This is a genomic window from Marinomonas sp. MED121 (assembly GCF_000153025.1).
Lineage (GTDB): Bacteria > Pseudomonadota > Gammaproteobacteria > Pseudomonadales > Marinomonadaceae > Marinomonas.
Genome location: NZ_CH672430.1, coordinates 334,608 through 391,998, shown reverse-complemented (window position 1 = coordinate 391,998; position 57,391 = coordinate 334,608). Strand labels below are relative to the sequence as shown.

At 41.2% G+C, this 57,391-nt stretch carries 59 protein-coding genes (1 of these 59 running past the window's edge); 32 read left to right on the top strand and 27 right to left on the bottom strand.

Annotated features, from left to right (window positions below; translation table 11 throughout):
* The 3 genes from MED121_RS09750 to MED121_RS09740 all read right to left on the bottom strand — a co-directional run.
* Window positions 1-758, bottom strand: partial view of a PA4780 family RIO1-like protein kinase gene (locus MED121_RS09750; protein ID WP_009833511.1) — the 5' portion only. The gene continues 109 nt to the left of window position 1, outside the view; only the first 758 of its 867 coding nucleotides appear in the window; it begins with the start codon at window positions 756-758; its stop codon lies beyond the left edge, outside the window.
* A gap of 161 nt (window positions 759-919) precedes the next feature.
* Window positions 920-1,972: an aldo/keto reductase gene (locus MED121_RS09745; protein WP_036179892.1), complete on the bottom strand. Its 1,053-nt coding sequence runs from the start codon at window positions 1,970-1,972 to the stop codon at window positions 920-922.
* A gap of 98 nt (window positions 1,973-2,070) precedes the next feature.
* Window positions 2,071-3,081 (bottom strand): AraC family transcriptional regulator, encoded by a 1,011-nt coding sequence (locus tag MED121_RS09740; protein ID WP_009833509.1) that lies wholly within the window; start codon window positions 3,079-3,081, stop codon window positions 2,071-2,073.
* 170 nt (window positions 3,082-3,251) lie between these two features.
* Between MED121_RS09740 and MED121_RS09735 the strand changes: the two genes are divergently transcribed.
* Both MED121_RS09735 and MED121_RS09730 read left to right on the top strand, forming a co-directional pair.
* Window positions 3,252-3,725 (top strand): Mpo1-like protein, encoded by a 474-nt coding sequence (locus MED121_RS09735; RefSeq protein WP_009833508.1) that lies wholly within the window; start codon window positions 3,252-3,254, stop codon window positions 3,723-3,725.
* Window positions 3,726-4,400: 675 nt separating this feature from the next.
* On the top strand, window positions 4,401-6,107 hold the full coding sequence (locus MED121_RS09730; RefSeq protein ID WP_009833507.1) for a methyl-accepting chemotaxis protein: 1,707 nt from the start codon (window positions 4,401-4,403) through the stop codon (window positions 6,105-6,107).
* Window positions 6,108-6,249: 142 nt separating this feature from the next.
* On the opposite strand, the gene MED121_RS09725 is transcribed toward MED121_RS09730, so the two are convergent.
* The 8 genes from MED121_RS09725 to MED121_RS09690 all read right to left on the bottom strand — a co-directional run bounded on the left by MED121_RS09725 (window position 6,250) and on the right by MED121_RS09690 (window position 14,037).
* Window positions 6,250-6,636 (bottom strand): DUF2750 domain-containing protein, encoded by a 387-nt coding sequence (locus MED121_RS09725; RefSeq protein ID WP_009833506.1) that lies wholly within the window; start codon window positions 6,634-6,636, stop codon window positions 6,250-6,252.
* A gap of 138 nt (window positions 6,637-6,774) precedes the next feature.
* A complete protein-coding gene (locus MED121_RS09720; protein WP_009833505.1) occupies window positions 6,775-7,797 on the bottom strand; it encodes an adenosine deaminase in 1,023 nt (340 codons plus the stop codon).
* Between the two features lie 15 nt (window positions 7,798-7,812).
* On the bottom strand, window positions 7,813-8,694 hold the full coding sequence (gene xdhC, locus MED121_RS09715) for a xanthine dehydrogenase accessory protein XdhC (RefSeq protein WP_009833504.1): 882 nt from the start codon (window positions 8,692-8,694) through the stop codon (window positions 7,813-7,815).
* Window positions 8,695-8,764: 70 nt separating this feature from the next.
* Window positions 8,765-9,115 carry a hydroxyisourate hydrolase gene (uraH, locus tag MED121_RS09710; RefSeq protein WP_009833503.1) on the bottom strand — a complete coding sequence of 117 codons (351 nt, stop codon included), beginning with the start codon at window positions 9,113-9,115 and terminating at the stop codon, window positions 8,765-8,767.
* A gap of 141 nt (window positions 9,116-9,256) precedes the next feature.
* Entirely contained in the window at window positions 9,257-10,324 is a 1,068-nt protein-coding gene (locus MED121_RS09705; RefSeq protein WP_036179889.1) for a BMP family ABC transporter substrate-binding protein, read from the bottom strand.
* An 88-nt stretch (window positions 10,325-10,412) separates the two neighbouring features.
* Window positions 10,413-11,345 (bottom strand): ABC transporter permease, encoded by a 933-nt coding sequence (locus MED121_RS09700; protein ID WP_009833501.1) that lies wholly within the window; start codon window positions 11,343-11,345, stop codon window positions 10,413-10,415.
* A gap of 14 nt (window positions 11,346-11,359) precedes the next feature.
* Window positions 11,360-12,433 (bottom strand): ABC transporter permease, encoded by a 1,074-nt coding sequence (locus MED121_RS09695; RefSeq protein WP_009833500.1) that lies wholly within the window; start codon window positions 12,431-12,433, stop codon window positions 11,360-11,362.
* The gene (locus tag MED121_RS09690) at window positions 12,430-14,037 is read right to left on the bottom strand and encodes an ABC transporter ATP-binding protein (RefSeq protein WP_009833499.1); all 1,608 of its coding nucleotides are present in this window, start codon (window positions 14,035-14,037) and stop codon (window positions 12,430-12,432) included. Before MED121_RS09690 ends, MED121_RS09695 begins: the two co-directional genes overlap by 4 nt.
* Before the next feature lie 397 nt (window positions 14,038-14,434).
* On the opposite strand from MED121_RS09690, the gene puuE reads away from it, so the two are divergent.
* From puuE to rlmM, 5 genes are all read left to right on the top strand, one after another.
* Complete coding sequence (gene puuE / locus MED121_RS09685; RefSeq protein ID WP_009833498.1) at window positions 14,435-15,343, top strand: allantoinase PuuE; 909 nt, start codon at window positions 14,435-14,437, stop codon at window positions 15,341-15,343.
* 49 nt (window positions 15,344-15,392) lie between these two features.
* On the top strand, window positions 15,393-15,917 hold the full coding sequence (gene uraD / locus MED121_RS09680) for a 2-oxo-4-hydroxy-4-carboxy-5-ureidoimidazoline decarboxylase (RefSeq protein WP_009833497.1): 525 nt from the start codon (window positions 15,393-15,395) through the stop codon (window positions 15,915-15,917).
* 371 nt (window positions 15,918-16,288) lie between these two features.
* Window positions 16,289-17,380 (top strand): GGDEF domain-containing protein, encoded by a 1,092-nt coding sequence (locus MED121_RS23680; RefSeq protein WP_009833496.1) that lies wholly within the window; start codon window positions 16,289-16,291, stop codon window positions 17,378-17,380.
* A gap of 73 nt (window positions 17,381-17,453) precedes the next feature.
* Window positions 17,454-18,134 (top strand): TIGR01621 family pseudouridine synthase, encoded by a 681-nt coding sequence (locus MED121_RS09670; RefSeq protein WP_009833495.1) that lies wholly within the window; start codon window positions 17,454-17,456, stop codon window positions 18,132-18,134.
* Between the two features lie 101 nt (window positions 18,135-18,235).
* Window positions 18,236-19,288, top strand: coding sequence for a 23S rRNA (cytidine(2498)-2'-O)-methyltransferase RlmM (rlmM, locus tag MED121_RS09665; protein WP_009833494.1), 1,053 nt, complete (start codon window positions 18,236-18,238; stop codon window positions 19,286-19,288).
* A 128-nt stretch (window positions 19,289-19,416) separates the two neighbouring features.
* On the opposite strand, the gene MED121_RS09660 is transcribed toward rlmM, so the two are convergent.
* Together MED121_RS09660 and MED121_RS24410 are read right to left on the bottom strand one after the other, a co-directional pair.
* Window positions 19,417-21,102 carry a L,D-transpeptidase family protein gene (locus MED121_RS09660; RefSeq protein ID WP_009833493.1) on the bottom strand — a complete coding sequence of 562 codons (1,686 nt, stop codon included), beginning with the start codon at window positions 21,100-21,102 and terminating at the stop codon, window positions 19,417-19,419.
* Between the two features lie 27 nt (window positions 21,103-21,129).
* Window positions 21,130-21,381: a YkgJ family cysteine cluster protein gene (locus MED121_RS24410; protein WP_036179886.1), complete on the bottom strand. Its 252-nt coding sequence runs from the start codon at window positions 21,379-21,381 to the stop codon at window positions 21,130-21,132.
* Between the two features lie 211 nt (window positions 21,382-21,592).
* Here MED121_RS24410 and MED121_RS09650 point away from each other — a divergent pair, with 211 nt between their 5' ends.
* Entirely contained in the window at window positions 21,593-22,846 is a 1,254-nt protein-coding gene (locus tag MED121_RS09650; protein WP_036179883.1) for a diguanylate cyclase, read from the top strand.
* Between the two features lie 188 nt (window positions 22,847-23,034).
* Here the strand turns inward: MED121_RS09650 and gatB are convergent, their stop codons facing one another.
* From gatB to gatC, 3 genes are read right to left on the bottom strand one after another with little or no spacing between them, the layout of a single operon-like run.
* Window positions 23,035-24,480 (bottom strand): Asp-tRNA(Asn)/Glu-tRNA(Gln) amidotransferase subunit GatB, encoded by a 1,446-nt coding sequence (gene gatB / locus MED121_RS09645; RefSeq protein ID WP_009833489.1) that lies wholly within the window; start codon window positions 24,478-24,480, stop codon window positions 23,035-23,037.
* Window positions 24,481-24,482: 2 nt separating this feature from the next.
* Complete coding sequence (gatA, locus tag MED121_RS09640) at window positions 24,483-25,943, bottom strand: Asp-tRNA(Asn)/Glu-tRNA(Gln) amidotransferase subunit GatA (protein WP_009833488.1); 1,461 nt, start codon at window positions 25,941-25,943, stop codon at window positions 24,483-24,485.
* A 12-nt stretch (window positions 25,944-25,955) separates the two neighbouring features.
* A complete protein-coding gene (gene gatC / locus MED121_RS09635) occupies window positions 25,956-26,243 on the bottom strand; it encodes an Asp-tRNA(Asn)/Glu-tRNA(Gln) amidotransferase subunit GatC (protein ID WP_009833487.1) in 288 nt (95 codons plus the stop codon).
* Window positions 26,244-26,482: 239 nt separating this feature from the next.
* Between gatC and MED121_RS09630 the strand changes: the two genes are divergently transcribed.
* From MED121_RS09630 to MED121_RS09600, 7 genes are read left to right on the top strand one after another with little or no spacing between them, the layout of a single operon-like run.
* Complete coding sequence (locus MED121_RS09630) at window positions 26,483-27,526, top strand: rod shape-determining protein (RefSeq protein WP_009833486.1); 1,044 nt, start codon at window positions 26,483-26,485, stop codon at window positions 27,524-27,526.
* Window positions 27,527-27,543: 17 nt separating this feature from the next.
* Window positions 27,544-28,374, top strand: a complete 831-nt coding sequence (gene mreC / locus MED121_RS09625; protein ID WP_036179880.1) for a rod shape-determining protein MreC — start codon at window positions 27,544-27,546, stop codon at window positions 28,372-28,374.
* Window positions 28,374-28,847, top strand: coding sequence for a rod shape-determining protein MreD (gene mreD / locus MED121_RS09620; RefSeq protein WP_009833484.1), 474 nt, complete (start codon window positions 28,374-28,376; stop codon window positions 28,845-28,847). Before mreC ends, mreD begins: the two co-directional genes overlap by 1 nt.
* A gap of 9 nt (window positions 28,848-28,856) precedes the next feature.
* A complete protein-coding gene (locus MED121_RS09615) occupies window positions 28,857-29,468 on the top strand; it encodes a Maf family protein (protein ID WP_009833483.1) in 612 nt (203 codons plus the stop codon).
* Entirely contained in the window at window positions 29,461-30,915 is a 1,455-nt protein-coding gene (gene rng, locus MED121_RS09610) for a ribonuclease G (RefSeq protein WP_009833482.1), read from the top strand. The genes MED121_RS09615 and rng overlap by 8 nt, the downstream gene beginning before the upstream one ends.
* Window positions 30,916-30,964: 49 nt before the next feature.
* Complete coding sequence (locus tag MED121_RS09605) at window positions 30,965-34,756, top strand: AsmA-like C-terminal region-containing protein (RefSeq protein WP_009833481.1); 3,792 nt, start codon at window positions 30,965-30,967, stop codon at window positions 34,754-34,756.
* A 4-nt stretch (window positions 34,757-34,760) separates the two neighbouring features.
* A complete protein-coding gene (locus MED121_RS09600; RefSeq protein ID WP_009833480.1) occupies window positions 34,761-35,585 on the top strand; it encodes a carbon-nitrogen hydrolase family protein in 825 nt (274 codons plus the stop codon).
* 127 nt (window positions 35,586-35,712) lie between these two features.
* Here the strand turns inward: MED121_RS09600 and yjgA are convergent, their stop codons facing one another.
* From yjgA to MED121_RS09555, 9 genes are all read right to left on the bottom strand, one after another.
* Window positions 35,713-36,240 (bottom strand): ribosome biogenesis factor YjgA, encoded by a 528-nt coding sequence (yjgA, locus tag MED121_RS09595; RefSeq protein ID WP_009833479.1) that lies wholly within the window; start codon window positions 36,238-36,240, stop codon window positions 35,713-35,715.
* A 6-nt stretch (window positions 36,241-36,246) separates the two neighbouring features.
* Complete coding sequence (gene mgtE / locus MED121_RS09590; protein ID WP_009833478.1) at window positions 36,247-37,599, bottom strand: magnesium transporter; 1,353 nt, start codon at window positions 37,597-37,599, stop codon at window positions 36,247-36,249.
* Between the two features lie 12 nt (window positions 37,600-37,611).
* The gene (locus MED121_RS09585; protein WP_009833477.1) at window positions 37,612-37,881 is read right to left on the bottom strand and encodes an HPr family phosphocarrier protein; all 270 of its coding nucleotides are present in this window, start codon (window positions 37,879-37,881) and stop codon (window positions 37,612-37,614) included.
* Between the two features lie 8 nt (window positions 37,882-37,889).
* Window positions 37,890-38,339, bottom strand: a complete 450-nt coding sequence (ptsN, locus tag MED121_RS09580; RefSeq protein WP_009833476.1) for a PTS IIA-like nitrogen regulatory protein PtsN — start codon at window positions 38,337-38,339, stop codon at window positions 37,890-37,892.
* 12 nt (window positions 38,340-38,351) lie between these two features.
* A complete protein-coding gene (locus MED121_RS09575) occupies window positions 38,352-39,815 on the bottom strand; it encodes an RNA polymerase factor sigma-54 (protein ID WP_009833475.1) in 1,464 nt (487 codons plus the stop codon).
* Window positions 39,816-39,890: 75 nt separating this feature from the next.
* Window positions 39,891-40,616 (bottom strand): LPS export ABC transporter ATP-binding protein, encoded by a 726-nt coding sequence (lptB, locus tag MED121_RS09570; RefSeq protein WP_009833474.1) that lies wholly within the window; start codon window positions 40,614-40,616, stop codon window positions 39,891-39,893.
* Entirely contained in the window at window positions 40,616-41,167 is a 552-nt protein-coding gene (lptA, locus tag MED121_RS09565) for a lipopolysaccharide transport periplasmic protein LptA (RefSeq protein WP_009833473.1), read from the bottom strand. Before lptA ends, lptB begins: the two co-directional genes overlap by 1 nt.
* Complete coding sequence (lptC, locus tag MED121_RS09560; RefSeq protein WP_009833472.1) at window positions 41,151-41,714, bottom strand: LPS export ABC transporter periplasmic protein LptC; 564 nt, start codon at window positions 41,712-41,714, stop codon at window positions 41,151-41,153. The genes lptA and lptC overlap by 17 nt, the downstream gene beginning before the upstream one ends.
* 8 nt (window positions 41,715-41,722) lie before the next feature.
* Window positions 41,723-42,700, bottom strand: a complete 978-nt coding sequence (locus MED121_RS09555) for a calcium/sodium antiporter (protein ID WP_242603197.1) — start codon at window positions 42,698-42,700, stop codon at window positions 41,723-41,725.
* A 149-nt stretch (window positions 42,701-42,849) separates the two neighbouring features.
* Here MED121_RS09555 and MED121_RS09550 point away from each other — a divergent pair, with 149 nt between their 5' ends.
* The 10 genes from MED121_RS09550 (at window position 42,850) to MED121_RS09505 (ending at window position 49,961) form a co-directional block, all read left to right on the top strand.
* Complete coding sequence (locus MED121_RS09550; RefSeq protein WP_009833470.1) at window positions 42,850-43,659, top strand: ATP-binding cassette domain-containing protein; 810 nt, start codon at window positions 42,850-42,852, stop codon at window positions 43,657-43,659.
* A complete protein-coding gene (gene mlaE, locus MED121_RS09545) occupies window positions 43,656-44,438 on the top strand; it encodes a lipid asymmetry maintenance ABC transporter permease subunit MlaE (protein WP_009833469.1) in 783 nt (260 codons plus the stop codon). The genes MED121_RS09550 and mlaE overlap by 4 nt, the downstream gene beginning before the upstream one ends.
* Before the next feature lies 1 nt (window position 44,439).
* On the top strand, window positions 44,440-44,901 hold the full coding sequence (gene mlaD / locus MED121_RS09540) for an outer membrane lipid asymmetry maintenance protein MlaD (RefSeq protein ID WP_009833468.1): 462 nt from the start codon (window positions 44,440-44,442) through the stop codon (window positions 44,899-44,901).
* Between the two features lie 2 nt (window positions 44,902-44,903).
* Window positions 44,904-45,524, top strand: coding sequence for an ABC transporter substrate-binding protein (locus MED121_RS09535; protein ID WP_009833467.1), 621 nt, complete (start codon window positions 44,904-44,906; stop codon window positions 45,522-45,524).
* The gene (locus MED121_RS09530) at window positions 45,521-45,847 is read left to right on the top strand and encodes an STAS domain-containing protein (RefSeq protein WP_009833466.1); all 327 of its coding nucleotides are present in this window, start codon (window positions 45,521-45,523) and stop codon (window positions 45,845-45,847) included. Before MED121_RS09535 ends, MED121_RS09530 begins: the two co-directional genes overlap by 4 nt.
* A 77-nt stretch (window positions 45,848-45,924) precedes the next feature.
* A complete protein-coding gene (locus tag MED121_RS09525) occupies window positions 45,925-46,164 on the top strand; it encodes a BolA/IbaG family iron-sulfur metabolism protein (RefSeq protein WP_009833465.1) in 240 nt (79 codons plus the stop codon).
* Window positions 46,165-46,184: 20 nt separating this feature from the next.
* Entirely contained in the window at window positions 46,185-47,447 is a 1,263-nt protein-coding gene (gene murA / locus MED121_RS09520; RefSeq protein ID WP_009833464.1) for a UDP-N-acetylglucosamine 1-carboxyvinyltransferase, read from the top strand.
* A 1-nt stretch (window position 47,448) separates the two neighbouring features.
* Window positions 47,449-48,087, top strand: coding sequence for an ATP phosphoribosyltransferase (gene hisG / locus MED121_RS09515; protein WP_009833463.1), 639 nt, complete (start codon window positions 47,449-47,451; stop codon window positions 48,085-48,087).
* A gap of 5 nt (window positions 48,088-48,092) precedes the next feature.
* Entirely contained in the window at window positions 48,093-49,400 is a 1,308-nt protein-coding gene (hisD, locus tag MED121_RS09510) for a histidinol dehydrogenase (protein ID WP_009833462.1), read from the top strand.
* Window positions 49,401-49,403: 3 nt separating this feature from the next.
* Window positions 49,404-49,961 carry an SRPBCC family protein gene (locus MED121_RS09505; protein ID WP_009833461.1) on the top strand — a complete coding sequence of 186 codons (558 nt, stop codon included), beginning with the start codon at window positions 49,404-49,406 and terminating at the stop codon, window positions 49,959-49,961.
* A gap of 45 nt (window positions 49,962-50,006) precedes the next feature.
* Here the strand turns inward: MED121_RS09505 and MED121_RS09500 are convergent, their stop codons facing one another.
* A complete protein-coding gene (locus MED121_RS09500) occupies window positions 50,007-51,083 on the bottom strand; it encodes a trypsin-like peptidase domain-containing protein (RefSeq protein WP_009833460.1) in 1,077 nt (358 codons plus the stop codon).
* A 31-nt stretch (window positions 51,084-51,114) separates the two neighbouring features.
* On the opposite strand from MED121_RS09500, the gene MED121_RS09495 reads away from it, so the two are divergent.
* The gene (locus tag MED121_RS09495; protein WP_036179873.1) at window positions 51,115-51,876 is read left to right on the top strand and encodes a Nif3-like dinuclear metal center hexameric protein; all 762 of its coding nucleotides are present in this window, start codon (window positions 51,115-51,117) and stop codon (window positions 51,874-51,876) included.
* A 29-nt stretch (window positions 51,877-51,905) separates the two neighbouring features.
* Here MED121_RS09495 and MED121_RS09490 read toward each other — a convergent pair whose 3' ends face one another.
* Window positions 51,906-52,340 (bottom strand): DUF1043 family protein, encoded by a 435-nt coding sequence (locus MED121_RS09490; RefSeq protein WP_009833458.1) that lies wholly within the window; start codon window positions 52,338-52,340, stop codon window positions 51,906-51,908.
* Between the two features lie 143 nt (window positions 52,341-52,483).
* Between MED121_RS09490 and zapE the strand changes: the two genes are divergently transcribed.
* The 6 genes from zapE to MED121_RS09460 form a co-directional block, all read left to right on the top strand.
* Entirely contained in the window at window positions 52,484-53,581 is a 1,098-nt protein-coding gene (gene zapE, locus MED121_RS09485; RefSeq protein ID WP_009833457.1) for a cell division protein ZapE, read from the top strand.
* A 194-nt stretch (window positions 53,582-53,775) separates the two neighbouring features.
* Window positions 53,776-54,204 (top strand): 50S ribosomal protein L13, encoded by a 429-nt coding sequence (gene rplM / locus MED121_RS09480; protein WP_036179870.1) that lies wholly within the window; start codon window positions 53,776-53,778, stop codon window positions 54,202-54,204.
* Window positions 54,205-54,218: 14 nt separating this feature from the next.
* Window positions 54,219-54,611: a 30S ribosomal protein S9 gene (gene rpsI / locus MED121_RS09475; RefSeq protein ID WP_009833455.1), complete on the top strand. Its 393-nt coding sequence runs from the start codon at window positions 54,219-54,221 to the stop codon at window positions 54,609-54,611.
* Window positions 54,612-54,797: 186 nt separating this feature from the next.
* Window positions 54,798-55,391: a ubiquinol-cytochrome c reductase iron-sulfur subunit gene (petA, locus tag MED121_RS09470; RefSeq protein ID WP_009833454.1), complete on the top strand. Its 594-nt coding sequence runs from the start codon at window positions 54,798-54,800 to the stop codon at window positions 55,389-55,391.
* Window positions 55,391-56,635: a cytochrome bc complex cytochrome b subunit gene (locus MED121_RS09465; protein WP_009833453.1), complete on the top strand. Its 1,245-nt coding sequence runs from the start codon at window positions 55,391-55,393 to the stop codon at window positions 56,633-56,635. Before petA ends, MED121_RS09465 begins: the two co-directional genes overlap by 1 nt.
* Window positions 56,636-56,637: 2 nt before the next feature.
* A partial coding sequence (locus MED121_RS09460) for a cytochrome c1 (protein WP_009833452.1) occupies window positions 56,638-57,391 on the top strand: 754 nt, incomplete at its 3' end.

The following is a 57,391-nucleotide window of genomic DNA, read 5'->3' as shown; positions in this document are numbered from 1 at the left end:
TCGCCATCGTCTTCACACAAGCCTGTTAATTGGGTATCAGGAGTAAGCTTCCCATCTTCATATAAAGCCCACATCTCTTGTGCGTATCGAGTGTGTTTTAACTCGGGTGCATATTCACCATAATATAATGCCATGTTTTCAACATCGCGCTTGAGCATATCAAACGCATTGTTATTTGCCGCCGCATTAACGGCTTGAGGGAGATCGATAATCACCGGACCATAACTGTCGACTAAGACATTAAATTCAGAAAGGTCACCGTGAACCATACCAGCACAAAGCATCAGTTTGACATAGTGCATCACTAAGGCATGATCTTCGATTGCTTGTTCATAGGTGAGAAAAACATCGCTTAATCTGGGAGCGACATCACCATCATCATCAGCAACGAGCTCCATCAGAAGTACACCGTCATAACAACCATAAGGCTTAGGTACTCGTACCCCAGCCGCAGCTAATTTATACAGTGCATCGACTTCAGCATTTTGCCAAACTTCTTCTTGCTGTGCTCGACCGTACTTGGATCCTTTCTCCATGGCTCTTGCACGACGGCTATTACCGACTCGGCGACCTTCTTGATATAAGGCTGCTTTTTTAAAGCTACGTTTAGCCGCTTCTTTATAAACTTTGGCGCATTGAATCTCATTATTAGATCGTACTACATAAACATCGGCTTCTTTGCCGCTCATGAGACGACTAATGACTTCGTCTATCAAACCATCTTCAACTAATGGTTGTAATCTTTTAGGTATTTTCATGAAGCCGTTTTACCTTATTTACTGCCTTTTGTGAATACTCATACTAAAAGACAGTAAATAGATTATCGTAAACTCCTTAATTAGACAGTTTTTGGACTTTTTTACTGAACGCTTTTTCTGATAAGGCTGAAAAGAAGCGATTTAATTTCATCGTGTCAAACTTAAAATGGCATAGGGTATTGACGGTATACACTATTAATATCCGTCATCACCTGCTCACTTAAGCTGTGTTCAAAAGCATCTATGTTTTCTTTTAGTTGCTGCATATTCGTCGCCCCAATAATGGTTGACGTCACGCCATCAACTTGATCACACCAAGCTAGCGCTAATTGAGCTGGGCTTAATTGGTGCTTAGCGGCTACTTTAAGGTACTCGCTGACCGCTTGATTAGACAGTTTGGTATCGCGAAATAAACCATGGCGCTGAGCGAAACTCCAGCGGCTGCCATCAGGGCGAGCACCGTCTAAATATTTGCCTGTTAAAGCGCCCGTTGCCAGAGGAGACCAGGGTAAATAAGCAATATCTTTATGAATGCAGTTTTCGATTAAATAAGGCCAATCTTTTGCGTGCAATAAGCTGAATTCATTTTGAATAGACACGGGGCGAGGCAGCTGATGCTTTTCACTTAAGCTCAAATATTCATTAATACCCCAAGGTGTATCGTCCGATAAACCAAAGTGGCGAATCTTACCTGCTTGCATGCATTCATTCAGCGCCTGCAATATTTCCAGCATCTGATTTGAGTGCTCTTTATGGTTTATCTCACTAAAAGTGACTGTGCCAGGGTGGTGTTTTGCAAAATGTGGCGTTGTACGGTTAGGCCAATGGAGTTGGTATAAGTCAATATAGTCCGTTTGCAGGCGAGCAAGGGATGCATCGACAGCGGCAAAGATACTTTCTGCACTAAGAGGAGCACCTGATCGAATATAGGGCAGACCCGGTCCAGCAATCTTGGTGGCTAAAATGATTTCTGAACGACGCTCTGGATGGCGTGATAGCCAATCACCAATAATTTCTTCCGTTCGACCATAGGTTTTTTCGGTTGGAGGTACAGCGTACATTTCAGCAGTATCAATAAAATTAATGCCTTGTGCTAAAGCATACTCAATTTGCTCGTCCGCTTCTTTTTGTACATTTTGAGAACCCCATGTCATGGAACCAAGACATACTCTAGAAACAGAGAGTCCACTACTGCCTAATTTAGAATATTGCATAAACCTTTTTCCTATTGATCTATTAATCGCATCTTTCAATGATGGGGTGTATAAACGAAATTAAAAGGCAGCTTTAGGTTTTCATGTTAATAAGCGCTTTATTTATGTCTGCCTCTTTGTCTTAGGGTCTGAGGTGTGGTGTTAAACCAACGTTTGATCGCCCGATAAAAGGTTGAAGCTTCAGCGAAACCCAGTTCATTGGCAATACGCTTAAAGGGGATATCTGTCTCTGTAATCTGCTTTAGGCTGAGCTCTTTTTTCATTTCATCTAATAAAGACTGAAAATGAATGTCTTCTTCTTTTAACCTTCTTTGAAGTGTTCTTGGACTGATATTTAGCTGCTGAGCGACACCCTGCTTACTAATGTCTGGTATACCTAGTTGCATAATTGTCATGCGAGTGACTTCCTGCCAACTCCGGTTTAAGTGGCGAGCAAGTAAGCTATTGGCGTGCTCCAAATGTAATCGGTTCAAGTCAGTATCACTATCGACTAATTCGTGTTCCAGTGCCTTTGCAGGGATATAGATACAGGTTTTTGCTTGATTAAACTTAGGTATCACAGAAAATGTCTTTTGATAAAGAGCCAGATCAGTGCCTTGAGGGTGCTCGAACATAACATTTGTAGGCGCAAATGCGTCATTACCAATAAGCCAGCGAGTAAAGGTCAATATGAGCGTTAATGCTGATTCATATTGATGCCGACTAAAAGGTGTCTGGTCAATCTGAGGGGTGAAAACAATACAAGCTTGCTTCCCTTCATAATGAAGAGATAAGTTAGCCGCCTCAGAAATAAGAGGAAAAAATTTCAGAAAGTGTAAATAAGCTTGTTTTAGGTTGGCACTTGTCATGGCAAGGTAAGCGACCACATGAAAGTAGGAAGGGCGAAAGGCTTGCCCCATAATTAGGCCAAAATGGTCATGATTACTAAGCTTTTCTGCTTGCTGCCAGATGATTTGGGTCTGTTCTAATGATAGATAGCTTGGTTGATTTTTCTCTAAATTTAAGGTGATTTGAGTGGCATTAAGGATTTGTTCTGTTTCTATTCCTAAGGTTTTTGCCGCGGCTAAAATGGCTTTCACCCAATGTATTGAGACACGTTTTACTGACATTCTTTTATTCTTATTTGTCTATATTCTTTAAAGCTTATCTCGCTTTGGCTCGTAAGGTCAATAAAGTGGACGCCAGAGGTAATTCTGCTTGACGCTGTTTTTGCTAACTTAAACCTGAGCTAACCTAATAAGGGTTAGATAGATTAAAAATAAAAATAGGTAGGTGGTTTATGGCTAAGTCTATGCAAACTTGGTTGGATGAGTATGGTGAGAGCCATCAAAATAAATTAAATAAAGCAATTCATTGGTTTTGTGTTCCGCAAATTGTTTGGACTGTCATGGTATTTGTTTATGTTTTACCTGTCCCAGATATGTTCGTGTCTATTTCGCCTCATTTAAATTACGCCTCTATAGCCTGTGTTTTTACCTTGTTATTTTATAGCCGTTTATCTGTTTCATTAACCTTAGGAATGGCGCTCTTTTTATTGGTTTGTTATTGGAGTATGACGGTGTTTGAAATGATTTTCCCAGACTACTTACTGACTTTTGCTTTGTTATGGTTTGCTTTTCTTTGGTTCTTGCAGTTTTACGGTCATAAAGTAGAAGGTAAAAAGCCTTCCTTTTTGAAAGATTTGCAGTTTTTAATGATAGGGCCTGCCTGGCTAATGAGCTTCATTTATTTAAAGATAGGTTTAAAGTATTAATCTGATTGAGTGAGGGCTTATATGGCTTTCACTCTTTTCCTCTATGCAAGAGAAGATCCATCTGATGTTTTCTTAATCTCGCTCCATTTCTGTTACTTCGTTTTATTTTTCTTCCGCATGCTTTCTCGTGTTGTTACTTCTCGAAAGGTACCTACACCTCTTATCAGAAAAAAGGTCAAAGTCACGCCTTGCTTGACACTTTTTTCCACATGTCTAAAAAAATCAGACTGAGAAGAGGTGACTTAATCGCAGATTCCCTAGTGGCTTATTTGCATTTCAATGCAGCGTAAATTTGCTTCTTGGCTGGCTTTGGCAATCTTTACTTTTTAATATTTGAATAACAGATATCACACTGTGAATGTAAGTTTTTGTATTTTTGTTGTGTTTAAAATCTAACACTTCAAATTAGAAAATAAACTTAAATCAGCATTGAAAAATAAAGAAAAATGAAAATTTTGTTGAATTATTTGTTTTATTTTATATTAAGATGAAAAAATATTTTCTATAATCGAAGCTAAACGTTACCAAGTGTTATTAAGTGTTTGGTTTTTTTGCTTGGTTTGAAATTAAAGTGAATGATTGTATAGATAAAAAATATTTTTTTATCCTCATTAAATAGCTTTTATTTATATGATCGCCAAACTTTATTAAATTTTTCTTTAATAGGTTTTTTAGATGAAAATTAAAACTCGGTTAATTGCTATTTTAGTGGCAATTATGGCGCTAATCTTGATTGCTATCCTCTGTCAAAATGTTGCGACTTATAAAAATGAAGATCAAAAAGTAAGTAGTCAAACCCGTTACCTTTCTTACTTATTAGCCGATGAGTTTAGGCAGACATCCTTAGACTTAACGCGTTTAAGTCGTACTTATGTTGTGACAGGAGAGCAAAAATACTGGGATGCCTATTGGAATATTATTAAATGGCGTGCAGGTGAAACTGCACGACCGAACAATGTGAATCCTGCCTTGTATCCAGGGCAAAGAAAAAAGCAGGCTGACATTATGAGGGAGCTGAATTTTTCGAAAGCGGAATTTGATTTGCTTGCTCAAGCTGCAAAAAACTCTAATAAGCTGGTGGCCACTGAAACCCAAGCCATGGAGTCTATTAAGGCTGGTCGAGTTGTATCTGGTCCTTTTGATGTAAATCTCGGTGAATCTGTTGAGGCTTTTGCCGCACGTATTGTTTTCGACCAAAAATATCACAATGAAGTGAAAGCCATTTTTAACCCAGTAAATAAGTTTTTCAACACCTTAGATCAAAGAACAGCAAAGGCTCTTTTTGAATCCCAGCAAGATGCATCGAATTGGCTTAAAGCGAGCTTTATTAGTCAAATCATTGTTGCCTTACTGGTTATTGGCTTAATTGTTTTTATTATGCAGGCGCTTTTCAAACCGCTTCAGCATGCTATTCATGCCATGTTAAATATTGGTGAAGGTGACGGGGATTTAAGTAAACGTCTCTATGAAAAAGGCAGTAATGAGCTTTCTAGCTTGGGGCGCGGCTTTAACCTTTTTGCAAATCAGATTCAGCATGTGGTGATTGAGTTGCGTCATGTTATTGATGAAATTACATCTTCTTCGACGCAATTAAGCCAAACGGCCAATTCAACCGACAGGGCTGTGGCTGAGCAGAAGGTTGGTATTGAGCAGCTGCTGGTTGCCTTAGAACAAATTTTACCTGCTGTACAAGAGGTCGCAGCGAATGCCGCTAAAGGAGCTGATTTAGCAAATGTATCTGATCTAGCGGCTGTGGTTGGATTAAAGGTGGTTGATGATGCGATTTTAAATATTAACCTTTTACAATCGGATATTGATAGCGCTGCAAATGTGATTAATACCTTAGCGCAAAATTCGGATGAAATAGGGTCTGTATTGGATGTTATTCGAGGTATTGCTGATCAAACTAATTTATTGGCTTTAAACGCAGCGATTGAAGCGGCTAGAGCAGGTGAGCAAGGGCGAGGTTTTGCAGTGGTTGCTGATGAGGTGAGAACCCTTGCAAAAAGAACGCAAGATTCTACCTCGGAAATTCAGCTAATGATTGAAAAGCTTCAAATAGGCGCTAAAGATGCCGTTATGCGAATGAGTGAGAGTAAAACGCGTGCGCTTGCGTGTGTTGACAATAGTCGAGAATCGGGCGTGTCTTTATCAAATATTACCGAATCAGTGGCGTCAATCAGTGCCATTAACCAGCAAATTGCCGCCGCTACTGAAGAGCAAAATACTGCAATTGAAGAAATTCGTCGAACAGTTGAAGTGATTAATGAGCATGTGGATCATACGGCAACAGGTTCTAAAGAGACGGCTTCCAGTAGTCAGCATACAACAGAGTTAAGCGCTAAAATTCAGTTACTTGTTGGCAAGTTTAAAACAGATTAATGCCATAGGTAGGCTGGTTTCATTTTGATTAGCTTAGTTTAACGTTTTAATACCTCTTACTGAATATCAAAAAGCCCGATAATATTTCTATTATCGGGCTTTTTTGAAAATATCATTATCAACAATGAGTGGATGATATTCGCTAATCTTCTTGAGCCAGTTTGACACCAATATCAGTCGCAAACTCTTCTGGACTGACAACAATGCCTTCTCCAGCAAGATTAGGTGCAATGCCAAGATTAAAACCATCTTTAGCCATGCCTGGTAACCACTTTTCCACAAAATCTGTGAATTTAATATGTAAGGCTTGAGACGATTCGTATTCGTTGCCACGCCATTGATTAGCAAGCTCTTGATCGTGCCAAATTGGCAGTACTTTATCTTTGCCAAGATCGACTAAAATGCAGCCGTCTTCATCATGTAAAACCCAAAGGTCTTTTTGCTGTTTGCAGTGTGTCATGATGGCATCATAACGAGAGTTCGTTTGTAGGCGAAAGAAAGTTTCGATCTGTTGGCTGTCAAAGCCCATTGTTATACCTATAGGGTTAAAATTTTCATCATAATATCATAATGAAATAGGACGAAAATCATATTTTTATGTTATTTGAAAGAATGGTGAGCATAGCGGTCAATGATGTGACAACTTCTATGCTCATTTGGTTGTTTTTTAGGTGAAGGCAAATAGCTCATCAATTTGAGACAGGTACTTTTGTCTTTTGTCAGCAGGCATCCATGCTCCGTTAAAACTATTCTTAGCTAATTGTTTTAGCTCGGCTATTGTGATTTTTGATTGCTCAATTAAGGCTTGGTAGTTTTCGTTCATATAGCCACCAAAGTAAGCAGGGTCGTCAGAATTGACTGTGGCTAAAAGCCCATGGCTTAACATTTCACGAATAGGGTGCTGGCTCATATCATCAACGACACATAGCTTTTCATTAGATAAAGGGCACACTGTGAGAGTGAGTTGCTCGTGATTAAGTCGATGGATTAGGTCTTTATCTTCTAAAGAGCGATTGCCATGATCAATTCTATCAACCTTTATATCATCCACTGCCTGCCAGATGTATTTTGCAGGGCCCTCTTCACCGGCATGGGCTGTTACTTTTAGCCCTAAGTTTTGACAGGCCTTAAATACCCTTAAAAATTTTTCAGGTGGGTGGCCAAGCTCTGAGCTATCCAGACCGACCGCATAAATCTTTTCCAGATGGGGGATGGCTTGTTCTAATGTGGCAAATGCACTTTCTTCACTTAAATGGCGTAAGAAAGACATGATGAGTTTAAAGGTCATGTCCCATTTTGATTCAGCTTCTTTAAGGGCGCGATAGATACCATTAATCTGAGTCGAAAAAGGAATGCCTCTTTCTAGGTGCCCTTGTGGGTCAAAGAATATTTCAACGTGAACGACATTTTGAGCATGAACCTTGGTGAGGTAGGCCATGGTCAGCTCATAAAAGTCTTGTTCTGTGATTAAGACGGACATACCTTGATAATAAAGATCAAGGAACTCCTGTAAATTGGCAAAGGAATAGGCTTGTTTAAGCTGATCAATAGATGAATAGGTGAGTGCTATATTGTTTCTCTGGGCAAACTCAAACATTTGTTCGGCTTCGAAGGTGCCTTCAATGTGCAGGTGAAGCTCAGTTTTTGGCATGCTGAAGGCGAGGTCTAACAGGTCAACTTTTTGTATCAAGATTACATCCTATTTTTATTTAGACTCCTCGTTTGATTCAGCAGCCTTGATAGGCGCTGAGTTTTCGGATTTGTCTAACACTTCCAATGATTCTGATGTCATATTCTCTGCCTTGTTAAGCCTATTTTCAAGTTCTGCACGCACTTTTAGAATATGGGCTAAGGTAGAGATGGCAATTTCCCCAGGTTGTTTAGAGATGATTTCTTTCTCTCCCATTGGGCATTGCATATGCGCAATTTGTTCTTTAGAAAATCCTTTGTCTCGTAATCTGTGTTTAAAACGTGCGCTCTTAGTTTTAGAGCCAATCACACCTAAAAAGGCACTGTCACCACGTTTTAGAATAGCTTCGCTTAGCTCTAGATCTAATTGATGATTATGAGTTAGCACAAGGTAATAGGTGTGCTCTGGCATATCGGCAATTTCATCAACAGGGTAGTCGCTAATAATCTGCTTAACATGTTGTGGAATTGTGTCTGGGTATTCATCTGAACGGCTATCAACCCAGCTAACTTGACAAGGCATTTGGCTTAAACAATTAATGATTGCTCGGCCGACATGGCCTGCCCCAAAAATGGCAAGGTGAAACTTAGGTTGTATCACTGTCTCAAATAGGACTGACACAAAGCCACCACAACATTGCCCCAGTGTTGCCCCTAACGGAAAGTCCTGAGTTGTAATTTGAGCTTGGTTTTGTTTTAACTGCTCGCGAGCACTTTCAATTGACTTAAACTCAAGATGACCACCGCCGATTGTGCCAAAGCTGTGGTTTGCTGTGACTATCATACGGGCACCCACTTCACGCGGAGTTGAGCCTTTGATTGAAAGAACAGAGACCATGACAAAATCAATCCCTGACTCTTCTAATCTAGCTGCTTCTTTAATCCAATGGGTATTCATAATAACGTCTTCTTCAATAGGTTAGAAAATTGAAAGTGCATTTATGCCTTTTAACTCACCAAATAGTTAACTAGCTGCCGCGATAAGTGCTGTAGCTGTATGGAGATACTAGAACAGGTACATGGTAATGACTGCTTTCGTCATTAATGCCAAAACGCAGTACCACATCATCTAAAAATAGAGGCTCTTCTTGTTGAACGCCAAGACGGCGATAGTAATCACCAATAGCAAATTCAAGTTCATATTTACCTTTAGCAAAGTCGGCTTCTGCCAAAATAGGGCTATCACAACGGCCATCACTATTGGTTGTTGTTTCTGCAATCAGTTCTTTAGTATCAGTGATTTTAAACAATTTGATGGCAACTTTGCTAGCAGGAACGCCATTAGTAGTATCAAGAACGTGAGTGGTCAAATATCCCATGTTACTTTCCTTTCTATTTTTTAAATATTGAAATTATAGTTTCATATATTAACCTTGGTTAACACAATTGGCTAGTAGTGCTAACAAAAAAGGGGTATCAAATTATGATACCCCTTTAATTTCAATTAGGTAGCGTAAAAATTAATTCGGCATTTTAGCCTTGATGCCTTCCACGTACCAGTTTACTTGAGATAGCTCTATGTCTGTTAGGGTATGATTCGCTTCAACAACAAGCTTACCGCTATTGTCTTTAATCGGCCCTGTAAAAGGCTTTAACTCACCAGAACGAATAGCATTGTAAGTCTCATCAATTTTACTTCTTACTTCGATCGGAAGGTTAGTGTTAATGGAAGAGACATTAAGCATGTCATCTTTAAAACCACCCCAGAAGTCTTGTGGCTGGTAAGTACCATCCATCACAGCTTGGGTTGTTTTTAAATAATAAGGGAACCAGTTGTCACGAATGGAGAATATGTGGGCATCTGGCGCAAAGTGGCTCATGTCTGATGCTTGACCTATCCCTCTAATGCCTCTTTTTTGTGCTGCAATCAGAGGTGCTGGGCTGTCTGTGTGCTGCATCATGATATCAACACCTTGGTCTATCAAGGCATTGGCAGCATCGGTTTCTTTGCCCGGATCGTACCAAGTATTTACCCAAACAATTTTCATTTCTATGTCAGGGTTGACTGTCTTGGCACCCATATAGACCGCATTAATATCACGGAACACTTCAGGGATAGGGAATGAGGCTATGTAGCCCAAGGTATTGGTTTTGGTTAGCATGCCTGCCGCTACACCAGAAACATACCTGCCTTCATAGGTTCTTAGGGTGTAAGTTCCCATGTTTTTAGAGCGTTTGTAACCTGTCGCGTGTTCAAAGGTTGTATTCTTAAAGCGCTTAGACACTTTGAGTGTTGGGTTCATAAACCCAAATGAGGTGGTGAAAATAAGATCATTACCCGATTTGGCTAATTGCGTAATTACCCTTTGGGCATCTGCACCTTCTGGTACATTTTCCACAAATGAGGTTTCTATTTTATCTCCAAAAAAAGCTTGTAGCTCTTCTCTTCCTCGGTTGTGTTCATAGCTCCAACCATGGTCTCCAATGGGGCCAACATAAACAAAACCGACCTTAAAAGGCTCTTCAGCTTGAGCTAAACTCATGCCTGCCACTAGACCTAATCCTACCAATAAGCGTTTAAAACTCATTTCTACTCCTCCGCCCTGGGGCATTTTAAGTGTTTAGATAGATATTAACCTTGATACAGGTTTTCCCTTCGTGCGCATACAGCAAGTATTAGGCCATTTGTCTTGGATCAAACGGTTTCCCAAGGGACCTAGGCGCCAGTAGTTTCTCTTTAAAGTGATCTGCACTAATAATAACCATGACCACCACAGTTGCCACATAAGGAAGCATAGCTAATAGATTAGGGGAGATTGACCATCCCATGCCTTGAAGAACAAGGTGCATGATGCTTGCTAGACCAAATAAGTAGGCACCAAGCATGATATTACCGATACGCCATGAGGCAAAAACTACCAAGGCTAATGCAATCCAGCCTCGGCCAGAGGACATGTTCTCAATCCACATAGGGGTATAAACCAGTGACATGTAGGCACCTGATAATCCTGCCATCGCGCCTCCAAACATGATGGCACAATAACGTACTCTTAATACCTTGATGCCAATCGCGTTAGCTGCATGGGGGTTTTCACCCACCGCTTTTAGGATTAAACCTGTGCGCGTTTTGTTCGCCACATAGGCAACGGCGCCTGCCATTGCGAATGACACATAAACGAGCAGGTCATGGGTGAAGAGGACTTTGCCCAATATAGGAATGTCTGATAAGAGTGGAATAATGATAGGTTGAAAGCCTTGTACGGTTTGGCCAACAACATCAGCGCCGACAAACGCACTTAGGCCTGTTCCAAAAATGGTCAGCGCTAAGCCTGTTGCTACCTGATTTGCGCCAAGGTGGAGCACTAGAAAGGCAAAAATCAAACTCATTATCATGCCCATTAAGATTGCTCCTATAATACCTAGTCCAGCTGAGCCTGTTGTGTAAGCGGCTAAGAAGCCAACAACCGCCCCCATTAGCATCATGCCTTCCTGACCTAAATTTAATACACCTGATTTCTCACAAATGACCTCCCCTAGGGCGATCAATAAAAGAGGGGTTCCGGTTTTAATGGCTGCAAATAAAATTTGAGTAATAAAATCAATATCCATAAAAAATTTCCAACCTAGTGTTTATATTGAGAATAGGAGGTGAAAGTGAGGCGATAATGAATAAAGAAATCACAAGCCAGAAGAAAAAATAAAAGCACCCCTTGAAACATACCCACGACGGCAATGGGGATGCCCATTTCTATTTGGGCGAGGTCGCCTCCCATATAAAGTACCGCCATAAAGGTGGCTGAAAGCAGGGCGCCAAGGGGGTGTAATCGACCAAGATAGGCGACAATGATGGCTGAATATCCATAACCTGGCGAAATGCCTGGAACCAGTTGGCCTATTGGGCCTGCGACTTCTGATACACCGGCAAGGCCTGCGAGTGCTCCTGCAAATAACATGACGCACCAGGTAAGTTTTTTGTGATTAAAGCCTGCATATTTTGCCGCTGGCTCATCCGCGCCAAAGACGCGAATTTGAAACCCTAAGTGGCTTTTGGCTAATACGAAAGCGGCAAAAATAGACAGCAAAATCGCGAATAGTATGCCGATATGAACTCGCCCATCTTCACTTAAAAGCGGCAATAAAGTGGCGTCTGAAAAAATAGCTGACTCGGGAAATCCAAAGCCTTCAGGGTCTCTTAATGGACCATGTACTCCCCACAGCAGCATATACAGAGCAATGTAATTAAACATGATGGTGGTGAGAATGAGGTTTGAGTTAAATTTAAGTTTTAGCAATGTTGGAATAGCTGCCCAAATCATACCGCTTATGATGCCTGCTATTAAGGTCAGAGGTAATGCAAACCAAGCTTCTGAATCAACAAACTGTAATGCCACGGCACTGCCACCTAGAGCGCCCATTAAAAGCTGACCTTCCGCGCCTATGTTCCATAGGTTGGCACGATAGCAAAGGGAAAGACCCACGGCGCAAAGGAGTAGTGGCCCCATTTTGACCAGCATCTCACTGATGTTATAAGCATCTGACAAAGGTGCAATTAACAGTAAGTGCATGGCTTCAAGAGGGTCTTTATCTAATACAGTGAAGAGAATAGAACCAAAAATAAGCGTGAGTAAAATAGCTAATAAAGGAGAGGCAAAGGTCATAAACTTGCTGGCTTCAATTCTGGGGGTGATTTGAATCATAAGTTTGCCTCCGTTTGTGAGCCGGTAGTTTCAATAAAGGTGCCTGCCATCCATTGCCCTATTTGATCAATATTGGTTTCTTCACTTCTAACAAGGGGAGATAAGTAGCCATCACACACTGCCGCCATGCGATCTGCTAATAAGAAAAGTTCATCTATGTCTTCTGATACTAATAAAATAGCCGCCCCTTCATCTCTTAAGGCTAATAAAGCTTGATGAATGGCTAACGCGGCACCCACATCCACGCCCCAAGTAGGGTGTGCACATATTAAGACCTTGGGGGATTGACCTATTTCCCTGCCCATAATAAATTTTTGAAGATTGCCACCACTCAAACTCTGTGCTTCAGAAAACTCACCGTGGCATTTTACTTTGTAATCATTAATAAGCTGACTGGCATAGGTTTTTAATTTTTTCCAATCCACCAGACCATGTTTTATAAAACCTTTTGAATGGGTTAACAGGGTGTTCTCACTTAGACTCATGTCAGGAACAGCACCTCTTCCCAACCTTTCTTCTGGCACATAAGCCATGCCTAATTTTCGCCTTTTGCCTGCAGTGAAATGGCCAATCGCAATGTCATCTAGATAAATCATCTTGGCAGCTGCTCTGTTATCCTCACCGCTTATGGCTGACATTAATTCTTCTTGTCCATTGCCTGCCACCCCAGCGATACCCAATATTTCACCACCAATGAGGTCAAAATTAATGTCTTTTAAGCGTGTTCCAAAAGGCTGTGCACTGTCCAGATTAAGGTTTTTTACTTTTAGTCTTACTCTGTTGCCTACTTTTTTGGTGTAACCGGCATCTTGCTCTGCTAGATCGCCAACCATCATTTTGGCTAAGCTTGCAGGTGTCTCTTGGTTTGGGTTACAGGTTTCAACGACTTTTCCTCCTCTTAGAATGGTGGCGCTGTGGCATATTTCAGTGACTTCATGCAGCTTGTGACTGATAAAAAGAATGCTGCAACCTTCTTTAGCAAGCTGTTTTAGGACAATAAAAAGGCTGGCGACTTCTTGAGGCGTTAGAACTGAGGTAGGTTCATCTAAAATGAGTAATTTAACGGACTGTACTAAGCATCGCATTATTTCAACCCTTTGACGTTCGCCGATTGATAAAGCGTGAACAAATCTGTCAGGGTTAACATCAAGTCCATATTGTTGAGAGAGATCTGAGATGCGTTGTGACAGGTTTGGAATAGCATCAAGCTGTGCTTTACTAAGGCATAACTCAATGTTTTGGCTGACAGTCAGCGTCTCAAATAAAGAGAAATGCTGGAATACCATGCCAATGCCTAGCTCTCTTGCTTTACCTGGATTGCTGATGTTTACCTTGGAACCTTCCCAAATAAGCTCCCCCGCATTAGGGGAAACGACCCCGTAAATTGTTTTAACTAAGGTGCTTTTTCCTGCGCCATTTTCACCTAACAGGGCGTGAATTTCTCCTTTATCTAAGGACATATTCACCTTGTCATTGGCAAGGCAGCCTGGATATTCCTTGGTTATGTTTTTGAGTATTAATCGGGGGGCTAAAACAGGAATAACCTGTTCTTCTTGGTTAGTGTTACTTATTTGGGTATTCGTCACATTCACATCTCTATTCATAAGAACTAGGTAAAACCTATTCTAGATTCAATTTGATATAACCCTAGTATGAAAATGCTGTTTTGGGTTATCACTAACAGTTGGTCTGTATTACAAAATGAAATTTGATCTAGCTTTAAACATCATTACCTTTGTGGGAAAAAGGTAAGTAATTAGAAATAGTGCAGTTTTGATGCCAATGAAACCTGATAAATGAAATTAAATGCATTTAAAGTATGAAATTTTAGTTTCAGGTGTTTAATAAGTGTTTCACTTGTTTTAAAGTTGACACATAGAGATGTTATTTCACCTTTATGTGCTTCTGGCACTTGTTGATAAAATACTCATATTTTTTAACGTATCTATTTAGTTTTAACAACTATAAATTTAAAAAGAAATTTTCACGGAGTGCCACTTTATGTCTGATTATCCAAGAAACCTCACTGGCTATGGGGCTAATCCTCCCCATCCAAAATGGCCTAATAAGGCGAGAGTGGCACTGCAATTTGTGCTCAATTATGAAGAGGGTGGTGAAAACTGCATTCTTCATGGCGATAAAGCGTCCGAGGCATTTTTATCCGAAATGGTCGGTACGGATGCCCGTGAAGGCGTGCGTCATATGAGCATGGAATCTATTTATGAATATGGTAGTCGAGCTGGGGTTTGGCGATTATTAAATCTGTTCAAAGAAATGGATATTCCACTGACAATTTTTGCAGTTGCAATGGCGTTAGAGCGTCATCCTGATGTGGCAAAAGCCTTTGTCGATGCAGGTCATGAAATTTGTAGTCACGGCTATCGTTGGATTGATTATCAATATGTTGATGAAGACACTGAGCGTGAGCATATGCACAAGGCAATTGAAATTATTGAGCGCTTAACAGGTAGCCGTCCACTGGGTTGGTATACAGGGCGTACCGGTCCTAACACTAATCGTATAGTGGCTGAAGAAGGTGGCTTTTTATATAACGCAGATGATTACAGTGATGACTTGCCTTTTTGGAAAGAAGAAGCGGGTATTCCTCAGTTAATGATTCCTTATACATTGGATACTAATGATATGCGCTTTGCTGCATTACAAGGTTTTAATACGGGTGAACACTTCTTTCAGTATTTAAAAGACGCCTTTGATACCTTGTATGCTGAAGGGGCTGAATCACCAAAAATGCTATCCATTGGTTTACATTGCCGCCTAATTGGTCGCCCTGCTCGTATCGCTGGTTTACGTCGATTCTTGGAATATGTAAAACAGTTCGATGATGTTTGGTGCTGTCGTCGTATTGACATTGCTCATCACTGGCGTGAAAACTTCCCATATCAAAAGTAACCCTATTAACCTCATGGCCTGATTAGGGTTATCAAGAAAGAGACTGAAAATGACATTATTAATAAATAAGCCAAGCCAATTAAGTAAAGACGACTTTATGCAAGAGTTCGCAGGTGTTTACGAGCATTCTGACTGGGTTGCTGAATTATTGTGGGAGCAAATGGAGGTCAGTGTTGAAAGGGGTTGTTTCGATACTATTGAGGCTATCGCTGCCCAAATGCGCAATATAGTGGATACCGCAAGTTATGATCTTAAGTTAGCTTTGTTGCGAGCTCACCCTGATTTAGCAGGAAAGGCCGCGATGGCAGGTGAATTAACAGATGATTCTACATCTGAACAAGCTGGGGTTGGCTTAGATGAGCTAACAGAAGAGGAGTTTCAACGTTTTCAGCATATTAATGATAGCTATAAAGCTAAATTTAAATTCCCTTTTATCATGGCGGTTAAAGGGGCGACCAAGGTGCAGATTTTCGATGGCTTTGATGGACGTATTGATAATAGCCTAGATGAAGAGTTCAAACGTGCGGTAAACGAGGTACACAAAATCGCTGGCTTTAGGTTGGCAGAAAAATAGAGATTGATGATTTTGTTGTGAATTAAGCTGCTTTTTAAAGCGGGTGATAGCATTGATAAAAGCCATTGGAGAAAATCGCTCTAATGGCTTTTGTCTTTTTGGGTGCTATTTTTAAAAATTAAAATCATGAGTAAATTGAAGGGTTTAGTGCATTATGGGCAAAATACTCATGCCAAATCACAATAAAGGGGCGTTTTTTAAACGCATTTTGGTATATAGGGTAGGCTTTTTAATGGCGCTTCTGTAAGATGGTCGTTCGGTTTTTAATCATAGTGTAAATAGAGATGCTTAGGATGAAATGGCATTGTTCAATAGGCATATTTATTAATATTTTGACAAAAAAAGAGCAGTAGCGTGGAGTTGGGTGAGTTTTGAGTCGTTTCCGAGCTTGTATTGATCAATTTTTGGGCCTCGGCGCGGGTGTCGATGCCGACAGTAGTTCTTACCATATTCAGGTTGTAAACCTGTCCTACATACTGACCTTTGCTGCTTTTTGTATTCTTTTTATTCCTAGCCTTCAGCTGGCTAATGTTTTCCTGACTGTTTTTGAAATTCTGTCACTCGGCTTTCTTCTGTTTGGTCTTTATCTCAATATTAATCAGCGACAGAATTATGCTGCCCTGCTTTTTCCCATTATTGTGATTTGTAATACCTCTGTTAAAACCATTGTTTTTTATGGGGTTGAGAGCCAGTTGCATTGGTTTTTAGCCGTTATTGGGGTTTATGTGTATACGGCTTTTAGCCGAGATATACGACATTGGCGTTTACCTTTCTTGTCTGTCAGTGTTGCTATTTTTATGCTCTGTTATAAATATGCTGGTAGCAGTCAGGTGTTGATGTCGCCTGAGCAGCAGATTATTGTTCGAAATCTCACCTTTATTATTACGCTTGCGGCTATAAGTGGTGCCACCGCCTTAGTGGTTGGTCGTTTAAGGCGTGCCAACTCTGATTTACGTAAGTTAGCGGAATTAGACGAATTAACCGGTATAGCTAACCGTCGTAAAGTGCTTGCAGACGCGGTTAACATTTATGCGGACGCCGTAATTAATATGGAATCCTGTGTTTATGCCATTGTTGATCTTGATCACTTTAAGAAAATCAATGATACCTACGGACATGAAGCCGGTGATGTTGTGCTCAAAAGTGTTGCTGCGAAAATGGATGAAACCATTAGGCCTGGTGATAAATTAGGTCGATATGGTGGTGAAGAGTTTGTGGTTATTATGCCGGATACAGACATTGAGCATGGGCTGCAAGAGATGGACCGTTTGCGTCAAGAAGTGAGTGATATGCTGATTGAGACTGAAATGGGTGTCGTAGTGCCGGTCACTTTAAGTGTGGGGCTATCTGCAATCTCTCTTGAAACCAATCGTTATGAAGAGATTCTCGCCGAAGCAGACAGTGCTTTATATAGCGCTAAGCGAGAAGGACGAAATCGAGTCTCTGCTTATACTAGCTTTTAATCAAGGCAGTCTTTCCTTTTGAATAAACAGGCTATTTTAAGTCATGTTTAACCTACCTTATTTATAAAAAATTATGTCTATATTACCTAGCGTACTTTATCGAGAAGCAGATTATTGGGTTGTTAATAAACCTGCAGGCATGAGCTTTCATGCTGAAAGTGAAGAGGTAGGCTTTATGCAGTGGATGCATCAAGCCTTTCCTGAGCAGGTTTTTTACCCTGTACATAGATTAGATCGTATTACGTCAGGTTTGATTATTTTGGCGATAAATAAGCGAGCGGCGCAATTATTTGGAAAAATGTTTGAGCAGCATCAAATGGCCAAATTCTACCTGGCCATAAGCCAAAAAAAGCCCAAAAAGAAGCAGGGCAGTATTAAAGGGGGGATGCAGCAAGGGCGACGAGGCAGCTGGCTATTAAATCAATCTAATGAAAATTTTGCCCATACACAATTCTTTTCAACAGGGATAAAACCCGGTCTGCGTTTATTTCTTCTCAAGCCTAAAACCGGTAAAACTCATCAACTAAGAGTTGCTTTAAAGAGTTTGGGATCACCTATATTAGGTGATGTTCGATACGGTGGTGCAGAGGCTGATCGAGGCTATTTACATGCTTTTTGGCTTAGCTTTATCTGGCAAGGTGAATCTCGATCTTATTGCTTTCTACCTGATACTGGTGCTGAGTTTGACGGGCTTGAATCCTGCTTAATCGAGCATAATTTTACGCAGCCTGAATCATTGTCTTGGCCTAAATGATCTTGCTTGATTGCTTCATAAATCATAGTAATCAATTAAATGTTTATTGCTTGAGACTCTTCTCTTAAATCCTTGTAGAATGCCCGCCAGAGGTAAGCTTAATGAAAAATGTTTTATTGTATTGTCGTCCAGGCTTTGAAAAAGACTGTGCGGGTGAAATCACTGAATTAGCGGCACTGCATGGCTTTTATGGTTATGTTCGTATGCAGCCAAAGCAAGGGTTCGTTGTGTTTGTGATGGAGCAAGCGGATGCAAGTGAGTCTTTGATTGACGCGATTGAATTCACCGACTTGATTTTTGCGCGTCAAATTATCGCTGTTAATGATGAGATTAGCATGGGCTCTGGTGGGCGCGTAGAGGCTTTGCTTGATGCGGCTAAAAAGCTTCCTTTGGCGCAAGACTTATGGATAGAGACAGCAGACACAAATGAAGGTAAAGGGCTTGCAGGATTAATAAAGAAATTAGAGAAGCCCCTTAGAGTTGGTTGGAAAAAAGCAAGCCTGCTCAGGACTAAAGCGGCAGGTATTAGGCATCATTTATTTTTAGTCAGTGGTGAGCTTGCTTATTTAGGTGTTTCCAATATTAAGTGTCGCAGTGAGTTTCCTTTGGGTATTAGGCGCCTTAGATTTCCTGCCAATGCACCTAGTCGGTCTACCTTGAAGCTTGAAGAGGCGATGCATGAATTTGTACCTGCTAAAAAGTGGCCAGTACTGTTGCGTGAGGGTATGACTGCTGTTGATTTAGGTGCTGCACCAGGTGGTTGGACCTATCAATTGGTTGAGCGCGGAATGCGAGTGACTGCGATTGATAATGGCCCTATGGGTGAGCTTTTGATGGCAACAGGCTTGGTTGATCACCAAAAGGCGGATGGTTTTAAATTTCAGCCGCCAAGACAGGTTGATTGGTTGGTTTGCGATATGGTTGAGAAGCCGCAAATGGTGACTGAATTAATGGCAAAATGGTTGAGCCAAGGTTGGACAAGGCGCAGTATTTTCAATCTTAAATTACCAATGAAAAAACGCTATCAAGAAGTATCGACTTGTTTAACTTTATTGAAGGCTGAACTAGATAAAGCAGGGCGTCAATATGAGATTCAGGCTAAGCATCTTTATCATGATAGAGAAGAAATAACGGTGTGCGTAATTTGCCACTAGTTGTTTTATCAGGCTGTTGTTGAAAGCCTGCTCTGATTAAGTGCTTAATTTGTACTGATGAGTAATCAAAGGCCAATCATGTGATTGGCCTTTTTTTGTGCGTTTAAAATTTTATTGTGTAGCTGAGGCTAGAGTGCGGCGTTTGCAGGAGATGGAAAATAACCCATGGCTTCTTCCATTAGGATGTCTCTTTCATAGATGTCCTTTCTAAAGCCTGGCATGCCGTTTCTATCGGGTACAACAGTAAAGTACACAATGTAGACTGGGAGTTGTTTGGGTAAGCTGACAACCTTGGTTTCTTTTGATTGAATCGCATTTTGCAGTGCTTCAACTTGTTTGCTGCCTGCGACTAGATTATTCGCAAATAATTGAGGTTTTTCGAGGCGAATGCAGCCTGAGCTGAATGCGCGATTTGATTCTTTGAATAAGTGCTTGGCCGGAGTGTCATGCAGATAGATTTCATTTCGATTAGGGAACATGAACTTATAGAGTCCTAATGCATTGCCTTCATCGGGTGTTTGCTCAAAGCGATATTTAAGGTTCTCTGGTGTCACTTTTCGCCAATCGATAAGGCTAGGGTCTAATTCTTTGGCGCCGATGGTCCAGCTAGAATAAACCTTGTAGCCCTGTTCAATTAAATAGTTAGGGTTGGCGTGGGCTTTAGGAAGTAGGCTCTCCTGAGCAATTCTATGGGGGACACGCCAAGTAGGGTTGGTCACCATATAGGTCATCTCCCCTTTGAAAACAGGTGTTTTCCTCTCTTTTTTGCCAATCACGACCTTCATGGTTGAGTGTTGGTCATTTAATATGGTGTGAACCTTGTAATCGGTTAAATCAACCCAGATTCTTTCGGCTTCCAGTTCAGTGGGGAGCCAACGCCAACGTTCAAGGTTGTAGGCAATTTGTTTTGCTCTTAATGAAATTGGAATGTTTAACATTTCAATTGTTTGTGAGCCTGCGTGTCCGTCGGCAGTTAAGTCGTGGCGGCGCTGGAAATTGATGAGTGCTTGTTTTAATTTTTTATCAAACTTGTCTTCTTGGATGGTGCGAGTAGAAAAGCGAATATCGCCAAGCTGAACCAGTCTTGCTCTTAATTGGGCAATACGTGGGCCTTGATCTCCAAGCGAGAGGGGGACACCTGCGGTAACACGAATATCCTTCTGTTTTGCTGAGATATCCTGATAATAAACCAGCCATTTTTGTAAAATTTGATAGTCTGGGTGGCGTGGTGCAAGCTGTGGTAGATAATTTACCATATCGCTTGCAGTATTTAGGTAAAGTAATTCAGACCACTGACTTGATGGTGCATCCAGTTGCCAGTTAGGGTCGATCAGTAATGGCTCATAACGGCCTATGCTTAGGTCGTGGGCGTAACTTGATAGGGCGATGGTGGAAATAACATCTAACTCAGCAAGTTGCTGTGCACTAGGGGTTTCTAGGGCAAGGTATTCTTTAATGGTGCTGGTGTGATAGTAAATAGGATTTAAGCCGTGACTACTTGCTTGTTCCAGAATATCGACCAGTTTATAAAGAGAGGGATTGAGTAGGTTGTTTTCAATCCAAAAAGGTTTGAATTCTCTGTATTGGTAGGCGGCTTGAACGGCTTCATTTGGCAGGGCTTGGCCTGCGACAGGAGAAAACGCGTTTACCATCAGAGCCACTTGGCTGCTGACGCTGGTTTCAATTTGCTCAACGCTTGGAGGCGTGATCACAAACGTACTGCTAGGGCTGCTTTTTTTGCTTGGTGCTGAGCAAGCTGCCAAAGTCATTATGGCAATAATGCATGCTAGTCCTTTAAGTGCAGTCCAATTCATTGATATCTCCTTAGAAGTTGGCTAACTCTAGCCAGTCATTGTCTCAAGTTCAGTTATGGTGATTAGTGCCAATTCCCGGCTATCTTTGCAAATTTCTTGATCAGCTTTAAAGTCTGAGCACACTTTGGGACGTGATGCTTGCCCAAAAATATTGCAGCGCATATCTGCAAGAAGGTGAATGCACTTTTCTCCTGCAGGTTTGCCAAAAGGCATACCCGGAATAGGAGAGCTAATTGAGGGTGCAATACAACAAGCACCGCAAGCGTTTCTACATTGCATTGATGGCTCAAATTTTAAAAAGTTAATGGTAACCTAAATTCAGTGAAGGCAGAGAAAAAATACCTTTCTAAAGGGTAAAAATTTCATTTTTTTGCCAAAGCCTTCTACTCTGTAATCATGTTAACTAATGTAATGATTAGTGTCTTGAACTGTTGCTTCGTGCCTTGCGCGTGTATTGTTTGCTTGTCCATTGATCATGAATGAATTAAGTATGAAAGAAAAAGTTCTGTTGGTTGAAGATAGTGCCGTTGTCTTGAAGGTGCTTAAGCATTTGGTCGCTCAAAATGCCAATTTTGAACCTGTTTTAGCCAGTAGTTATGAGACTGCCCTCAAGCAGGTGGAAATTCATGGTGATGATCTATTTGTTGCAGTTGTAGATTTACATTTACCCGATGCAGAGCATGGTGAAATTGTTGATGCTATGTTGGCTCGAAGTATTCCTACGGTCGTTCTGACAGGTACCTATGATGATGAGCTTCGTCTTTCTCTTTTGAATAAAGGTGTCGTGGATTATGTTACTAAGGACAGTCGCTATTCTTACCAGCATGTAATGAAAGTGGTTGAGAGACTTAGAAAAAATGTCGCCCTTAAAATTTTGGTGGCAGAAGACTCGACAACAAGTCGAAACTTTATTCGCACTTTATTAGAGCAATATCGATTTCAGGTAATCGAAGCGAAAAATGGTCAAGAGGCGCTCACTATTCTAGAGGCTGACTCATCTATTTGCATGTTAATTACGGATCACTACATGCCAATTATTAATGGCCATGATTTAGTGAGAATGCTTCGTAGAAACCCTCGATTTCAAGACTTGGTAATCATAGGATTATCATCCGAAGGGGACTCATCACTCACGGCTAAGTTCATTAAATCTGGTGCTAATGATTTTTTAAAGAAACCTTTTTATCACGAAGAATTTCACTGTCGAGTTATTCATAACTTGGAAGCTCAAGAAATGCTGAATACCATTCGTGATCTTGCTAATTTGGATGCGTTAACGGGTTTATATAACCGTCGATTTCTCATGTCAGAGGGTGAGAGTTATTATCAAAATGCCTTAGCAGCTCAAAGGCCAATCCATGTGTTAATGTTGGATATCGATCATTTTAAACAGATTAATGACAATTATGGTCATTTGGTCGGTGATAAATTATTGGAGGGTTTCTCAGAGTTGCTTCGTCATTGTTTTTCAGACTCTTTAGTGGCGCGCTTTGGGGGGGAGGAATTCTGTATTTTAAATGATCAATCGACCGTAGAGGAAATTGCGGCCAGATTAAGTGTTCTCAATACCAATTTGATGGAGCAGGGTTTTACCTCAGAAAAGATTAAGATTACTTATAGCGGTGGTGTGGTCAGTGAGGTATGCGAAAATTTAGAAGGGGCTGTTAAGGTTGCTGATACTAGGTTGTATCTTGCTAAGAATAATGGTCGTAATCAGGTTTTTTCGAACAACATGATTAATTAACTGATTCTGTAGTTTTTAATTAAGAGTGGGTGTTGGGTTTATTGATAAAGCTGTGACTTAGGTTGCGGCTTTTTTTGTGGCTTTAGTTTTAACTTTTAACTTTTAACTTTTAACTTTTAACGCTTAACTTTAGCTTAGAGTTAATCAGGCTAAATACTTTTAGCCTGATTAATCTCATAATATGCTGATTAGCCTTTAAGTAGCTTCATCAGTATTGGTGTGACTATGCCTGGATTGGCTTTGCCTTGAGATGCTTTCATGATTTGACCCATGAAGAATCCCATCATTTTTTTCTGCTTATCAGGCTCGGCCGCTCTAAATTGTTCTACTTGCGCGGAATTGGCTGCAATGATGTCATTTATCATTGTTTCAATTGCGGCGGTATCTGTGACTTGTTTAAGGCCTTTTTTGTCGATGATTTCATCGGCGCTGCCTTCACCATTCCACATATCTAATAGAATGTCTTTCGCTGTTTTACCATTAATGGTGTTGTCTTTGATACGGGCTAGTAGTTGACCTAGATTTTTTGCATCAACAGGGCTATTAGCAATCTCAATTTGGTTTTGATTGAGTAGCTTGCTAAGTTCACCCATGACCCAGTTAGCAGAAAGTTTTGCATCATTCGCCGTTTGAGTCACGGTTTCAAAGTAATCTGCCATAGGGCGGCTGGATGAAAGAACGCCAGCGTCATATTCGCTCAAGCTATAGTCAGAAATAAATCGAGCGGCTTTTTGAGTGGGTAGCTCAGGGAGCGTTTCTTTTATTTGATCAACATATTCTTGCGTCAGCACGACGGGCAAGAGGTCTGGGCAAGGGAAGTAGCGATAATCGTTAGCATCTTCTTTAGAGCGCATGCTTCGAGTTTCATCTTTTTCTGGATCATACAGACGAGTTTCCTGCGTGATTTTTCCACCATCTTCCAGTATGTCTGCTTGGCGCTCAACTTCTGTATGGATGGCTTTTTCAATAAAGCGGAATGAGTTGACGTTTTTAATTTCGGTGCGTGTACCAAACTCTTCTTGGCCTTTGGGTCGTAAAGAGATATTAACGTCACATCGCATTGAGCCTTCAGCCATGTTGCCATCGCAAATGCCTAGATAGGTTACAATGGAGTGGATCATTTTAACGTAAGCCACGGCTTCTTTGGCTGAGCGAATATCAGGCTCAGACACGATTTCTAATAATGGCGTGCTTGAACGGTTTAAGTCTATGCCAGACATGCCGTGGAAATCTTCATGTAGCGATTTGCCTGCATCTTCTTCAAGGTGTGCGCGAGTAATGCCGACACGTTTTGTCGTGCCATCTTCTAACGTCACATCAAGGTGGCCAATGCCGACGATGGGATCATCCATTTGGCTCGTTTGGTAGCCTTTTGGTAAATCTGGATAGAAGTAATTTTTACGGGCAAATACGGACGTCATGCCGATTTCTGCATTGACTGCATGACCAAACATTACAGCCATTCTAAGTGCTTCTTTGTTAAATACAGGCAATGCTCCTGGCATACCTAGATCAACGAGTGTGGTTTGTGTGTTAGCTTCTGCGCCAAAACCCACTGCTGCACCAGAGAAGAGTTTAGATTTAGTTGATAATTGAGCGTGAATCTCAAGGCCAATAACAATTTCCCAGCTCATACTTATGCTCCTTTATCCATGTTCGGGGTTTGTAGGTGCCAGTCAGTGTGTTGTTGGAACTGGTGTGCAATGTTAAGTAGTTTTGCTTCTGTGAAGTAGTCGCCCATAATTTGTAGGCCAACAGGCATCTTGTTGCTAAACCCTGCTGGAATAGACATGGCTGGTATGCCGGCTAAGTTAACAGAAAGGGTGTAGATATCTTCAAGGTACATGGCAACCGGATCATCTGTTTTGCTGCCAATGGCAAATGCGGTGGTGGGTGCGACTGGCCCCATGATCACATCAACTTCGTTTAATGCGTTAACAAAATCTTGTTTGATTAGGCGACGAATACGCTGTGCTTTTAAGTAGTAGGCATCGTAATAGCCTTCTGATAATGCATATGTGCCTACCATGATGCGTTTTTGCACTTCTTTACTAAAGCCTTCGGCGCGTGAGCGGGTGTACATGTCGATTAAATCTTTTGGTTCATCGCAGCGGTGACCGTAACGAACACCATCAAACCTTGATAGGTTGGACGAGGCTTCAGATGGGGCGATAACATAATAAGCGGGGATGCTTAGTTTTAGGTTAGGCAATGAAATATCTTTAATCTTAGCGCCAAGTTTTTCAAATTCAGATACCGCTTGTCGAATGGCATCTGCAACACCTTGCTCAAGACCTTCACCAAAATATTCTTTTGGAAGACCGATGGTTAAGCCTGTAAGAGGTTGATCTAGATTTGTTAGGTAATCTTGGGTTTCTACTTCAGCAGAAGTCGAGTCTTGAGGGTCGAAGCCTGCGATAGCATTCATTAGGTGGGCGCAATCTTCTGCGCTACGGGCCATAGGGCCAGCTTGGTCAAGGCTTGATGCATAAGCAATCATACCAAAGCGTGATACTCTGCCATAGGTGGGTTTAAGGCCAGTGATACCACAAAATGAGGCTGGCTGACGAATTGAACCCCCAGTGTCTGTCCCAGTTGTTGCAACAGCCATACCCGCTGCCACAGCGACGGCAGAGCCCCCAGAAGAACCCCCTGGTACTAGATCAGTATTCCATGGGTTTTTAACTAAACCAAAATGACTGTTTTCATTTGATGAGCCCATAGCGAACTCATCCATGTTGGTTTTACCCAGCATGATAGCGCCGGCTTGCTCAAGTTTTGCTGTGACGGTTGACTCATAAGGTGGTACAAAATTGCTGAGCATTTTTGATGCGCAAGTGGTTTTGATGCCATTAGTGCAAAATAAATCTTTGTGTGCAATTGGGATGCCCGCAAGTGGTCCTGCTGTGCCCGCTGCAATCGCAATGTCTGCTTCTTTGGCAGCAGCAAGAGCGGATTCACTACACACTGTAATATAGCTATTTAGGCTAGGGTTAAGTTCGCTGATTTTATCGAGATAACTTTGGGTTAATTCAAGGCTCGTAATTTCTTTGTTGCGAAGCTTTTGTACAAGGCTAGAGATGTTTTGTTCAAGCATGATGGTATCCGATTAATCAATCACTTTGGGTACTAAGAAAAGGCCCGCTTCTGTACTTGGTGCATTAGCAAGAAAAGCGTCACGACGGTTTTCTTCTGTCACTTCATCTGCACGTAATCTTTGCGTCATTTCCAAAGGATTGGAAAGTGGTTCTACGCCCTCTGTGTCGACTGACTGCATTTGCTCAACTAGCTCTAAAACGCTGGAAAGAGACGATTGGTACTCAGATGCATCTTCTTCAGTAAGTGCTAGGCGTGCTAAATGAGCAATTTTTTGCACGTCTTGTTTATCTAGAGACATATTTCACCCATAAATAGTGTGTTGTAAAAAATGTCGGCTATTGTATCGAGAACCTTAGTTGGGTGATAGAGTGAGGGCCTAAAAATTGATTAATAAGCTCATATTTTAAAAAAATTTTAATAAACAATGAAATAGCAGCCTCTATTTTGTAGAAAAGCGCGCTTTCGGCTTGCCGAATGGGTGTTTGATTGGTACATTTTTACGCTGTTCGTATCGTATCTATCAGGGTGTAGAAATTCATGTTTAAGAAAATCAGGGGAATGTTTTCAAGCGATTTGTCGATTGACCTAGGGACGGCGAATACCCTTATCTATGTTCGCGACCGTGGAATCGTGCTTGACGAACCCTCCGTTGTGGCAATTCGCCATAATGGCAATCAAAAAACCGTTGCGTCCGTTGGTACTGATGCGAAGCGTATGTTGGGTAGAACACCTGGCAATATAACCGCTATTCGCCCATTAAAAGACGGCGTTATTGCAGACTTTCATGTAACTGAAAAAATGCTGCAATACTTCATTTCAAAAGTGCATGAAAATAGCTTGATGAAACCAAGCCCTCGTGTGCTTGTTTGTGTGCCATGTAAATCAACGCAAGTTGAACGTCGAGCGATTAAAGAATCTGCTTTAGGTGCAGGTGCTCGTGAAGTGTACATTATCGAAGAGCCAATGGCGGCCGCTATCGGTGCAGGGCTTCCTGTAGCAGAGGCGTCTGGTTCTATGGTAATAGATATCGGTGGTGGTACTACTGAAATCGCAATTATCTCATTGAATGGTGTGGTGACATCTGAATCTATCCGTGTCGGTGGTGACCGCTTTGATGAAGCCATCACAACTTATGTGCGCCGTGCTTACGGTAGCTTAATTGGTGATGCGACTGCTGAGAAGATTAAAACAGAAATCGGTATGGCGTATCACACAGGTGATGAATTGCAGATTGATGTTCGTGGTCGTAACTTGGCAGAGGGTATTCCACGTAGCTTCACATTAAGCAGCACCGAGATTCTTGATGCCTTGCAAGAGCCTTTGGCTCAAATTGTTCAAGCTGTTAAGGGTGTGCTTGAGCAATCCCCACCAGAGCTTGCTGCCGATATCGGCGAGACAGGTTTGGTGTTAACCGGTGGTGGTGCATTGTTGCGTGAGATTGACCGTCTAATCAGTGAAGAGACAGGTTTACCTGTCATTATTGCTGATGACCCACTCACTTGTGTTGCTCGTGGTGGTGGTATGGCGTTAGAGATGATAGATAAACATGCTTCTGAGCTCTTTACTGCTGATAATGAGTAAAAGGTTAGAGGTGAGCTATTAGTACTCTCTTTTTTGAAGGTAAGGTTTCCGGTTTACGCTTTTTTTTACTGGTTGTCTTATCTTCCATCATGATTTTTCTTGATGCTCGAAGTGGCTTTTTTACGCCACTTCGTCCTTATTTAAGTTTCTTAGTTACTCCCATTCAAGTTGTTGTTAATGCGCCTCAACAGGCCATTTCTTGGGGAATGGAACATCTGGCTAGCCGAGAATATCTGGTCTCCGAAAATCAACGCTTAAATCAAGATGTCCTTGTGTTGCGAAGTCGTTTGCAAAAACTGGACTCCTTGCGTGCCGAGAATGTGCGCTTACGAGAACTTTTGGATGCCTCTCAGCAAGTTGAAGCCAAAATTATTATGGCTGAAGTGATTGGATTTGACCAAAATGCTTATAGTCATAAAATCATGATTGATAAAGGCTTTTCTTCTGGTGCGTATATTGGTCAGTCTGTGCTTGATGCAACGGGTGTGATGGGGCAAATTGTTGAGGCGGGTGCTTATAATAGCCGTGTTCTACTCATTGCTGATGCCAGCCACTTTGTACCCGTTCAGTTATCACGTACCGGCCTTAGAAGTATCTTGCGTGGAACCGGTGATCTTAAGCGTTTGGCTTTGATGAATGTACCTCATTCTGCTGATATTAAAAAAGGGGATGTGTTAACTACTTCGGGTTTAGATGACAGATTTCCAAGTGATTATCCTGTTGGGGTTGTAAAGTCGGTTGCTAATATTCCTGGTAAGCCTTATGCCGATGTGGAAGTGGTGCCATTAGCTCAGTTAGAGCGTAGTCGTCATGTAATGTTAATTGATGTGCCGGAGTCTCAGCGTTAATGAAAGCCAGCTTGGTATTTTTAGTCACTCTTCTTTTTGCCTTAATGCTTGAGGCTTTGCCTTTCCCTGATGCGTTTGTCTGGTTTAGGCCTGAATGGGCTTTGTTGGTTATTCTTTATTGGGTAATTGCTTTGCCATATCGCGTTGGAGTCGGGGTTGCTTGGATGCTTGGTGTCATGGTTGATCTACTGCAAGGTGGTGTACTTGGGCAGCACTCTTTAACCTATGTGATTATTGCTTATACCTGTGCTGTATTCTATCAAAGGCTTCGCATGTACCACTCGTGGCAACAGGGCGTCTTTGTTGGGCTTCTAGTCAGTATTAGTCAGCTCGTAGATTTTTGTATTGATAGATATATGGGGGATGCCGAGCCTACCCTTATGATCTTTGTTCCAGCGATTATTACTGGGGCTTTATGGCCTTGGTCCTTTGTTGTATTGCGAAGTATTCGTCGTATGTATGCTATCCGTTAAGGAAATAAAATGATTTTATTGGCTTCTGCATCGCCGCGTAGAAAAAGTTTATTAGGGCAGCTGGTGAAGGAGTTTGATATTTTACCAGCGGATATTGATGAAACGCCTTTATTAAATGAAAAGGCTGAAGACTATGTCAAGCGAATGGCGCTTGAGAAAGCCAAAGCCGCCAGCCTCCTTTCTTGTCAATCTGCACTGCCTGCACCTAATAGAGCTATCATTATAGGGTCTGATACCAGTGTTGTACTTGATGGGATAATTTTGGGTAAGCCTGAGAGTTTTGAGCAGGCATTATCCATGTTACGACTATTATCTGGTAAAACCCATCAAGTGATGACGTCAGTGTGTTTGTACGATACTCGTCATGAACATATTGCCGTTAAAAATGTGGTCACTGAGGTGAGTTTTCGTCGTATTTCCGATTTGGAAATTAAGCAATATTGGCAAAGTGGCGAGCCACAAGACAAAGCAGGAAGCTATGGTATTCAAGGTTTAGGCTCTATTTTTGTTGAGCAAATTTCAGGTTCTTACTCTGCCGTTGTTGGTTTGCCTATGTTTGAGACGGCTCAGTTATTGCAGGAAGTTGGAATAATGCCATTACAGGAGATATCCGGTGAGTGAAGATGTATTAATTAACGTAACCCCCATGGAAATTAGGGTTGCGCTTGTCGAAAATGGCGTTTTACAAGAAGTTTATATTGAGCGTTCGACCCGCAAAGGTATTGTTGGCAATATTTATCAAGGGAAAGTTGTCAGAGTCTTGCCAGGTATGCAGGCAGCTTTTGTTGATATTGGGTTAGAAAGAGCCGCTTTTATTCATGTTTCAGAAGTGGCTCAAAGGGATGCTGTAAATCCAAGTGATCAGATTGGGGATTATTTGAGAGAAGGGCAATCTTTGGTTGTGCAGGTGACCAAAGACCCTATTAGCTCTAAAGGTGCGCGTTTAACGACTCATTTATCTATTCCGTCCCGTTATCTGGTTTATATGCCCGATCAGTCACACGTGGGAGTGAGTCAAAGAATTGAGGATGAGGGTGAAAGGGAGCGCCTTAAGCAATTAGTTTCACAAGCATTAACTCAAGCGGATGAAACGAGTGGTTATATTCTTCGAACGGCTGCTGAAGGGGCTGGCGAAGATGAAATTCAGGCCGACATTAAATTTTTAACGCGTTTGTGGCAGTCGGTTAAAAAACGCATTACCTCTGCTAAGGCACCTTCAGTGATTTATGAGGACCTACCTTTACACCTAAGAACCATGCGAGACTTAGTGAGTCTTAAAACAGAAAAGATTCGTATCGACTCTCGGGAGAATTACGCCAAATTAAAGGCCTTTGCAGAAGAGTTTATTCCGGAAGTCGGGCAAAGGGTGGAATACTACCCCGGCGAAAGACCAATATTTGATATTTACAGTGTTGAGGATGAAATTCAAAAGGCTTTAGATAGAAAGGTTCAATTAAAGTCTGGTGGCTATTTGTTGGTTGAGCAAACCGAATCTATGACCACGATTGATGTCAATACAGGTGCATTTGTTGGTAGTCGTAACCTAGAAGAGACTATCTATAAAACTAACCTAGAAGCGGCTACGGCAATTGGTAGGCAGCTAAGGTTAAGAAATCTGGGTGGGATTATCATCATCGACTTCATTGATATGGAAGATGAAGAGCATAAACGCCAAGTGTTGCGTATGTTGGAAAAAGTGCTGGACCTTGATCATGCCAAGACTAAAATCACAGGGGTGTCTGAGCTGGGTTTAGTTGAGATGACACGAAAGAGAACCCGCGAGAGTTTAGGTCAGACCTTGTGTGAGCCTTGTCGTGCTTGTCGTGGTAGCGGTTTAGTTAAGACCCCAGAAACAGTTTGTTATGAGGTGTTTAGGGAAATACTCAGAGCAGATCGTGCTTATGATTCTCCGACTTACGCCGTGCTTGCCTCCCGTGCTGTCATTGATCGCATGCATGAGGAAGAAAGTGCCAGTGTGGCTGAATTGGAAGCGTTTATTGGTAAGAGCATTCATTTTCAAATTGAAACCATGTATACCCAAGATCAGTATGATGTAGTCATTCGATAATATTGGTATCTAAGGTATGTCTATAAAATTGAGTCTTAACGTAAGGAAATTGACAGACATCATATGGTGGCTTGCTGTTTCCTTTGTTCTGATTTTAGCGTCTCTTATTGTCTCGGTTAAGCTGCTCCTGCCTCATGTTGACAAATATCGCCAACAAATTGAGATAAACCTGAGTCACCTTTCGGGTTATAACGTCAAAATTGATAATATATCTGCGAAACTTGAAGGCTTAGATCCCAGTATTGCTATTAGAGGTCTCAGTTTAGAGGCTGCTGAAAACTCTGAGCCTGTGGCGTTTGAGCGCCTTATGATTCGTTTTAATTTCTGGGAATCTGTTAGGCAATTTGAACCTAAATTTAGCTATATTCGTTTTTATAATACCAAGATAGGTTTATCTGAGGTTGGCGGAAACTGGTCCTTAACGGGAATTGAAAGTGGGGGTGGCGGTAGTGCTGATGGTTTTACTCGCATCCTTAATTATTTCTTAGATCAAAGACAGATTTCCTTGCTTGATACACGACTTGATATTGATAGTGAGCGTGTTGGTAAGGTCTCACTGTCATCGGATTCGATGTATCTAAAGCGCACTTCATCAGGAATAGGCATCACAGCGAATGTGGGTCACCAAAACTATGATGATGAGTTTCGTTTTAATGCTGAAATTAAAGGTGATTTGAAAAAACTTAATAATCTAAACTTAGAAGCGCAATTAAGCTTACCAGAAATGGTTATTATGCCATCTCAGTTGAAAGCGCTGAAGGAATATAAGTTATCTAAGCTTGCTCTTGGTACTAATTTGTGGCTCTCCTATTCTCCAGAAAAAGATTTTTCTCTTGTTGGAGATATCAAGGTCTCGCCTATGTTTGAATCGGGCGACTCGCTGTCGTTTACCTCTGATATCCGTTCAAGCTATGCGCTTAATACTAAAGTTCTCTCAGCTCAATTTTCCAACTTAATAATTACTAAGGATGAGAGGCAGTACCCTCAGGCAAATCTGCTGTTAAAAAATGACGCTTTGGCTCAGTTGCTAAGTGTTAAATTTGATCATTTAGATTTAGGGCTGGGGACTAAGCTTGCTTTGCCTTATCTTAATCCAGCTTGGTTTATCACTAAAATGCTTGATGGTATGCAAGTAAAAGGTGAGGCAAAAAATGGTCTTTTGACAATAAATAGAGAATCAGCACTTTCGATCTCGTATCAAGGTAATCTATTTATCGAGTCATCCCAAGGTTACCGGAATATACCAAAAGTGGATCAACTAGATGCAATGATTAGTCTGCAAAATGATCATGGTTCATTTGAATTTGCCTCTAATCAATCTAATTTAGCTTTCCCATTATTGTATGAGGATGAGTGGCTACTTGATGGGTTAGCAGGAAGGGTGAATTGGGGGCCATCCCAAGACAGCTTTTTAGTTAGTTCCAATAATCTATATGTCAGTCGTAATCATGCCGATCTGAATGGGGCCTTTCAATTAGAGTCAATTAAAGAAGGTGATGATACCTTAACCTTGGATGTTCATGCGGATAACTTGGGAGTATTGGATGGTGTTGGGTATATTCCAGGGCGAGCTTTGCCGCAGTCTGCTCATGATTGGCTAGATGGTGCTTTGCTATCAGGGCTTGCAACTAGTTTGGACTTTTCTTTGTCGACAAAGTTAGTTGAAAAGCCTGACCCTAAGATTGAAGTCAATTTAGACGTTGTGGATGCTAAGGTGAAATTTGCACCTGACTGGCCTGTTGCAGAACAGGTGAATGCAAATGTAAATATTGATAATCAAGGGATAAAAATAGGGCTACATCAAGCAAGAGTCGAAAATGTTGAAGGCGAAAATTTGTCAGTAAGTCTTCCTTTGTCTCGGGGGAGTTTAGATAAGCTTCACCTCTCAGGTGAGATTTCGGATGATCTTGATGATGTAATGGGGCTGCTTTTACAAACTAACTTAGCGAATAATGTATTAAAACCTTTCCAGTCTTGGCAGGCAAGCGGTCCTGCTACAGGTCGTTTTAAATTAATTCTCCCTTTAGATAGTGAAAGCAAGGATGAGCTTTATTTGAACCTGGCTCTCGTGGTGAAAGATGCGTTTCTTCATATCAAAGATTTAGATTTAAAAGGTGAGGTGGCTAAAGGGCGCTTTAATTATGATTCTCTTAAAGGAATTTACGATTCAAACTTTGGTATCAGTGCTTTTTCAGGGCAAACGACACTTGATTTAGTTGGTGACCTTCAGGCTGATGGCGCGCTTGGTATAAGTGGCAAATTAATGGGTAACCTTGATCTTAAAGAGGTGATGGCGTGGCAAAATATTCCGAATATGCTTACCAATGCTGTGCAGGGGAAAGTTGATTATAGTGCTGATTTTAATATCGACCCAAAGCAATCTGGGGTCATGGGAATTACAGCAAGTTCAGATTTAGTTGGTGCTAGTTTGTCATTGCCACCCCCTTTTGCAAAAACAAAAAACCTCGTTAGGCCCATAGCATTAAATATTGATTTGGTGCCAGAACAGACTGATATAAGCATAAAATATGATCAAAAGTATCGTTCAAAACTTGGCTTCCGTGGCTCTGAATTCTATGGTGGTTATGCCTTAATTGATCAAGCTGAGCTGATTGAGTCAGATATCAATAAGGGTTTAAGTATAGAAGGGCAATTAGCGCATATTGAAGTTGCTGCTTGGCGAAAGTTGTTTAGTTCTGAAGATTCCTCTTCTCAGTCATTAAGACTAGATATACCTGAATGGCTTTCCTTTGTTCGTTTAATTGCAGATGAGGTAAGGTTAAATGAAGATAATCTGTTACATAATGCGAAGCTTGAATACGATAGGTCAAAAGCGCTAAATGATATGACTTTGGTGGCTGATGAGTTAGGTGTGCAGCTTTCAAAAGATTTACATGGCCCGGTAGTAAACTTTTCATATCTCAGCTGGCTGAGCCCAGTTAAAACTACTGCAGAAAAAGCGAATAGTATGACTCCTTCTGAGGAGGTTATCAGAGCACAGCAAGTTCCGAGCATGACTTTAAATATTGATGAGCTAATCGTTAATCATCAACCCTATGGTGATTGGCATCTTCTTATTACGAATTTAGGTAAGAAGATTAGAATTGATCCTTTTTCCACGGAGCTTGAAAATGGTGATTTCTATGGCAGTATTTTTTGGCAAGATGATGAGCATTCAAATGTTGAGCTAAGTCTCAATGTGGAAGGGGAGAATATTGATGAATTGACCAAAAAGTTCTCATCCGATGCTTTGTTAACGTCTAAAAAGTATAGTATAGATGTTAACTTGAGCTGGTTAGGGACCCCCTTTGATATTCAACGGAACTCTTTAACAGGGCGAATTGATTTTAGTTCAGAAAATGGCGTGATCGAGAAAATTAATGAGCTACCCAGCTTTTTGAAAGCGTTAGGTATTTTTAATATTCATGCGTTAGCTCGTCGTTTAACATTGGATTTCTCAGATGTGAGTGATGACGGATTAACTTACGATAAAATATCAAGTTTATTATCGATTCGCGATGGAATATTAAATACCGACAAGCCCCTTAGTGTTATTTCGCCCACGGTTGAAATTGAAATTAAGGGTAAAGCGAATTTGATTACAGAAACACTCGATGAAAAAGTAATTGCCTCATTTCCATTGGGCAATGCCTTGCCTATAGCGGGTCTTTTATTGGGTGTTCCCCAGGTGGCGGGGATTCTTTACATTACAGATAAGCTTTTTGGTAGCCAGCTATCAAAAGTTACCAGTGTTGAATATTTGATAAAAGGGCCTTTTAATGAGCCTATTATCACACCTGTAATACATACACCGAAAGTGCAGCCTAAAGATAGAGATTAAAAAAATGAAAATCGCAGCAGTACAATTAACAAGCAAGGATGATTGGCAAATCAATTTCGCCGAGATTGCTGCTCAAGTAAAAAATGCAGCGCTTAAGGGGGCTAAATTAGTTGTTGTGCCTGAAAATGCTTTATTGTTTGCTGGAGCAAAGATGCGAGCTTTAGCTGAGTCTGAAGATCAAGCTATCTTGATGGATAAGCTCTCATGCTTGGCAAAAGCTCATGATGTTTATCTTGTTGTTGGCTCTCATCCTAGTTTATTGAGGCAAGATGGAAGTGAAGTAGGCCAAGGGAGAGTGCGACAGTCTTGTCTAGTGTTTGCTGCAACGGGCGAGCTTAAAGCGCGATACGATAAAATTCATTTGTTTGATGTTCTTGTGGCTGATAAAAATGGTCAATACATGGAGTCTAAGGTGATTGAGCCAGGTGAGCTTGAGCCTGTGGTCGTTGACATTGAGGGTGTAAAGCTAGGCCTTTCTATTTGTTATGATGTTAGGTTTCCAGAGATGTATCGTAAGCTTGCCGATTTGGGTGCTGAGCTTGTTATTGTTCCTGCTGCTTTTACCTATCGAACCGGAGAGGCCCATTGGCATACGTTATTGAAGTGTCGAGCCATTGAGAACCAGTTTTTTGTGATGGGTGTAAATCAGTGTGGTCAGCATTCTAGCTCGCGGGAGACCTTTGGTCATACTGTTTGTTACTCCCCTTGGGGGGATAACTTAGGGCAGCTTGAGCATGAGCCTGGGGTGCTGGTTGTTGATATTGATCTTGAGCATAATAAAGTGTGCCAAGCTTCTATGCCTGTTTTGACCCATAGACGTTTTAGTTGATGGTGAGATGTTAGTGGCTGCTTGTTGAAAGATGCCTTGAATAACAGTCTGATTGAGTGAAAGTTAGTAATAAACAAAAAAAGCGCCTGAGCGCTTTTTTTATGTCTGTGAATTGTAAATACAAGGTTTAGGCTAAACCTAGTTTTTTATCCTGTGCTTCTCTAAGGATTTTGAACAGTTTTTTACGGTTAGTTGTTTTGCCGTTTTGGCTAACCTCTTTTTGTGCTTGCCTAATTACTTGTCTGAAGTGCTGAATATCAATGTCAGGGTTGTCAGCGAGATATTCCTGTAAAACACTTTGACTGTGTTCTCCTATTAGCGCGTCTCGCAAGTTCTCAAGTTGGTGAAACATCTTGTTGTGAGCGGCGGATGTGGTGTCAAAAAGTTCAATGCGTGCAGCAATCTTTTCATGATCTTCGGTGCGCATAATTCGCCCGATGTACTGCATGTGTCGACGCATTGCTTCATGTTTTTTGATTCTATCTGCTTCAGCAAGTGCATCTCTTAAAGTTTCAGACATCTCAACTTTTTTTTGTTGTGCCTTGCTTAGATTCAAGAGTTTTTTGCCCAAAGCCTGAAGTGCTTCCATTTCACGCTTAATTTGGGTCTTACTAATAATGTTTTCGTCGTCTTCTATGTGATCAAAGTCTTTCATGTGAACCTAAATAAGAAAAATTGTTGCTAACCCTAAGAAGGATAAAAATCCAACTACATCTGTCACAGTTGTAAGTATGACGTTACCGGCAAGGGCTGGGTCTATGCCTAAGCGCTTGAGTGTAATAGGGAGCAGGGTGCCAACTAATGCAGCAAAGAGTAAATTAATAATTAATGCGCCCGCTATGATATAGGCTATCTGGATGTTGTCAAACCAATATGCGGTTAATGCACCTACTACTATGGCCCATAAAATGCCATTTAGAAAGCCAACAACGATCTCGCGGTTTAATAACCAGCGCGTATTGGCTGCACCTATGTGCCCTAATGCAATGCCTCGAATAACTAATGTTAGTACTTGTGAGCCAGCTATACCGCCCATGCTGGCAACAATTGGCATCAAAATAGCTAAGGCTACCACCTGATCTATGGTGTTTTGAAAGAGGCCGATAACATAAGAGGCGATAAATGCTGTGATTAAGTTAATGCCAAGCCAGACTGCTCTTCGTTTTGATGTTTGCATGATAGGTGCAAAGGTATCTTCATCATCATCAAGACCAGCCATACTTAGCATTGAGTGCTCAGCTTCATCACGAATAACATCAACAACGTCATCAATTGTGATACGCCCAAGAAGTTTGCCTGACGCTTCATCTATAACAGGTGCTGAGACGAGATCCATCTTTTCAAATAACTGTGCCACATCACTGGCTGGTGCATCCGCTTCAATAACGGTTGTTTCAGTTTCCATTATTTCGCGCACAGTGGCATCAGGGTCGGCGACTAAAAGTTTGGTTAAAGGTAAGGTGCCAAGGAACCTGTCTGAGCGGCTTACCACAAGTAAGCTGTCTGTCATGTCTGGAAGGCTTGCGTGGCGTCTTAAAAAGCGAAAAGCAATGTCTATTGTGATGTTTGGTCTGACAGTGATGGTGTCTGTATTCATCAAGCCGCCAGCAGAGTCTTCAGGATAGTTTAGTAGTGATTCAACTCTAGACCTGTCTTGGGCTGTCATTGAGGCTAAAACCTCTGCTACAACTGTCTCAGGCAGGTTTTGTAATATATCGGCAAGGTCGTCGCTTTCAAGTTGTTCTGTGACGGCAACCAATTGCTCTGTGTCCATTTCCTTTAGGAATTGAGCACTAATGTCTTCATTTAGGTATTGAAGGATTTCACCTTCATTGTTTTGTTCTATTAAGTCCCAGAGTAATCGGCGTTCTTTAGGGGGGGATGACTCTAGAAGGCGAGCAACATCCTGTGCGGGTAAAGCACCATTAAGAAGATAGCGAATTTGCATTGTGCCACCTGACTCCAAGGAGTCAGTGACAGTTTGTAGATGCTGTTGCGTATCGTGTTCAACCATTGAATCTAAGTGTTATTCTTCTTCGTCAAAGCGGTTGTTAATAAGGTTTACGATTGCTTCAAGAGCGGCTGCTTCATCTTCGCCATTCGTTTTTATGATGATTTCGGTGCCCTTAGAGGCGGCTAGCATCATCATTGCCATAATGCTTTTGCCATCAACATTACGTCCATCCTTATCTATCGTAATATCACATGAAAATCGTGATGTTGTTTCAACCAGTTTGCCAGCAGCCCTTGCGTGTAAACCAAGTTTATTGATGATAGTAATTGCTTGTTCCAGCATAATTATCCCTATAGCAATGATTTAAATGTATCGTACAGTGCCTGATTTGAGTTCGCTTGTCTTAATGACTCAAGCTTTTCAGGTGATTGTGCAAACTCAGCAATTTGACCTAAAGTGGCCAAGTGATGATCACACTCTTGAGGTGGCACGATTAAGGCAAAAATTAAATCAACACGTTTTCTGTCTATCGAATCAAAATCAATCGGCTTCTCTAAAGAGATAACCACCATGGCAGTATGATTTGCCTGCTCTAGGCGACAGTGGGGTACGGCTATTCCTTGTCCTACGCCTGTACTGCCAAGTTTTTCCCTTGCAAGTAATGCATCAAAAACAGCTTCTTTATCACAGTGAAGGCGATCAGAAACTATGTTTGCAATGCTTTCCAGTGTTCTTTTTTTACTTGTTGTCGCAAGCTTAGCTAGTACAAGTTCTGGTTTTAGTATGTTGATTAATGACACTTTCGGACCCGTTTAAATTAATCTTTTTCGTTCATTTGAAGGTGGAATATTCATCGCTTCACGGTACTTAGCAACGGTTCGCCTAGCCACCTGAATACCTTGATCTGCTAATGCTGTCGCTAATTTATTATCGCTTAATGGCTTTTTAGCAGGTTCATCGGTGATGAGCTTTTTAATCATAGCTCGAATTGCCGTTGAAGAGCATTCTCCACCCGAGTCGGTATTGACATGACTAGAGAAGAAGTATTTAAGTTCAAAAATGCCTCTTGGTGTATGCATGTACTTTTGGGTAGTTACCCGTGAAATGGTTGACTCATGCATGCCCACTTCCTCTGCCACATCATGTAATACCATGGGCTTCATGGCTTCTTCACCCAATTCAAAGAAGTCTATTTGTTTCTCAACAATACAGCTCGCTACTTTAAGTAGTGTCTCATTTCGACTTTGAATGCTTTTTAAGAACCATTTCGCTTCTTGTAATGAATTTTTTATGTAGTTTACTTCTTCCGTTTTTTTTGCGCTATTTGCCATTGAGGAATAGGTTTTATTGATTCTAACGGGAGGTAGGGCATCATTGTTAAGTTCGACTTGCCAAGTGTTATTGCGTTTCTTAACGTTGACATCAGGAATGACATAATCAGTATCATCTTGATCAATTAATGATCCAGGTCTTGGATTCAGCTCTTGAATCAGAGCGATCACTTCTTTTAGGGCGCCTTCTTTTAACTTGGTTTTTCGAGAAAGTTGTGTGAAGTCACGGCTGCCTAATAAAGCCAAATGATGATTTATTAAGTTATAAGTGCTTTTGTAAAGAGGGTGTTGTTTGTATGCCTGTAGTTGTACCAATAAGCATTCACGTAAATCAACAGAGCAGACGCCAACAGGGTCGAAACATTGCAGTCTATGTTGTACGGCGACAACTTCATCTTCTTCAAGTTCTTCAAGCACTGTTTCAAGCCCTTGCCATATTTCATTAATCGAAATGCTTAAATAGCCATCAGGCTGAACACACTCAATGATTGAGTAGGCAATTTCGATGTCACGCTCAGAAAGTGGTGTTAAATTAAGTTGCCAAATAAGGTGGTCTTGAATGCTTTCAGAAGGTGCGTTTCGGCTTTCAAAGTCGAAGTCATTATCATAACTTTGTGTTTCGGATGCGGCGGCAGAATTCTGATAAGTGTCATCCCAAGAGCTGTCAATGGAGAGTTCTTCTGGGATGCTTTCTGTCCACTCTGACTCAACTCTTGCCTCTTCATTATTCTGAGTGCTTGCGTTTAACTCAGTGTCTTTTTTATCGGCATCATCGTTATCATTGAAGTCATCATCATCCATTTCTAATAATGGGTTCGACTCTAGGAATTCGTGGATTTCTTGCTGTAAATCCAAAGTGGAAAGTTGCAATAGGCGAATTGCCTGTTGCAATTGAGGTGTCATGGTCAGTTGTTGACCAATTTTTAATTGTAAAGATTGCTTCATATTGAAACACTTTCAGTTAGAGTGATTTGGAACGAGTTATGCATAGTACTCTTTTTTTTGCGAAAAGAGAAAGGTCTATAGGCGGAAGTTGTCACCTAAATATACTTTTTTAACCTGCTCATTTGAAATCACTTCTTCAGCACTTCCTGAGGCTATAATGTGGCCATTACCTACGATGTAAGCTTTATCGCATATGTCTAAAGTTTCACGCACATTATGGTCAGTGATCAAAACGCCAATGCCGCTTTCTTGTAGGTGCTTGATGATTTGTTTTATATCACCCACGGAAATCGGGTCAACGCCAGCAAAAGGCTCATCTAGCAGGATAAATTTAGGGTTCATTGCTAATGCCCTGGCTATCTCTACTCGGCGCCTTTCACCGCCAGAAAGCGCCATGCCTAAATTCTTGCGAATATGTGTAATGTGAAACTCTTCAAGTAATTCTTCAAGTTTTTCTTTGCGGTCTTGTTTGGTTAATGATTTTCTGGTTTCTAGAATAGCAGCGATGTTGTTCTCAACAGACATCTTCCTAAAAATTGAAGCTTCTTGTGGTAAATAGCCAATGCCTTTTTGCGCTCTGGCATGCATCGCTAAATCTGTTACAGATTCTCCATCAATATATATATTGCCTTCATCGTTCGCGACCATGCCAACTATCATATAAAAGCAGGTTGTTTTACCTGCACCGTTGGGGCCAAGTAAACCAACGGCTTGGCCTGATTCTACTGCAATAGAGACATCAATAACGACTTTGCGTTTTTTGTAACTTTTAGCTAAATGTTTTGCTTCTAAAATCGCCATTATTCAGCCTTAGGTTCTTCGGATTGAGGCTGTAATGTCATTGATACGCGACCCTTTTTGTTTTGTTTGATTTCTGAGCTGCCTTTTGATTTATTTCTTGCTTCAAAGGTGCCTGTTGTCATGTCATAGCGAATGAAATGCGCCATGATCTCATCTTCCCCACGCTTTATGTAGCTTTCACCTTCAACTTCTAATATGGATTGGGAGCTATCATAAAAAATCCGGTTGCCCCTGCTGATAATCATATCGCCGCTCGCTGTTAATTGCTGGCTGAAATTAGCAACTTGAGTGTCAGTGCCTTTGGCGTATATTTTATCGTATTTATTTGTTTCGTTAGAGCTGGTGATGGTTAATTTGTTTGCGCTGATAAGTATGGTGCCCTGGTTAACTTTTACATTGCCTATGTAAATAGCGCTTCCTTTGTCGTTATCGATAAAAGCTGAATCTGCCTCTATTTCTATTGCTTGTAGGCTGTCTTCAGGGAGTGCTTGACTGATATTTGCACCTAGAGTGCTGCAGACTAAAAAGAGAGTTCTAACGATTTTGTTCATAGCTTCCTCGTACCGATCCTTGCATGGTGACTTGGTTAGATTTGCTAAATGCAGTAATGGTTTCTGCGTTAACCGTCCCTTGAGGGGAGACAACTTTAGCGTTGCCAAAGCTTGTTAGGCTCTGGTCTTGATCAGTATAAATAATGGTGTTTGATGTGATGGTGGTTTCTGCTTGTGTTTCAGGTAGATGGATTATTTTTGCGTTACCAGTAAAGATAATGTCTTTATTTAGATCTTTCATTAGTCCCGTGTTTCCTGCTGCAATCCAAGTGTCACTATTGAGTGTTTTAGATATTACAGGTTCAATCATTCTTGTTTCACCTGGGGCAGGGAAGTGTTTAATTTCCTTAGCATCAAGAGTTTCAATTAAAGCACCATTAATATCAAAAGTCTTTGTATTAACATTTTCAATAAAATAATCAGGTGCTGTTTCTAGAATGCTTTTTTGAACCAAGTTCTGTGTCGGTGTTAAACCAAACCAAAATGTAAAGCCAAATACCAGCATAATGCCAAGTATGATGGAGGCGAGTGTCCATTTTTGTTTCATGATTTAATTTAGCTCACGTTAATTGAGAGACTGATCAAATAGGTCGCATAACTTGCAAGTAATAACACACCAACCCATTTTGGAATGCTTGCTTTGGCTGTTTTACGAAAAAATAAAATACATAAAGCTAAAAATACGCTAGTGGCAAACATCCACCAATAATCGCGAGTCATCACATTTGGGTCAATGATACCTGGTGCTATTATTGCGGGTAATGGGAGTACCGTGGCTAAATTGAATAGGTTTGAGCCTAGGATGTTACCTATTGCAATATCATGGTGGCCTTTTAATGCGCTGGTAATAGAGGCTGCTAATTCGGGTAGGCTTGTGCCAATTGCAACTATGGTAAGTCCAATAACCAATTCACTGACGCCAAATTCTGTGGCAATCCCTGTCGCTCCCCACACTAAAATTTTAGAACTAAGAATTAACACAACTAAGCCAACTAGAGCTGTGATGAGTGAGCGAGTTATACTGCTGCCATCATCTTCTGGTAGCTCTTGTGTAAGTTCTTTTTCAAGGCTTTTGCTGTTTCGTAGCAATAAAAATAAAGCGACCACAAAACCTGTTATTAATATTAGTCCGTCTACTAGATCTAAGTTGTTGTCTAGCATGACTAATCCGGCAAGTAGTGTAATGCCGAGGAGAATGGGAACTTCTTTAGTTGCAAGGCCTTCCTTTACAGGGATGGCACTGATTAACAAAGTGGCGCCAAAAACAAGGGCCACGTTAGCAATGTTTGATCCTAATACATTACCCACAGCAATTTCTGGCGCATTCTCTAATGCTGCAATGGCTGAAACCACCATTTCAGGTGCGGATGTACCTAAAGCAACAAGTGTGAAACCAATAATAATAGGGCTGACATTTAACTTTTCTGCCACTAATGCTGAGTGTTCAATGAATTTATCAGAACTGAAAACAAGTAAAATAAGGCCGAAAATCAGAGCAGCAGAAAATAGCAGCATGGGGTAAAACAGACTCATGTGAAAAAAGATGCTTCATTTAATGAAGTTTGCTCCATAAATTCAAGACCTTAAATGTTATAAACTGCTTAATCTCCTTGATTTTATGTTCAATTTATTAAAATCCAGTGTAATATTCACTTTCGGTGGTCAGGATCTAGGGAAAACGAATGTCCAATAACTTTGTTGATATTCAAAATATGAGTTTCTATCGAGGTGATAGAGCTATCTATAAGAATATTTCTTTGCAAATCCCAAAAGGGAAAATAACCGCAGTGATGGGGCCAAGTGGAACAGGGAAGACGACTCTGTTGCGCCTTATTGGTGGTCAGCTTATGCCTGATGGGGGAAAGATACTCTTAGACCAACAAAATGTACCTGATTTATCACGCTCCCAGCTTTATGAAGCAAGAAAAAAAATAGGCATGTTATTTCAAAGTGGTGCACTTTTTACCGATATTAGTGTCTTTGATAATGTTGCTTTTCCTTTAAGGGAGCACACGGATTTTAGTGAAGCCATTATTCGTGACATAGTATTGATGAAATTACAAAGTGTTGGATTGCGTGGCGCAGCCGCACTCATGCCCGCAGAATTATCTGGTGGTATGGCGAGACGAGCGGCACTAGCAAGGGCGATTGCTTTAGATCCTCAGCTAGTCATGTTTGATGAGCCTTTTGCAGGGCAAGACCCAATTTCAATGGGGGTTGTGGTTGAGCTAATTCAGCGCTTAAACCAATCTGTTGGAATGACCTCGGTATTGGTTTCACATGATGTGGAAGAGTCTCTATCTATTGCTGATTACGCTTACATATTGTCTGGTGGTGCTGTTGTGGCGCAAGGCACCCCAGAGGAGATAAGGCACTCGGAGGATAAGCGAGTGAAGCAATTTTTAGGTGGCTTGCCTGATGGTCCTGTACCATTTCATTTTGATGCCAATGATTATCAATTGGATATGAATATGTCTAAGGAGAGGGGATGAAACCTATTCAGGCGGCGGGTGTTCGTGCGTTAAATACAATTGGCGCATTTGGCCAAGCCGGGCTTTTTTTAATTCAGGTGATGTTGCATCGTCCTAAATCTTTGTCTGGGGCGATGGGCCTTTTGATGAAGCAGATATATTCAGTAGGGGTGCTGTCGCTCGTTATTATTTTAGTTTCTGGTCTCTTTATTGGCATGGTATTAGGTCTGCAAGGCTATACAATACTGGCTAAGTTTGGATCTGAGCAGGCAGTGGGGCAGTTATTAGCGCTCACCTTACTACGTGAACTTGGTCCTGTTGTTACCGCTTTGTTGTTTGCTGGCCGCGCTTGCTCAGCATTAACTGCAGAAATCGGTTTGATGAAGGCAACGGAGCAGTTGTCTAGTTTGGAGATGATGGGGGTTGATCCTTATCGACGAATCATTGCGCCAAGGTTTATTGCAGGTTTGATTTGTTTGCCCATTCTTTGCGTGATTTTTTCTGCTGTTGGTATCTTGGGTGGCGAGTTCGTGGCTGTAACTTGGTTGCAAATTCATGGCGGAAGCTTTTGGTCTTTGATGCAGCAATCTGTCTATTTTTCAACAGATGTAGTGAATGGCATTATTAAGGCGTTTTGCTTTGCCATTGCAACCACTTGGATAGCTGTATTTCAAGGTTATCAATGTGAACCCACGTCCGAAGGGATAGGTAAGGCAACTACTCGCACAGTGGTGTTAGGTTCTTTATCAATACTTGCATTAGATTTTATTTTAACCGCCGCTATGATAGGAGATTTTTAGCATGAAGAGTAAGCAGCTTGAGCTGATGGTAGGTTTGTTTGTTGTTTTGGGATTTGCTGCTTTAGCGTATTTGGCAATTCAAGTGAGTGGTCTTTCTGGCGCAAGTTCAAAGGATGTGTATCAGATACAGGCTAGGTTTGATGATATTGGTGGTTTGACTGAGAGAGCTAAAGTCTCAATTGCGGGTGTGACTGTCGGTGAAGTAGATAGTATTGTGTTAGATAAAGAACTCTATATGGCGCTTGTCACCTTTAATATTTATTCCGATGTGCAAAATATTCCAACGGACAGCTCTTTTGCAATTCTAACTAATGGTTTGTTGGGTGAAAAATATGTTGGCGTTTCGATTGGTGCAGAAGAGGAATATCTAGAACAAGGTGGTGAGATTTACGATACTCAGTCTGCTTTAGTGCTTGAAAACTTGATTAGTCAGTTCCTTTTTGAATCTACTCAGGGAGACTAAAAATGAAACGTTTATTACCTGGTTTTTTCTTGTTTTTATCTTTGTTCGTAGCGCCTGTTTATGCCGACTTAGGGCCTAGAGAGCAGGTTGTTAGTGTCGTTGAATTGCTAAAAACTGAGATAGTGGCAAATCGAGATGTGTTATCTAAAGATACCTCTGCATTACGAGCAAAAGCAGATGAAATCTTATCTCCGCTAATTGATTTTGATAATTTCGCAAAAAATGTAATGGGGAAGTATTATCGTCGCGCGACAAAAGAACAGAGGCTTGAGTTTGCTAAAGTCACTAAAGAGACCCTGTTGAATAGTTATGCTACTGCCCTATTGGAATTTGATGAAGACAAGGTAAAAATATTACCCTTATCGCCTTCCAAAAAGAAAAACAAAGCCAGAGTTAATATGGAATTTGTAACGGATGCTGGCAGCCAAGTCGATATTGTATTTTTGATGAAATTGAATAAAAAACAAGTCTGGCTACTAGATAATGTTATTATCAGCGGTATTAATTTTGGACTGACCTTTAGAAAACAATTTGCCTCCATGGTACAAAAAAATAAGAATGATATTGATTTGGCGATTACAAGCTGGGGCAAGTCATTAGAAAAGAAGGCAAATGAAGCATGATGGTCCTAGCTGAACAAGAGCGAATGATTTGTGTTAAAGGTGATTATACGCCCACAGATTTGATGGGTTTTCACGCTCAGCTTGATCAATGTTTAGCTGGTTTATCAAAGCCTAAAGACTTGGATTTAACACATCTTCAGGGTAGTGATAGTGGATTGATAACCTTGTTATTATCTTTTCAGCGACATGCAAATGAAAATCAGTGGCAAGTAAAGTTAATTAATGCCAGTGATGGGATTAAAGGTCTGATAGAATTGTCCCAATTAAATGAATTTTTTACATTAGTAGAAGAAGATAAGCCATCGCTTTCTTCTTCTCTTTGAAAATACAATGCCTGCGTCTTAATTGATGTTTAAGGCTATAAGAATATAGAAGCGTTATAGAAGATTTTGGAGTTGTTGTGAACGCAAATGAAGTAAAAGCATTATTAGAGAAAGAAATTGAGAGTTGTGAAGTCATTGCAGAAGGTGAAGGGTGTAACTTTCAGTTAACTTTAATCTCACCAGCCTTTGATGGTTTGACAACAGTGAAGAGACAGCAACTTGTATATTCGCACCTTCAAGATTCTATTGCCAGTGGCGCGATTCATGCTGTCACAATGAAAACCTATACTCCTGCTCAATACAGCCAAATAAACTAACATCGCGTTAAGGAATTATTATGGATAAGCTGCTAATTACTGGCGGTCAGTCACTTAACGGTGTGGTTAGAGCATCGGGTGCAAAAAATGCAGCCTTGCCAATTTTGGCTGCAACCTTGTTAACAAAACAACCTATTACAATTAAAAACTTACCTCACCTGCACGATATTACAACCATGTTGGAACTATTAGGCTCCATGGGTTGTGGTGTAGTGGTAGATGAAAAAATGAATGTTCAGCTGGATGTTTCAACAGTCAATCGTACTGAAGCGCCTTATGAGTTAGTGAAAACCATGCGAGCATCCATCCTTGTTTTGGGTCCTTTGGTAAGCCATTTTGGTGAAGCGATTGTATCTTTGCCTGGTGGTTGTGCTATTGGTAGTCGTCCTGTTGATCTTCACCTTCGTGGTTTGGAAGCTATGGGAGCAGATATTCAGGTTGAAGGCGGGAATATTGTTGCTAAAGTTGATGGCCGTTTAAAGGGTGCACGTATCTTCTTTGATAAGGTGACGGTAACGGGTACAGAAAACCTTTTGATGGCCGCTGTTTTAGCTGAAGGTCGTTCGGTTCTGGAGAATGCTGCTCGTGAGCCTGAAGTCGTTGATTTGGCTGAGTGTCTAATTGCTATGGGGGCAAAAATTACAGGCCACGGAACCGATACTATCACAATTGATGGGGTTGAAGAGCTTTTTGGTACTGAATATTCTGTAATGCCTGATCGAATTGAAACCGGGACTTTCTTGGTTGCTGCTGCAATCACAGCCGGTAAAGTGAAAGTAATTGATACTGATGTTCATTCAATGGAAGCGGTTCTTGCGAAGCTTGAAGAAGCAGGTGCAAGTGTGGAAGTGGGTGAAGATTGGATTGAACTCGATATGCGAGGCCGTCGTCCAAAAGCCGTTAATATTAGTACTGCGCCATATCCTGCTTTCCCAACTGATATGCAAGCACAGTTTGTGGCGTTAAATGCCATTGCCGAAGGTGTTGGGCGCGTAACAGAGAATATTTTTGAAAACCGCTTTATGCATGTTGATGAAATGTTGCGCATGGGTGCTGACATCGAAGTTAATGGTAATACCGCCATAGTGAAAGGGGGCAGTGCGCTCAAAGGTGCCCCTGTTATGGCGACTGATTTACGAGCTTCAGCGAGTTTGGTGTTGTCTGCTTTAGTTGCTGAAGGTGATACCAAAATAGATCGTATTTATCATATCGATCGTGGTTATGAATGTATTGAAGAGAAGTTTGGCTCTCTTGGCGCGAAAATATCTAGGGTATTGAATTAAAATGAGTAAAACGTTAACCATTGCTTTGTCAAAGGGTCGAATTCTGAAAGAGACCTTACCACTGCTGGAAAAGGCAAATATCATTCCGGCGGAAGATATTTCAAAAAGTCGTAAACTGATTTTTGATACAAACCATGAAAACATTAAGCTCGTTATTTTAAGGGCCACCGATGTTCCGACATATGTTGGGCATGGGGTTGCTGACTTTGGTGTGGCAGGTAAAGATGTATTGATGGAGTCAAATACGAGTAATATTTATGAATTACTCGATCTTGAAATAGCTAAATGCCGATTAATGACAGCAGGCGTGGTTGGTGCACCTGCAACAACAGGTCGCTTGAAAGTTGCCTCTAAGTTCACATCAACGGCTAAAGAGTATTTTGCGCAGCAAGGTATTCAGGCTGATGTTATCAAGCTGTATGGCGCGATGGAGTTGGCGCCTATCATGGGGCTTGCTGATTTGATTGTGGATATCGTTGATACCGGAAATACACTTAAGGCAAATGGGCTTGAAGCGCGAGATATGATCGCAGACATTAGTACGCGTCTTGTTGTCAATAAAGCGGCATATAAAACTAAATATGATCAAATTCAGCCAATTATGGAAATGCTGCAAGCGGCTGTTGAGAGTGAAAGGTAAATCTAATGAGTATTAATATTAAACAATTATCTACTCAGGATGAGGGCTTTACTGATGCGTTAGATGTGCTTTTGGCATGGGATTCAGTGTCTGATTTGGAAGTGCAGCAAACGGTTACCAATATTGTTTTTGATGTGCGTAAAAGAGGCAATGAGGCGTTAATTGAGTATACCAATCAGTTTGATAGATGTGATTTTACTTCAGCAGATCAATTAGAGATCTCACTAACAGAAATAGATGCTGCGATTGCTCGTGTTGATGCCTCAATTTTAGACGCGCTAAAGGCTGCTGCTGAGCGTGTTAAATCCTATCATTTGCATCAGAAACAAGATTCTTGGCAATACAAAGAAGCTGATGGGACGGTTTTGGGTCAGCAAGTTATGCCTTTGGATCGTGTGGGTGTTTATGTGCCAGGTGGTAAGGCCGCATACCCATCGTCTGTGTTGATGAATGTGATGCCGGCGAAAGTTGCAGGTGTTAAAGAAATAATCATGGTGGTACCAACACCTGATGGTGTGGTGAATGATATTGTCCTTGCAGCAGCGAGCATTGCAGGTGTAGATAGGGTCTTTACTGTTGGTGGTGCACAAGCCGTTGCTGCGTTAGCTTATGGCACTGAGACGATTCCTAAGGTCGATAAAATTGTCGGCCCTGGCAATATTTATGTCGCTACAGCAAAACGCATGGTATTTGGCGCGGTTGGTATAGATATGATTGCTGGCCCATCTGAAATACTGGTTGTTTGTGATGGGAAAACAGATCCTGATTGGATTGCTATGGATCTCTTTTCGCAAGCAGAGCATGATGAAGATGCTCAATCGATCTTAATATCACCTGATGCCGAATATCTAGAACAAGTATTGGCTTCTATGGATAAACTTCTTGAGGGGCAGAGTCGCAAAGACATTATTCTGGCGTCTTTAGAGGGTCGTGGTGCTTTAATTCATGTAGCTAATATGGAAGAGGCAATTGAAATTGCTAATCATGTGGCGGCTGAGCATTTAGAGTTGTCAGTAGATGAGCCTGAATTTTGGGCGCCTAAGATACGTCATGCTGGTGCTATCTTTATGGGGCGAAATACACCAGAAGCATTAGGTGATTATTGTGCTGGGCCTAACCATGTTTTGCCCACATCAGGTACGGCAAGATTCTCTTCTCCTTTAGGGGTTTATGATTTTCAAAAGCGTAGCTCACTGATTAATTGTTCTGCTAAAGGGGCGAGTGCTTTAGCTAAAATAGCTTCTCCCTTAGCTCGTGGTGAGTCTTTACAGGCGCATGCCATGTCTGCTGAATATAGACTGATCAAGGATTAGAGTTTGTTAAAACGTGAAACGCCTGATCATCAGCGTAAAGCTCTTTATCAGTTAAGAGTGGTGACGCGAATTTTTGCTTTGGTTGTGATATTGCTTTTAGTGGTGGGGTACTTTCTGCCAAAAAGTTATCATATTGAGCGCTCTATCAGTATTGAGGCAACACAAATTGAGGTGGCTGACTTTTTAGCGCAAGCGTCTAATTTGCCTGAATGGCTCTATGTTCAAAAAGGGCGTGTTGAGTTACTTGATGTCGCGCTTACAGAGGGTTTGAGTTTGTCTATCAATTACGAATCCGGTGATAAAGGTTTTATTGAAATTGGTGAGCTTCGATCTGCTCGTTATGAGTTTGATGTGGTGCCAAAAGAAGGTCAAAGAGCGGTTGCAAATGAGCTTCATCTAAAGGCGCTCGCGTCTGGTAATGAAACGCGTGTTTCTTGGTCTATTAATGGGGAGCTAGAGTCAGGTCTATTAAGTCCTTATCTTGCCCTTTTTGCAAATGATATTGCCGGCGCAAACTTTGAGAAAAGCTTATCTCAGTTAAAAGTGTTGTTAGAAAAGTAAACTGACACTCTGTAAAAAAAATGCCGCTGAATAGCGGCATTTTTTTTATGGTTTCTCTGCTCCCATCATGGGTTGTTCGCCCAGCTTTATGCTTGTTTGATAAGATTGCGTGCCTCTAACGCCAACAATAGAAACCACTTTACCTGGCTTGTATCTTGCGATTTGATTGCGGGTATTATTTGCATTGGTTGTGGCTATGCCATCTATGCTTAGTAGGATATCACCGCTTAAAATCCCAGCATGTTGTGCGGGGCTTTTATTGTTCACGTCTGAGACCAGTAGGCCTTCTTTTATGTTTAGGTTAAGGATTTTGACTGTAGCTGGGGTTATCTGCCTTGCTTCTATGCCTAAATAGCCTCTTTCTACTTTACCAAATAATATAAGGTCTTCCATGATGTCAACGGCGTCTGAAATTGGAATGGCGAAGCCTATGCCTTGTGAGCCACCGCTATTGGAATAAATGGCTGTACTTATGCCAATAATCTTGCCCTGGCTATTAATAAGTGCACCGCCAGAATTGCCCGGGTTAATGGCGGCATCGGTTTGAATAAAGTTCTCATAGGCGTTTAGTCCTAATTGGTTGCGCCCAATTGCGCTGATGATTCCCATGGTAACGGTTTGACCTATGCCAAAGGGGTTGCCAATGGCGAAGACCAAGTCGCCAACGGATGTGGTGTTTTCCTCAGGCATTTTAATGCTTGGTAGGTTTTGGAGGTTTACTTTTAAAAGGGCAAGGTCGGTTGCTGGATCTGTGCCTATGAGTTTGGCTCTGGTTTGTCTGCCATCTCTTAACGCCACAATAATGCCGTCAGCGCCTTTAATTACATGATGGTTTGTTAAGATATAACCATCAGGTGAGGTGATTACCCCTGACCCAAGTCCAACTGACTTATTTGCTGTTTTTTGAGATAAAGTATTTATACCTTTGGTTGTACTGACTTTCTTTTGGGTATAAATATTAACGACAGCTGGGGCGGCTTGATTGACTGAGTAAGCGTAGCTTTCAGTGTGGGTCTCAGCTTTAGAGTCACTAACTTGTTGAAAGAGTAGATAAGATAAACCAAGACACAGGCCTACTAAGCTGGCTAAAATTGTATTAATACTAAGTTTATTGCTTATCATAATGTTTTTGTAAATGCCTATGGAGAAAAGAGTGAATCGTCACGCGTTTGAAAAAAAACTAACCGCTATTCTAAAGCCAAATAAGTTTAAAGACTATGCCCCAAATGGGTTACAGGTTCAGGGTTGTGATGAAATTGCAAAAGTGGTGACAGGTGTGACGGCTTGTCAGGCATTAATTGATGAGGCTATTCGTTTGAATGCGGATGCTATATTTGTTCATCACGGGTATTTCTGGAAGGGTGAATCTCAAGTGATTACTGGGATAAAATACCAAAGAATTTCTCGCTTGATTAAAAATGACATAAATCTCTATGCTTATCATCTGCCATTAGATGCTCATCCTGAACTAGGTAATAATGCGCAACTGGTGAAAATGTTTAATTTGAAAAATCCTCGATCTTTACAGTCGTATCTTCCTTTAGATGAGTCTATCGGTGTTATTGCTGAATTTGAGCAAGCGCTAGAAATAGAGCAGGTGAAAGAGCGTATTGAGAAAGCCCTTGGACGCGATGTTTTATTTGAGGCTTCTGGAAAGAAACTCATCAAAACGGTTGCTCTTTGTTCGGGTGGTGCACAAGGTTATATAGAGCAAGCAGTTGAAATGGATGCTGATTTATATCTAACAGGAGAGGTCTCTGAACAGACTATTCATTTGGCAAGAGAGCATGGGATTCATTTTGTAGCGGCAGGTCATCATGCAACAGAGCGCTATGGTGCTAAAGCGATGGCAAAATTTATTATGGAAGAGCTAGGGGTTGAGGCTGAGTTTGTTGATATAGATAACCCTGCTTAGGGTTATCTATTAAATGACAAGGGAGTTTATTAGCTGTTACTTTTTTCTTGGTCTTTGTTAAGTCCAAACTCTTCAGAAAGCATACCGGGTGATTGAGTGTCGGGCTTGAGAGCGTAATCTCTTGGGGGCTCAGTCCCTAGGTTAGTTGTTTCTTCTTCTGCTTCAGTTGTGGTCGGTGCTGAGCTAACTTTAATGTTTTTATTGCTCAGCTCAAGTGCGCCATTGGCAATTTGGTTGCGAAGTTTGGCAACATTTAGTTCAGCTTGCTCAAGTGCGTTCTCTGTATCTTCAAAGAAATGATCGATTGCGACTTGTTGTTTATCGAGTTCGTGCTGAATGGCGTCAGGCGTTAAGATGGTTTGGTTTGTTGTCTGTTTGCTTTCTTTTTTAATGTTCATGCCTAACAAAAGGCCGACTGCTGCGCCAGCGATAAAAATTACCGCATCAAATACTTCTAAGTTCATGACTTACTCCAAAAATATAACATAGTAAGTATAGCTGAATCTTATCTTGAAAGAAGCCTTATTGGGATGAGGTTTTGCTTGAATTTTGCTAGAATTGAAAAGAATTTAATTGGTTTGTTTATCTTTCAAAGTTTAAGAGCCCTATGACCCCTTTATCCCGTTATCGTAAAGATTTGACCCGCCCTGATTTTGCCTATGATCCCGCTCAAGAGGAAGCTGTTGAGGCCCTGCAGGATTTGTTTGACAGAATCGTTAATAAGCAGCCTGAAGCAACAGGTGGCTTTTTAAGTTTTTTTAAAAAAAGCCAAAAACCAGAGGTTGAGCGAGGTTTATATTTTTGGGGAGGCGTAGGGCGGGGTAAAACCTATTTAATGGATACCTTTTTTGATTGCTTGCCGACTGAGCGTAAATTACGTTTGCATTTCCATCGCTTTATGCAAATGGTTCACAAGGAATTGCGAGAGGTTAATGATGTAAAAAACCCTTTAGAAGTTGTTGGTAAGCAAATTTCTGCAAAAGCAGAGGTACTCTGTTTTGATGAGTTTTTTGTAAAAGATATTACGGATGCCATGATTTTGGCGGGTTTGCTAAAAGTCTTGTTTGAAAATGGTACTAGTCTAGTGGCAACTTCAAATATTGAGCCTGATGGCTTATACGAAAATGGCCTGCAAAGAGCGCGCTTTCTACCAGCAATTGATTTGGTAAATAAACACACTAAGGTCATGAATATTGATGGTGGTGTAGATTATCGACTAAGAGCCTTGAAGCAAGCAAGCTTATATTATACTCCGTTGGGTCATGCGTCTGAAGAAGCGCTAGCGGCATGTTTTGCTCGCCTAGCGCCAGATTTGGCACAGGCTAAAGAGGGTGGTGTGGTAGAAATTGAAAATCGCAAAATTCATTTACAAAATAGTTGTGAAGACATTGCTTGGTTTGATGTCTATGCCTTATGTGATGGTCCGCGTAGTCAAGTAGACTATATTGAAATTGCGAAACTATATACTACGGTTATTGTGTCTAATGTGCCTCAGTTTGATACTACAAGGGATGATATGGCAAGGCGTTTTATTAATCTTGTCGATGAATTCTATGATAGGCATGTAAAGTTGATCGTTTCCGCTGAGGTAGATATCCCCGATATTTATAAAGGCACTCAGTTAGCGTTTGAATATGATAGAACGGTGAGTCGTTTACTTGAAATGCAGTCAGAAGAATATTTATCACTTGAGCACAGACCTTAGATAGAATTTTGGTTTTGCTTAGGTGTTAATTGTTGCGGTTTATATGCTTTTCCTCTTTATAAAGTTGGGATAAATATGTATAATCCGCTCGCCTTTTTAAAAGGTATATGCACGTTATATTTTAAATTCAAAAAATATAACCAATAATAATAGGTATTGAGCATGTCACCACATGCTAAATGAAAGGGTTTTTGATGAAAACTTTTACTGCAAAACCTGCTGAAGTAAGACGCGACTGGTTCGTGATCGATGCTGAAGGCAAAACTTTAGGCCGTTTGGCTACCGAGATTGCTCGTCGTTTACGCGGTAAGCATAAAGCTGAATATACTCCTCACGTTGACACTGGTGATTACATCGTTGTTATTAACGCTGAGAAAGTTCACGTTACTGGTAACAAGGCTAAAGCTAAACAATACTACCGTCACACTGGTTACCCAGGTGGCTTGCGTTCGATGAATTTTGAAACGCTGATTGATCATGCTCCTGAGCGCGTTCTTGAACTCGCGGTTAAAGGTATGTTGCCAAAAGGTCCTTTGGGCCGTGCTATGCACAAGAAAATGAAAGTGTATGCTGGTACTCAACATCCACATGCAGCTCAACAGCCGCTAGAACTTAATATTTAATACGGAAGATCATTATGTCAGCTACTCAATACTACGGTACAGGTCGTCGCAAATCATCTACCGCTCGTGTATTCCTAAAAGCCGGTACTGGTAACCTAGTTATCAACGACCGTACAATAGAGCAATATTTCGGCCGTGAAACTGCACGAATGGTTGTTCGTCAACCACTAGAGCTTGTTGAAGCAACAGAAAAATTTGACGTTTACATCACTGTTAAAGGTGGTGGTATTTCTGGTCAAGCTGGTGCTATTCGTCACGGTATTACACGTGCACTACTACAGTATGATGAGACACTACGTCGTTCTCTACGTACTGCTGGTTACGTTACTCGTGACTCTCGCGAAGTTGAACGTAAAAAGGTTGGTCTACGCAAAGCGCGTCGTCGTCCTCAGTTCTCCAAGCGTTAATCTTGGATTGCTTCAAAACGCCTGGTTATCCAGGCGTTTTTTTTATGCGATATGTCAATGTCGTGATTTTGGTAAGGAGACTTTTCTTGCCAGAACCCTTTGTTTTTTTTACTATTTGCACTGCATTCATATTGGAGTTAGTCATACTCTAATTTGGGATTTGTAATTTGGTGGGAGAGAGCCATAATGAGTCAAAGCGACGTTAATAAAGGTCGACGTCGATTCCTAGTCGGAGCAACCAGTGCGATTGGCGCTGTTGGTGCCGTTGGTATCGCAACACCCTTTGTTGCTTCTTGGAATCCGAGCGCAAAAGCGAAAGCTGCTGGTGCGCCAGTTAAAGTTGATATCAGTAAGCTAGAAGTTGGTCAGCAAATGATTGTTGAGTGGCGTGGGCAGCCAGTCTGGGTGGTCAAGCGATCGCAAGAAACGCTTGAAAATCTAAATAAAATTGCTGATGAGCTTAGTGATCCATCTTCTGAAAAAGATCAGCAACCTTCATACGCACAAAACGAATACCGTTCTATTAAACCTGAAATTGCGGTTTTATTAGGTATCTGTACACACCTTGGTTGTTCTCCAACCTACCGTCCTGAGTTATCGCCAGAAGATCTTGGGCCTAAATGGGTTGGTGGATACTTCTGTCCTTGTCATGGTTCACGCTTTGACTTGGCGGGTCGTGTTTATAAAGGTGTACCTGCTCCAATTAACTTGGAAGTGCCTCCGTATCAATTTCTTTCAGATAATGTGATATTGGTTGGTGATGATGGAGGTAATGCATAATGGCCGATTTTAAAGAATCGAAAGGTTTAATGGGCTGGATTGATGCACGTCTTCCAGTGACTGAAGCTTTCGAAAAACACATGAGCAAATATTATGCTCCTAAAAACTTTAATGTGTTTTATATCTTTGGTGTTCTTTCTTTAGTTGTATTAGTTAACCAAATCCTAACAGGTGTTTGGCTGACAATGAGCTATACACCTTCTGCAGAAGCGGCTTTTGCTTCTGTTGAATATATTATGCGAGACGTAGAATATGGTTGGTTAATCCGCTATCTGCATTCAACTGGGGCTTCGGCTTTCTTTGTTGTTGTTTATATGCATATGTTCCGCGGATTGCTATATGGTTCTTATCAAAAACCACGTGAGTTAGTTTGGTTATTTGGTATGGCGATTTACCTTGCTTTGATGGCTGAGGCTTTCATGGGCTACCTATTACCTTGGGGGCAAATGTCTTACTGGGGTGCTCAGGTAATCATTTCTTTGTTTAGTGCGATTCCTGGAATTGGTCCTGACTTAGCGCAATGGATTCGTGGTGACTACCTGATTTCAGGTATTACTTTGAACCGTTTCTTCTCTTTGCATGTTATCGCTTTACCGTTAGTGATTGTCGCGCTTGTTGTATTGCATTTATTGGCATTACACCATGTGGGCTCTAACAATCCTAAAGGTGTTGATATTAAGAAGTACAAAGATGAAAATGGTGTGCCTTTAGACGGTATTCCTTTCCATCCTTTCTATACCACACATGATTTAGTTGGTATTGCAGTCTTCTTATTTGTTTTCTGTTCAGTCGTGTTCTTCTTCCCTGAAATGGGTGGTTACTTCCTAGAGAAGCCAAACTTTGAAGCGGCTAATCCATTGAAAACGCCTGAGCACATTGCGCCTGTATGGTACTTCACGCCTTTCTACGCTATTTTGCGAGCGGTAACTTTCCCACTATTTGGTCTTGATGCTAAATTCTGGGGGGTTGTGGCTATGGGTGGTGCAATTGCTATCTTGTTTGTATTGCCTTGGTTGGATAGAAGTCCTGTTAAATCAATGCTGTATAAAGGTTGGATGAGTAAGGTCGCTCTCTTCGTTTTCTGTATTAGCTTTGTTGTTCTAGGTGTGTTGGGTGTGCTTCCTTCCACTGATGGCAGAACAACTGCTGCTCAAATTGCTTCTGTTGTTTACTTTGCATACTTTATCTTGATGCCATGGTATACACGATGGGAAAGCACTAAAACCGTACCAGAGAGGGTGTAATTATGAAAAAAATTATTGCAACTATTACTCTGGCATTACTACCTGTATTGGGTTTTTCTGCAGGTGGTAGTGGTGTTGAGTTAGAAGACATGACGCCTGATCTGCATGATAAAGCATCTTTGCAGCGTGGTTTGAATACTTTTGCTAACTATTGCCTTGGTTGCCACGATGCGGGTTATGCTCGTTTTGAGCGAGCGGCAACAGATCTGGGTATTCCGGCTGATTTATTCACTGAGCAGTTATTGCCTGCTGGTAATAAAATTGGTGATTTGATGGCTAACTCTATGGATGCTAAAGATGCTAAAGCTTGGTTTGGTGCTGCGCCACCAGATTTAACGCTTGAAGCACGTGTTCGTGGTAGTGATTGGGTATATAGCTACCTGAAAGCTTTCTATGAAGATGAATCGCGTCCATGGGGTGTGAACAATACTGTTTTCCCTAATGTTGGTATGCCTAATGTGTTAGAAGGCCTACAAGGTGTTCGTCATATCACATGTGCACAAGCACCTGCATATGATGAAGATCATAAGCCATTATTTGATACTTTAACGGGCGATGCTCTTACAGTTGAAAAATGTGGTATTGTAGCTCAGAAAACTGAAGGTTCTTTGTCTGAAGAAGAGTTTGAGCAAGTGGTTTACGATGTAACTAACTTCTTGGTTTACATGGCTGAACCTAGCCGTCTTCAGTCTGAATCATTAGGTCTGAAAGTATTACTGTTTATCGTATTATTTGGTGTATTTGCCTTCCTCTTGA

Excerpts from the sequence above, each read along its gene's own strand:
- MED121_RS09745 (WP_036179892.1), bottom strand. The coding sequence starts at position 1,972 with ATGCAATATTCTAAATTAGGCAGTAGTGGACTCTCTGTTTCTAGAGTA.
- MED121_RS09740 (WP_009833509.1), bottom strand. The coding sequence starts at position 3,081 with ATGTCAGTAAAACGTGTCTCAATACATTGGGTGAAAGCCATTTTAGCC.
- MED121_RS09735 (WP_009833508.1), top strand. The coding sequence starts at position 3,252 with ATGGCTAAGTCTATGCAAACTTGGTTGGATGAGTATGGTGAGAGCCAT.
- MED121_RS09730 (WP_009833507.1), top strand. The coding sequence starts at position 4,401 with ATGAAAATTAAAACTCGGTTAATTGCTATTTTAGTGGCAATTATGGCG.
- MED121_RS09725 (WP_009833506.1), bottom strand. The coding sequence starts at position 6,636 with ATGGGCTTTGACAGCCAACAGATCGAAACTTTCTTTCGCCTACAAACG.
- xdhC (WP_009833504.1), bottom strand. The coding sequence starts at position 8,694 with ATGAATACCCATTGGATTAAAGAAGCAGCTAGATTAGAAGAGTCAGGG.
- uraH (WP_009833503.1), bottom strand. The coding sequence starts at position 9,115 with ATGGGATATTTGACCACTCACGTTCTTGATACTACTAATGGCGTTCCT.
- MED121_RS09705 (WP_036179889.1), bottom strand. The coding sequence starts at position 10,324 with ATGAGTTTTAAACGCTTATTGGTAGGATTAGGTCTAGTGGCAGGCATG.
- MED121_RS09700 (WP_009833501.1), bottom strand. The coding sequence starts at position 11,345 with ATGGATATTGATTTTATTACTCAAATTTTATTTGCAGCCATTAAAACC.
- MED121_RS09695 (WP_009833500.1), bottom strand. The coding sequence starts at position 12,433 with ATGATTCAAATCACCCCCAGAATTGAAGCCAGCAAGTTTATGACCTTT.
- MED121_RS09690 (WP_009833499.1), bottom strand. The coding sequence starts at position 14,037 with ATGAATAGAGATGTGAATGTGACGAATACCCAAATAAGTAACACTAAC.
- puuE (WP_009833498.1), top strand. The coding sequence starts at position 14,435 with ATGTCTGATTATCCAAGAAACCTCACTGGCTATGGGGCTAATCCTCCC.
- uraD (WP_009833497.1), top strand. The coding sequence starts at position 15,393 with ATGACATTATTAATAAATAAGCCAAGCCAATTAAGTAAAGACGACTTT.
- MED121_RS09670 (WP_009833495.1), top strand. The coding sequence starts at position 17,454 with ATGTCTATATTACCTAGCGTACTTTATCGAGAAGCAGATTATTGGGTT.
- rlmM (WP_009833494.1), top strand. The coding sequence starts at position 18,236 with ATGAAAAATGTTTTATTGTATTGTCGTCCAGGCTTTGAAAAAGACTGT.
- MED121_RS09660 (WP_009833493.1), bottom strand. The coding sequence starts at position 21,102 with ATGAATTGGACTGCACTTAAAGGACTAGCATGCATTATTGCCATAATG.
- MED121_RS24410 (WP_036179886.1), bottom strand. The coding sequence starts at position 21,381 with ATGCAATGTAGAAACGCTTGCGGTGCTTGTTGTATTGCACCCTCAATT.
- MED121_RS09650 (WP_036179883.1), top strand. The coding sequence starts at position 21,593 with ATGAAAGAAAAAGTTCTGTTGGTTGAAGATAGTGCCGTTGTCTTGAAG.
- gatB (WP_009833489.1), bottom strand. The coding sequence starts at position 24,480 with ATGAGCTGGGAAATTGTTATTGGCCTTGAGATTCACGCTCAATTATCA.
- gatA (WP_009833488.1), bottom strand. The coding sequence starts at position 25,943 with ATGCTTGAACAAAACATCTCTAGCCTTGTACAAAAGCTTCGCAACAAA.
- gatC (WP_009833487.1), bottom strand. The coding sequence starts at position 26,243 with ATGTCTCTAGATAAACAAGACGTGCAAAAAATTGCTCATTTAGCACGC.
- MED121_RS09630 (WP_009833486.1), top strand. The coding sequence starts at position 26,483 with ATGTTTAAGAAAATCAGGGGAATGTTTTCAAGCGATTTGTCGATTGAC.
- mreD (WP_009833484.1), top strand. The coding sequence starts at position 28,374 with ATGAAAGCCAGCTTGGTATTTTTAGTCACTCTTCTTTTTGCCTTAATG.
- MED121_RS09615 (WP_009833483.1), top strand. The coding sequence starts at position 28,857 with ATGATTTTATTGGCTTCTGCATCGCCGCGTAGAAAAAGTTTATTAGGG.
- MED121_RS09600 (WP_009833480.1), top strand. The coding sequence starts at position 34,761 with ATGAAAATCGCAGCAGTACAATTAACAAGCAAGGATGATTGGCAAATC.
- yjgA (WP_009833479.1), bottom strand. The coding sequence starts at position 36,240 with ATGAAAGACTTTGATCACATAGAAGACGACGAAAACATTATTAGTAAG.
- mgtE (WP_009833478.1), bottom strand. The coding sequence starts at position 37,599 with ATGGTTGAACACGATACGCAACAGCATCTACAAACTGTCACTGACTCC.
- MED121_RS09585 (WP_009833477.1), bottom strand. The coding sequence starts at position 37,881 with ATGCTGGAACAAGCAATTACTATCATCAATAAACTTGGTTTACACGCA.
- MED121_RS09575 (WP_009833475.1), bottom strand. The coding sequence starts at position 39,815 with ATGAAGCAATCTTTACAATTAAAAATTGGTCAACAACTGACCATGACA.
- lptB (WP_009833474.1), bottom strand. The coding sequence starts at position 40,616 with ATGGCGATTTTAGAAGCAAAACATTTAGCTAAAAGTTACAAAAAACGC.
- lptA (WP_009833473.1), bottom strand. The coding sequence starts at position 41,167 with ATGAACAAAATCGTTAGAACTCTCTTTTTAGTCTGCAGCACTCTAGGT.
- lptC (WP_009833472.1), bottom strand. The coding sequence starts at position 41,714 with ATGAAACAAAAATGGACACTCGCCTCCATCATACTTGGCATTATGCTG.
- MED121_RS09555 (WP_242603197.1), bottom strand. The coding sequence starts at position 42,700 with ATGAGTCTGTTTTACCCCATGCTGCTATTTTCTGCTGCTCTGATTTTC.
- MED121_RS09550 (WP_009833470.1), top strand. The coding sequence starts at position 42,850 with ATGTCCAATAACTTTGTTGATATTCAAAATATGAGTTTCTATCGAGGT.
- mlaE (WP_009833469.1), top strand. The coding sequence starts at position 43,656 with ATGAAACCTATTCAGGCGGCGGGTGTTCGTGCGTTAAATACAATTGGC.
- mlaD (WP_009833468.1), top strand. The coding sequence starts at position 44,440 with ATGAAGAGTAAGCAGCTTGAGCTGATGGTAGGTTTGTTTGTTGTTTTG.
- MED121_RS09535 (WP_009833467.1), top strand. The coding sequence starts at position 44,904 with ATGAAACGTTTATTACCTGGTTTTTTCTTGTTTTTATCTTTGTTCGTA.
- MED121_RS09530 (WP_009833466.1), top strand. The coding sequence starts at position 45,521 with ATGATGGTCCTAGCTGAACAAGAGCGAATGATTTGTGTTAAAGGTGAT.
- murA (WP_009833464.1), top strand. The coding sequence starts at position 46,185 with ATGGATAAGCTGCTAATTACTGGCGGTCAGTCACTTAACGGTGTGGTT.
- hisG (WP_009833463.1), top strand. The coding sequence starts at position 47,449 with ATGAGTAAAACGTTAACCATTGCTTTGTCAAAGGGTCGAATTCTGAAA.
- hisD (WP_009833462.1), top strand. The coding sequence starts at position 48,093 with ATGAGTATTAATATTAAACAATTATCTACTCAGGATGAGGGCTTTACT.
- MED121_RS09500 (WP_009833460.1), bottom strand. The coding sequence starts at position 51,083 with ATGATAAGCAATAAACTTAGTATTAATACAATTTTAGCCAGCTTAGTA.
- MED121_RS09490 (WP_009833458.1), bottom strand. The coding sequence starts at position 52,340 with ATGAACTTAGAAGTATTTGATGCGGTAATTTTTATCGCTGGCGCAGCA.
- zapE (WP_009833457.1), top strand. The coding sequence starts at position 52,484 with ATGACCCCTTTATCCCGTTATCGTAAAGATTTGACCCGCCCTGATTTT.
- rplM (WP_036179870.1), top strand. The coding sequence starts at position 53,776 with ATGAAAACTTTTACTGCAAAACCTGCTGAAGTAAGACGCGACTGGTTC.
- rpsI (WP_009833455.1), top strand. The coding sequence starts at position 54,219 with ATGTCAGCTACTCAATACTACGGTACAGGTCGTCGCAAATCATCTACC.
- petA (WP_009833454.1), top strand. The coding sequence starts at position 54,798 with ATGAGTCAAAGCGACGTTAATAAAGGTCGACGTCGATTCCTAGTCGGA.
- MED121_RS09465 (WP_009833453.1), top strand. The coding sequence starts at position 55,391 with ATGGCCGATTTTAAAGAATCGAAAGGTTTAATGGGCTGGATTGATGCA.